The sequence below is a fragment of the Pseudomonas lactucae genome (assembly GCF_036688725.1).
Lineage (GTDB): Bacteria > Pseudomonadota > Gammaproteobacteria > Pseudomonadales > Pseudomonadaceae > Aquipseudomonas > Aquipseudomonas lactucae.
This window is the reverse complement of sequence record NZ_JAQQPT010000017.1, coordinates 115,344-173,014: the sequence shown is the minus strand read 5'-3', so window position 1 is coordinate 173,014 and position 57,671 is coordinate 115,344. Positions and strand designations below refer to the sequence as shown.

At 54.2% G+C, this 57,671-nt stretch carries 40 protein-coding genes and 1 pseudogene (2 of these 41 cut by a window edge); 27 read left to right on the top strand and 14 right to left on the bottom strand.

Features of this window, described 5'->3' with window-relative positions; all coding sequences use genetic code 11:
• Positions 1–42, bottom strand: the 5' portion of a protein-coding gene (locus V6M90_RS20255) for a DUF2388 domain-containing protein (RefSeq protein WP_042944715.1). The gene continues 285 nt to the left of window position 1, outside the view; 42 of the gene's 327 nt are visible here — the first part of the coding sequence; the start codon lies at positions 40–42; the stop codon falls past the left edge of the window.
• A 321-nt stretch (positions 43–363) separates the two neighbouring features.
• Here V6M90_RS20255 and V6M90_RS20250 point away from each other — a divergent pair, with 321 nt between their 5' ends.
• Positions 364–996 carry a hypothetical protein gene (locus V6M90_RS20250; RefSeq protein ID WP_003174049.1) on the top strand — a complete coding sequence of 211 codons (633 nt, stop codon included), beginning with the start codon at positions 364–366 and terminating at the stop codon, positions 994–996.
• A 219-nt stretch (positions 997–1,215) separates the two neighbouring features.
• Positions 1,216–2,100, top strand: coding sequence for an alpha/beta fold hydrolase (locus V6M90_RS20245; RefSeq protein WP_332847048.1), 885 nt, complete (start codon positions 1,216–1,218; stop codon positions 2,098–2,100).
• Between the two features lie 71 nt (positions 2,101–2,171).
• Here the strand turns inward: V6M90_RS20245 and V6M90_RS20240 are convergent, their stop codons facing one another.
• A complete protein-coding gene (locus V6M90_RS20240) occupies positions 2,172–2,945 on the bottom strand; it encodes a helix-turn-helix domain-containing protein (protein ID WP_332847047.1) in 774 nt (257 codons plus the stop codon).
• Between the two features lie 342 nt (positions 2,946–3,287).
• Here V6M90_RS20240 and V6M90_RS20235 point away from each other — a divergent pair, with 342 nt between their 5' ends.
• The 5 genes from V6M90_RS20235 (at position 3,288) to V6M90_RS20215 (ending at position 8,045) form a co-directional block, all read left to right on the top strand.
• Positions 3,288–3,956, top strand: coding sequence for a GntR family transcriptional regulator (locus V6M90_RS20235; RefSeq protein WP_003174044.1), 669 nt, complete (start codon positions 3,288–3,290; stop codon positions 3,954–3,956).
• A gap of 75 nt (positions 3,957–4,031) precedes the next feature.
• Positions 4,032–4,841 (top strand): ABC transporter substrate-binding protein, encoded by an 810-nt coding sequence (locus V6M90_RS20230; protein WP_332847046.1) that lies wholly within the window; start codon positions 4,032–4,034, stop codon positions 4,839–4,841.
• 12 nt (positions 4,842–4,853) lie between these two features.
• Positions 4,854–5,630: an amino acid ABC transporter permease gene (locus tag V6M90_RS20225; protein WP_003174042.1), complete on the top strand. Its 777-nt coding sequence runs from the start codon at positions 4,854–4,856 to the stop codon at positions 5,628–5,630.
• A gap of 2 nt (positions 5,631–5,632) precedes the next feature.
• Positions 5,633–6,412, top strand: a complete 780-nt coding sequence (locus V6M90_RS20220) for an amino acid ABC transporter ATP-binding protein (protein ID WP_003174041.1) — start codon at positions 5,633–5,635, stop codon at positions 6,410–6,412.
• 22 nt (positions 6,413–6,434) lie between these two features.
• The gene (locus V6M90_RS20215) at positions 6,435–8,045 is read left to right on the top strand and encodes a gamma-glutamyltransferase family protein (protein WP_332847045.1); all 1,611 of its coding nucleotides are present in this window, start codon (positions 6,435–6,437) and stop codon (positions 8,043–8,045) included.
• 55 nt (positions 8,046–8,100) lie between these two features.
• On the opposite strand, the gene V6M90_RS20210 is transcribed toward V6M90_RS20215, so the two are convergent.
• Positions 8,101–9,006 carry a LysR family transcriptional regulator gene (locus V6M90_RS20210; RefSeq protein WP_003174039.1) on the bottom strand — a complete coding sequence of 302 codons (906 nt, stop codon included), beginning with the start codon at positions 9,004–9,006 and terminating at the stop codon, positions 8,101–8,103.
• 96 nt (positions 9,007–9,102) lie between these two features.
• On the opposite strand from V6M90_RS20210, the gene V6M90_RS20205 reads away from it, so the two are divergent.
• The 3 genes from V6M90_RS20205 (at position 9,103) to V6M90_RS20195 (ending at position 12,905) form a co-directional block, all read left to right on the top strand.
• Positions 9,103–9,894, top strand: a complete 792-nt coding sequence (locus V6M90_RS20205) for an SDR family NAD(P)-dependent oxidoreductase (protein ID WP_181408638.1) — start codon at positions 9,103–9,105, stop codon at positions 9,892–9,894.
• A gap of 173 nt (positions 9,895–10,067) precedes the next feature.
• Complete coding sequence (locus tag V6M90_RS20200) at positions 10,068–11,468, top strand: aspartate aminotransferase family protein (RefSeq protein WP_332847044.1); 1,401 nt, start codon at positions 10,068–10,070, stop codon at positions 11,466–11,468.
• A 69-nt stretch (positions 11,469–11,537) separates the two neighbouring features.
• Positions 11,538–12,905 carry a glutamine synthetase family protein gene (locus V6M90_RS20195; RefSeq protein ID WP_332847043.1) on the top strand — a complete coding sequence of 456 codons (1,368 nt, stop codon included), beginning with the start codon at positions 11,538–11,540 and terminating at the stop codon, positions 12,903–12,905.
• Positions 12,906–13,486: 581 nt separating this feature from the next.
• Here the strand turns inward: V6M90_RS20195 and V6M90_RS20190 are convergent.
• Positions 13,487–13,981, bottom strand: coding sequence for an Abi family protein (locus V6M90_RS20190; RefSeq protein ID WP_332847042.1), 495 nt, complete (start codon positions 13,979–13,981; stop codon positions 13,487–13,489).
• Positions 13,982–14,047: 66 nt separating this feature from the next.
• Between V6M90_RS20190 and V6M90_RS20185 the strand changes: the two genes are divergently transcribed.
• The 6 genes from V6M90_RS20185 (at position 14,048) to V6M90_RS20160 (ending at position 18,310) form a co-directional block, all read left to right on the top strand.
• A complete protein-coding gene (locus V6M90_RS20185) occupies positions 14,048–15,454 on the top strand; it encodes a hypothetical protein (protein ID WP_332847041.1) in 1,407 nt (468 codons plus the stop codon).
• Positions 15,454–15,978 carry a hypothetical protein gene (locus V6M90_RS20180; RefSeq protein WP_332847040.1) on the top strand — a complete coding sequence of 175 codons (525 nt, stop codon included), beginning with the start codon at positions 15,454–15,456 and terminating at the stop codon, positions 15,976–15,978. The genes V6M90_RS20185 and V6M90_RS20180 overlap by 1 nt, the downstream gene beginning before the upstream one ends.
• A 75-nt stretch (positions 15,979–16,053) precedes the next feature.
• Positions 16,054–16,251: a hypothetical protein gene (locus V6M90_RS20175; protein ID WP_332847039.1), complete on the top strand. Its 198-nt coding sequence runs from the start codon at positions 16,054–16,056 to the stop codon at positions 16,249–16,251.
• A gap of 21 nt (positions 16,252–16,272) precedes the next feature.
• The gene (locus V6M90_RS20170) at positions 16,273–16,479 is read left to right on the top strand and encodes a hypothetical protein (RefSeq protein WP_332847038.1); all 207 of its coding nucleotides are present in this window, start codon (positions 16,273–16,275) and stop codon (positions 16,477–16,479) included.
• Positions 16,480–16,849: 370 nt separating this feature from the next.
• Positions 16,850–17,257 carry a HEAT repeat domain-containing protein gene (locus V6M90_RS20165; protein WP_332847037.1) on the top strand — a complete coding sequence of 136 codons (408 nt, stop codon included), beginning with the start codon at positions 16,850–16,852 and terminating at the stop codon, positions 17,255–17,257.
• Positions 17,258–17,755: 498 nt separating this feature from the next.
• Positions 17,756–18,310 carry a DcrB/PsbP domain-containing protein gene (locus V6M90_RS20160; RefSeq protein ID WP_078824706.1) on the top strand — a complete coding sequence of 185 codons (555 nt, stop codon included), beginning with the start codon at positions 17,756–17,758 and terminating at the stop codon, positions 18,308–18,310.
• A 610-nt stretch (positions 18,311–18,920) separates the two neighbouring features.
• Here V6M90_RS20160 and V6M90_RS20155 read toward each other — a convergent pair.
• Positions 18,921–21,587, bottom strand: a complete 2,667-nt coding sequence (locus V6M90_RS20155; RefSeq protein ID WP_332847036.1) for an AAA family ATPase — start codon at positions 21,585–21,587, stop codon at positions 18,921–18,923.
• Between the two features lie 175 nt (positions 21,588–21,762).
• On the opposite strand from V6M90_RS20155, the gene V6M90_RS20150 reads away from it, so the two are divergent.
• The 3 genes from V6M90_RS20150 (at position 21,763) to V6M90_RS20140 (ending at position 28,048) form a co-directional block, all read left to right on the top strand.
• Positions 21,763–25,779 (top strand): helix-turn-helix domain-containing protein, encoded by a 4,017-nt coding sequence (locus tag V6M90_RS20150; RefSeq protein WP_332847035.1) that lies wholly within the window; start codon positions 21,763–21,765, stop codon positions 25,777–25,779.
• 619 nt (positions 25,780–26,398) lie between these two features.
• Positions 26,399–27,400 carry a DUF4917 family protein gene (locus V6M90_RS20145; RefSeq protein ID WP_332847034.1) on the top strand — a complete coding sequence of 334 codons (1,002 nt, stop codon included), beginning with the start codon at positions 26,399–26,401 and terminating at the stop codon, positions 27,398–27,400.
• A gap of 147 nt (positions 27,401–27,547) precedes the next feature.
• Positions 27,548–28,048, top strand: coding sequence for a hypothetical protein (locus V6M90_RS20140; RefSeq protein WP_217385001.1), 501 nt, complete (start codon positions 27,548–27,550; stop codon positions 28,046–28,048).
• 461 nt (positions 28,049–28,509) lie between these two features.
• Here V6M90_RS20140 and V6M90_RS20130 read toward each other — a convergent pair.
• The 3 genes from V6M90_RS20130 to V6M90_RS20120 form a co-directional block, all read right to left on the bottom strand.
• Positions 28,510–29,672 (bottom strand): IS3 family transposase gene (locus tag V6M90_RS20130; RefSeq protein ID WP_332847033.1). Its coding sequence is split into 2 segments (ribosomal slippage): positions 28,510–29,417 and positions 29,417–29,672, totalling 1,164 coding nucleotides; the frame shifts between segments, so codons are not numbered across the junction.
• A gap of 370 nt (positions 29,673–30,042) precedes the next feature.
• On the bottom strand, positions 30,043–33,768 hold the full coding sequence (locus tag V6M90_RS20125) for a hypothetical protein (RefSeq protein ID WP_332847032.1): 3,726 nt from the start codon (positions 33,766–33,768) through the stop codon (positions 30,043–30,045).
• 143 nt (positions 33,769–33,911) lie between these two features.
• On the bottom strand, positions 33,912–34,589 hold the full coding sequence (locus V6M90_RS20120; protein ID WP_332847031.1) for a hypothetical protein: 678 nt from the start codon (positions 34,587–34,589) through the stop codon (positions 33,912–33,914).
• A 250-nt stretch (positions 34,590–34,839) separates the two neighbouring features.
• Between V6M90_RS20120 and V6M90_RS20115 the strand changes: the two genes are divergently transcribed.
• The 5 genes from V6M90_RS20115 to V6M90_RS20095 all read left to right on the top strand — a co-directional run bounded on the left by V6M90_RS20115 (position 34,840) and on the right by V6M90_RS20095 (position 44,607).
• Positions 34,840–38,895 carry an NACHT domain-containing protein gene (locus tag V6M90_RS20115; protein ID WP_332847030.1) on the top strand — a complete coding sequence of 1,352 codons (4,056 nt, stop codon included), beginning with the start codon at positions 34,840–34,842 and terminating at the stop codon, positions 38,893–38,895.
• Positions 38,896–39,814: 919 nt separating this feature from the next.
• Positions 39,815–40,654: a DUF2726 domain-containing protein gene (locus tag V6M90_RS20110; protein ID WP_332847029.1), complete on the top strand. Its 840-nt coding sequence runs from the start codon at positions 39,815–39,817 to the stop codon at positions 40,652–40,654.
• A gap of 147 nt (positions 40,655–40,801) precedes the next feature.
• Positions 40,802–41,233: a pyrophosphatase gene (locus V6M90_RS20105; protein WP_332847028.1), complete on the top strand. Its 432-nt coding sequence runs from the start codon at positions 40,802–40,804 to the stop codon at positions 41,231–41,233.
• Positions 41,234–41,287: 54 nt separating this feature from the next.
• Positions 41,288–42,400: a hypothetical protein gene (locus tag V6M90_RS20100; protein ID WP_332847027.1), complete on the top strand. Its 1,113-nt coding sequence runs from the start codon at positions 41,288–41,290 to the stop codon at positions 42,398–42,400.
• A complete protein-coding gene (locus V6M90_RS20095; RefSeq protein ID WP_332847026.1) occupies positions 42,400–44,607 on the top strand; it encodes a hypothetical protein in 2,208 nt (735 codons plus the stop codon). Before V6M90_RS20100 ends, V6M90_RS20095 begins: the two co-directional genes overlap by 1 nt.
• Before the next feature lie 112 nt (positions 44,608–44,719).
• Here V6M90_RS20095 and V6M90_RS20090 read toward each other — a convergent pair.
• Positions 44,720–45,283: pseudogene (locus tag V6M90_RS20090) on the bottom strand (TIGR03747 family integrating conjugative element membrane protein); the annotation flags it as partial.
• Between the two features lie 583 nt (positions 45,284–45,866).
• On the opposite strand from V6M90_RS20090, the gene V6M90_RS20085 reads away from it, so the two are divergent.
• The gene (locus V6M90_RS20085) at positions 45,867–49,874 is read left to right on the top strand and encodes an nSTAND3 domain-containing NTPase (protein ID WP_332847025.1); all 4,008 of its coding nucleotides are present in this window, start codon (positions 45,867–45,869) and stop codon (positions 49,872–49,874) included.
• Between the two features lie 178 nt (positions 49,875–50,052).
• Here V6M90_RS20085 and V6M90_RS20080 read toward each other — a convergent pair whose 3' ends face one another.
• Positions 50,053–51,318 carry a hypothetical protein gene (locus tag V6M90_RS20080; protein WP_332847024.1) on the bottom strand — a complete coding sequence of 422 codons (1,266 nt, stop codon included), beginning with the start codon at positions 51,316–51,318 and terminating at the stop codon, positions 50,053–50,055.
• Entirely contained in the window at positions 51,315–52,529 is a 1,215-nt protein-coding gene (locus tag V6M90_RS20075) for a trypsin-like serine peptidase (RefSeq protein ID WP_332847023.1), read from the bottom strand. Before V6M90_RS20075 ends, V6M90_RS20080 begins: the two co-directional genes overlap by 4 nt.
• Before the next feature lie 258 nt (positions 52,530–52,787).
• On the opposite strand from V6M90_RS20075, the gene V6M90_RS20070 reads away from it, so the two are divergent.
• Both V6M90_RS20070 and V6M90_RS20065 read left to right on the top strand, forming a co-directional pair.
• Positions 52,788–53,570, top strand: coding sequence for a helicase C-terminal domain-containing protein (locus tag V6M90_RS20070; protein ID WP_332847022.1), 783 nt, complete (start codon positions 52,788–52,790; stop codon positions 53,568–53,570).
• A gap of 186 nt (positions 53,571–53,756) precedes the next feature.
• The gene (locus V6M90_RS20065) at positions 53,757–54,458 is read left to right on the top strand and encodes a hypothetical protein (protein WP_332847021.1); all 702 of its coding nucleotides are present in this window, start codon (positions 53,757–53,759) and stop codon (positions 54,456–54,458) included.
• 751 nt (positions 54,459–55,209) lie between these two features.
• Here V6M90_RS20065 and V6M90_RS20060 read toward each other — a convergent pair.
• The 3 genes from V6M90_RS20060 to V6M90_RS20050 all read right to left on the bottom strand — a co-directional run.
• Entirely contained in the window at positions 55,210–55,851 is a 642-nt protein-coding gene (locus V6M90_RS20060) for a hypothetical protein (RefSeq protein ID WP_332847020.1), read from the bottom strand.
• Positions 55,852–55,999: 148 nt separating this feature from the next.
• Positions 56,000–56,347 (bottom strand): chorismate mutase, encoded by a 348-nt coding sequence (locus V6M90_RS20055; RefSeq protein ID WP_058426038.1) that lies wholly within the window; start codon positions 56,345–56,347, stop codon positions 56,000–56,002.
• 88 nt (positions 56,348–56,435) lie between these two features.
• Positions 56,436–57,671 carry the 3' portion of an NAD(P)-binding domain-containing protein gene (locus V6M90_RS20050; RefSeq protein ID WP_223271419.1) on the bottom strand. Its footprint extends 627 nt past the window's final position, so only the last 1,236 of its 1,863 coding nucleotides appear in the window; its start codon lies off the right edge, out of view; the stop codon is at positions 56,436–56,438.

Here is a 57,671-nt window from a genome sequence, read left to right as displayed (position 1 = left end):
CGATGCCAATAGGGCGATTGCCAGCGTCTTCCATGAGTCCATTCCTTGGTGCTTCCATTGCGTGCAGAGGGCGTTACCATAGCAGAGGAGGGGATCGTTAGAAACAAAATGCCCGGCGCCAGACCAAGGGATAAACGATAAACGGGACAACGATAAACGAACGATAAACGGGACGGATTTATTTAAATAGGCCAATACTCATTATTGCAGTAAAGACTCATAAAATAGAATTCCCCCTTTACCCTTTATTGCCTGGCGTTTGCTTTTGGGGTGCTGGGGAGGGCTTGAAAAAGCCTGATGCCTCTGGGTCAGACTGTCCGGCAGTAGTGGTAATGTCTACGCAGCACCCTTGGAGCCTGCTCGATGAATCGTCAACGTCCACCTCACTGCGCGGCAGCGCCTCTAGTCGCGTCAAACGCTGAAAGCTCCGCCGCCCATCCTCCTATTTGGCATCGCGGCCAGGATTTACTGACCTTTGGCAGCACGGGTGCGGCCATTCTGGGTTTCTGCTTTGTGGTGCTATGGTTGTTGCCGGGCTTAGTGCTGACGATTTTGCTCCTTCTCGGGTTTGAAGCGATGCAAGGTGAACCGAGCAGCGATGAGTCGAGTTTCACAATGTCGACGCTCATTCTAATGCTGATTGGTTGTGTTGTGCTCATGGGGCTGGTCTTTGCGTGGATCTTCTCTGCCGCCAAAGTGCTGGCCTTCACGTTCGACGAAAACCAACAACTGCTTACCCTCACTGTCACCCGTCGCGGCCGTAAACCCACCGAAGTGCAGGTGCCATTTGACGATATTGTTTGTATTAGCCCTTACGTGTTAGCCAGTTATGACCGTGATGGCTATTTTAGCGTCGTGTGTCAGGGCCCGAGGGACAAGGAGTTCGAATATCGATTGGCTGAGGGTACTTCTCTGGAAGAAATGGAGTTTCACACAGCTTGGTTGCGGGGAATAATTGGCTTACGGATGCATGATGTACTGAATCTGGATAAATGAACTACTACGTCGCTTGATACCGATAAAAGTACGATAAACGGGACCGATTTATTTAACTAGGCCGATACTCAAGGGTAGTAAGAGGGTAAATAAATTCGTCCCCTTTACCCCTCTTTACCCTGCGTGAAGACACCGCAAACAGGCGAGGTTATCGATTCATTGAGCATGGGCTTGCTTTCTTTGTCCAACCTTTCAATCGCTGATGCTCTGTAGGAGGGAATGATGAAAACGGTCAAAGCCGGTGTTTTGGAAATCGCCTACCTGGAGGTCGGTCCGGTAGACGGAGCCCCCGTCGTGTTGCTCCACGGCTTCCCCTATGACGTGCATGCCTACAATGATGTCGCCCAAATCCTGGCCTCGGCTGGAAAGCGATGTTTCACGCCTTACCTTCGGGGTTATGGCCCCACCACCTTTCTGACCAAACAGACAATGCGCTCTGGAGAGCAGGCGGCAATAGGCGCTGACTTGCTGGCTTTTCTCGACGCGCTGAACATCGAAAAAGCTGTACTTGCAGGTTATGACTGGGGGGGAAGAGGGGCTTGCATCGTCGCTGCGCTATGGCCGGAACGGGTAAAGGGTTTGGTGAGCTGCGGTGGCTACGGTATTCAGGATATCGCTCAAGCGCACCAACCTGTTTGCCCCGAGGCTGAGCACCTTCTTTGGTACCAGTACTACCTTCACGCAAGCCGTGGTCGCGCTGGATTGACCGCGAACAGAAAGGCGTTCTGCCGCTTGCTATGGCGCATGTGGTCGCCGACCTGGGAGTTCACCCAGGAGGCGTTTGAAACAACCGCCGCAGCGTTTGAGAACGAGGACTTTGTGGACGTGGTAATACACTCCTACCGTCATCGTTTCGGATTGGTTGAAGGCGATCCAGCCTATCGGAACATAGAATCCCGGCTTGCCGCGCAACCCAAGATCGCGGTGTCTTCATTGGTTCTCGAGGGGGGTGCCGATGCGGTTGATCCACCTGTCGAGCACGATCCATTCGCAGCTTATTTTATCGGGCCGTATCGCCGGGAAATCCTGGAAAACATCGGCCACAACGTACCCCAGGAGGCTCCAGAAAAATTCGCCGACGGGGTCTTGAGCCTTGCTGATTGAGGCTATGCAGCCGATGCGTCGACCATTGCGCCTTGGATTACGCCAAAAACGGTCACTGGAGGCCCGCCGCTTCAGCGTCGATGCCCACGAACGGCAGTAGGTGGGAAGCCGAACCGATCACGAAAACGCACGGCAAATTGCGACGGCGTCTGGTAGCCGACGTAAAGCGCTATCTGCATGACGGTCTGCGCGGATGATTGCAACAGTTGCAGGGCAAGGGTCATGCGCGCATCGATCAATAAGCGACTGAACGTGGTGCCTTCTTCCGCGAGCCTGCGCCGCAGCGTGGCTTCGCTGAGCGCAAAGGTCGAGGCAACATCCAGCGCACTCCAGTCGTTTGCCAGGTCGCTGGCTATCAGTCGCCGCACTTTGATCGCCATCGTCGGCACGCGCGGCGGTTCGAACCGTACACCCGTCACGCCAACCCAGGTCAGCAATTCCTGTACGCGATGCCGAGCGACAGGGTCTGGCACCGTGCTGTCTATTACCGCTTCAATGGCGCGCCTGAACGACTCGGCAAAATGCCCACCTTCGCCTGTGATGGGTTGAGCGTATCGAATGGCCGCCAGGTGCGTATTGGCTTCGGCGTTCGTTTGGATCAACGCTTCGTCCCACACCAGCCAGTGGGCTTGGTAACTGCCGTCCTGGGTGTCCGGCGGGGCACCGCTCCAGGAAATCTCAGGGGAGAGGTTCTTGCCGGTGCAGCCGAACACATTGGCAAATTGACGCTGTCGAAAATGCCCGTCCTGGACACTGCTGCTTTGCACCGTGAACGACTGGGCTTGTGCAGTGGCAGCGATGAGTGAAAGGGCAAAAAGGCCCGCGGCGACACATGGGTATTTCATACCGACTCCTCTTGGTTTGGAGTGGTTAGTCTGGCGTGCCTGGTCAGCCAAGACTGTTTGCCAGCGCTCGATTTTCGTCGCAATCCAGTCAATATGCCTGGACCGTATGGGGCTTCAAGGGTGGTTGAGCGCGTCATCATCCCGCTACCTCCCTGCACAAAAACGGGCAGTCGTTGTGCCATTTGGTAGCACATGGCTCCATCTGCGCCGCGTATCTCGCCTGCGCATAAACGAAAGATCACATTTGAATCAGCCAGTTAACCCTGAACCAAGCTCATTGGCACACATTCTGCTTTGTTGCATTCGTGGATAATTGGATACAAAAATACAAAGAGGCTGCCAATGCAATTTGCCCCCGCTTACGTTGACCGCCAGCCCCTCACTGCCGAGGAGGAGGCCTACAATTTTCTGCTCGATGCCATCTGCGGCGGCCGCTACCGCAAAGGTGATCGGCTGATCGCCGAGGATATTGCCAGCGAGATCGGCATGAGCCGCATGCCGGTGCGCGAAGCGTTTCGCCGCCTGGATGCCCAGGGGTTGGTGACCCTAAGGCCTAACCGTGGCGCAGTCGTGAGCGGTCTGGATATCGACGAGCTGCACGAGGTGTTCGAGATGCGTAGCGCTCTAGAGGGCCTGGCCGTGCGCGTCGCGGTCAGCCGCATCGGCGAGCGCCAGATGGCGGCTCTGGAGCGGCTGCTGGACGAGATGGATGACTACCGCGACGAGAGCGCCGCGTGGGTCCGTCGCCACCGCGCCTTTCATGAATACCTGTGCAGCCTCAGCGGTCGCCCGCGCTTGATGAAGCAGATTTCGGCGTTGTATTCGCTGGTGGAAGCGCCCATGCGCTTGTGGTTGCAGCACAGCGAAAAACCCCTGAGCGCGCGCCAGGAACACGCGGTGATCCTCGACGCGATCCGCGCCGGTGATGCCGCCCGTGCCGAGGCGGTGGTGCGCGAGCACATCGAAGGCACCGTACCGGCGTTGAGTCACTTTCTGCGCTCGAAAAAATAATAGAGACGGGTCCGAACCCGTCCGTGTTTTGACTTTAGTCCTGCCCCGTTATTCAACGAAGTGGAGTGTCTGGTCATGCATAAACAACGCCGCGCCTTGCTGGTGGCTGTAACCCTGGGTCTGTGCACACAATGGGCGTTTGCCGCGTCCCAAGTGCCGGAGCGCCTGCAAAAGGTCGACAAACTCACCTACTGCTCGGGGATGGATTCACCTCCCCTGGTGTCCTTCGACGAAGCCCAGAAACCGCGCGGCCTCACCGTCGACCTGGGTCTGGAAATCGCCAAGCGTCTGGGCGACAAGCAGGTGCAATGGCGGGTGATTCCGTTCTCCGGCCTGGTGCCGGCGCTGCTCGCCCAGCAGTGCGACATGATCGTCGACCAACTGTTCGATAAACCCGAGCGCCGTCAGGTGATCGACATCGTCAACTACATGTATTCCAGCCAGTCGGTGGTGGTGCCCAAAGGCAACCCTAAAGGCATCAAAACGTTGGATGACCTGTCCGCACACAAGGTTGCGGTACTTAACGGCTCCACCATCAAGACCCTGCTCGATACGCAAAACGAAAACCTCGCCAAGGCCGGCAAGCCCCCGATGAAACTGGTGGTGTACAACACCGACACCGATGCCTTCCAGGCCCTGCGCATCAGCCAGGTCGACGCCTACGGCACCACCGTGGAAACGGCCGGTTACTACGCTGCGATGGCGCCGGAGCTGTTCCAGGAAGGCGTCCCGGCATTCAGCCGCATCCTTACCGGCCTGGGTATGCGCAAGGATGATCCGCAACTGACCGCCGCCGTGCAGCAGATCATCAGCGACATGCGCAGCGACGGCAGCTACGTGCAATTGCTCAACAAATGGCATGTCAGCAGCGACACACTCGACTGAGGCAAAACGGCGATGAATTTCAATTGGGATGTGTTCTGGCAGTACCTGCTGCAGCCCAGCGGGGTGTACCTCACCGGGCTTTGGCTGACCTGCCTGATCAGCGTGCTGGCGATGCTGCTCGGCTGTGCGCTGGGGTTGGCGGCGGCGCTGTTGCGTCTGTCGAAGAACCCGTTGCTGCACTTGCCGGTACGCTTTTACGTGTGGCTGATGCGCGGCACGCCGTTGCTGGTACAGATCGTGTTTCTGTACACCGCACTGGCGGCGGGGGGGATCTTCCGCTTCGAGGACATCGAGCTGTTCGGCCTGATCGTCCCCGGCAATATCCAGGCGGCGATCATCGCCCTGGGCCTGAATGAAGGTGCGTACATGGCCGAGATCATCCGCGCGGGTATCGGCGCGGTGGACAAGGGCCAGTACGAAGCCGGACGTTCCCTGGGCATGGGGTTCGGCAAGTTGATGCGGCGCATCGTGCTGCCCCAGGCGTTCCGGGTGATCGTGCCGCCGCTGGGCAATGAGTTCAACGTGATGCTCAAGAACACCACGCTGGTCAGTGTGATCGGCGTGCAGGAGCTGCTGCTCAGCACGCAGATGGTGACCTCGGCGACGTTTCGCGTATTCGAGTTGTACCTGGTCGTCGCGATTTACTTCCTGACCTTGACCACCCTGTGGGGCTTCTTCCAGCGCTGGCTCGAAAACCGCTTCGGCCAGTCCGATCGACCTTCGGCGCCACCTCCGGCCGCCAGCCGCATGTTCGGTCGCAGCACCCTGAAACTGCTGAGGGGACGTTAACCATGGCGCACCAAAGTGAAGAGCTGATCATTGACGCACAGGATATCCAGAAGTCGTTCGGCGAGTTGCAGATCCTCAAGGGCATCTCCCTGCAAGTGCGGCGCGGCGAAGTGGTGGTGCTGATCGGCGCCTCCGGCTCCGGAAAGACCACCTTTATCCGCTGCATCAATTTGCTTGAAGACATCCAGGGCGGGCGCATCCGCGTCAACGGCCGCGCCATGGGCTATCGCGAACGCAGCGACGGCAGCCTGGTACGCGACTCGGAGCGCAACATCGCCCGCCAGCGCCGTGACATCGGCATGGTGTTCCAGCGCTTCAACCTGTTCCCCCATATGACCGCGTTGGAAAACATCATCGAAGCGCCGATCCAGGTACTCGGCGTTTCGCGTGCCGAAGCGCTGGAGCAGGCGCGTGGTTTGCTGGCGCGGGTCGGTCTGGCGGACAAGGCCGGCCACTACCCGTCGATGCTTTCCGGTGGCCAGCAGCAACGGGTGGCGATTGCCCGTGCGCTGGCGATGAAGCCCCAGGCCATGCTGTTCGACGAGCCCACCAGCGCCCTCGACCCGGAAACCGTCGGCGAGGTCCTGCAGGTGATGAAGGAGTTGGCCGAGGAGGGCATGACCATGGTGGTGGTCACCCATGAAATGGGCTTTGCCCGCGAAGTGGCCGACCGCGTGGTGGTGCTCGATCAGGGCGAGTTGATCGAGCAGGGGCCGCCGGAGCAGATTTTCAGCCACCCCAGCCATCCACGTACCCGGGCGTTTCTCAGCCGCGTGCTATGACCTTTTTTGAAGAGCCTTTGCCATGTTGAAATTCTCCGCTCACGAGTACCCCTATCCGTCGCAACGCCAGAGCGCGTTCGCCCGTCGCGGCATGGTCGCGGCATCGCAGCCGCTGGCGGCCCAGGCCGGCATCCAGATCATGCAGAAGGGCGGCAATGCCATCGACGCCGCGATTGCCACGGCGGCGGCCCTCACCGTCGTAGAACCCACCGGTTGCGGCCTGGGCGGCGACGCGTTTGCCTTGGTGTGGTGCAGGGGCCAGTTGCATGGCCTGAATGGCAATGGCCACGCGCCGGCGGCCTTGAGTATCGAGGCGGTCAAGGCGGCGGGTCACTCACAGATGCCGCTGTACGGCTGGACCCCGGTCACGGTGCCGGGTTGCCCGTCGGCGTGGGCCGAGTTGTCGAAACGCTTCGGTAAATTGCCGTTTGCCGACGTGCTGCAACCGGCCATCAGCCTGGCGCGCGACGGGTTCCCGTTGTCGCCGGTGGTTGCCCATCAATGGCAGATATCCTTGAACGAATTCGGCCCGCACCGCGATGAGGTGCTGCAAGCCTGGTTCGACACCTTCCTGATCGACGGACGCGCGCCTCAAGCGGGTGAGATCTTCCGCAACCCGGCCCAGGCCCGCACGCTGGAAGAGCTGGCCGCCACCTGCTGCGAAAGCCTGTATCGCGGCGCCCTGGCCGAGCGCCTGGACGCGCATTCGCGCGCCAGCGGCGGCTACCTGCGCGCCAGTGATCTCAAGGATTACCGTGCGCAGTGGGTCGAGCCGATCCACATCAATTACCGTGGCGTGGATGTCTGGGAAATCCCGCCCAGCGGCCAGGGTCTGGTCGCCCTGATGGCGCTGAAGATTCTTGAAGGCTTCAACTTCGATCACCGCGACAGCCAGCAGACCTGGCACCGCCAGCTGGAGGCGATGAAGCTCGCCTACAGCGACGGCCTGCACTACATCACCGACCCGGCGCACATGCGCGTGGCGGTGGCCGACCTGCTCAGCGACGACTACAGCACCCGCCGCCGTGGCCAGATCGGCGAGCAGGCCCAGCCACCCAAGCCTGGCGATCCCCATGCCAGCGGCACGGTGTACCTGGCCACGGCGGACGCCGAAGGCAATATGGTTTCGTTTATCCAGAGCAACTATCACGGCTTCGGCTCCGGCGTGGTGCTGCCCGACAGCGGCATCGCCCTGCAGAATCGCGGGCAGGAATTCAGCCTCGATGAGGCTCACGCCAACTGCCTGGCACCGGGCAAGAAAACCTTCCACACCATCATCCCGGGCTTTCTCAGCAAAGACGGCAAGGCGCTTGGACCGTTCGGCGTAATGGGTGGCTATATGCAGCCTCAGGGCCATGTGCAGATGGTGATGAACCTGGTGGACTTCGGTCTCAACCCGCAGGCGGCGTTGGACGCACCGCGCTGGCAATGGCTGGGCGACATGAACGTCGGCATCGAACACGGTGCTTCACGGGACCTGGTCAATGCGTTGGCGCGGCGCGGGCACAAGGTGCGGACCGACAGCGACCTGACCGACTACGGGCGAGGGCAGATCATCCTGCGTGACCCGGTCACCGGCGTGTTGTGCGGAGGCACTGAGCCACGGGCGGATTCGCATATCGCGGCTTGGTAAGCGCCTGCCCACCCGAAGGCGATGGCCGCGCAGAGCGGCCATTCATTTTTACTCGTCAAACACGCCGAGGTTCGCCCTCGGCCATTTCGCGCATCAGGCTCAGGTAACGCCGCGCGCCCAGCCCCAGCGGTCGGTTTTTTACCCAAATGATATCGACCCATAACCGCATCTGACTCGGCATGTAGTCAAACACCACCTCCGTCAATGCGCCCGACGTGAGAAGAGGTTGTACCAGCGGCTGTGGAAGATAAGCCCAACCCAATCCTTGCTGCACCAGGTCCAGAGTGGCCAGATAATTGTCGCTGTGCCAGATCCGCCGCGACAGCACAACACGTGGGTCGGAATCTGCAGGTCCTCCGGTCGCAACGATGATCTGCCGAACATTGACCAGTTGCTCCTCACTCAATGGGCTTTTTTTGCCGGCGGCCGCGGGATGATCTGGAGCAGCAACCGCGACCAGCAACTGGCTCCCCGCCTCAAGAAACGTCTCGCGCTCGTCAAGCCCTGGTCGTTCGAACCCAAGCGCCAATTGCACACGCCCTTCATGGAGCATGCGCATGGCCTCGGGGTGCGACGCGGAGCGAATCTCGATCTCCAGCGTGGGAAACTCCCTGGCGATAATGGACAGCGGACGATTCCAGATGCCTGTTTGCAACTCCGGCGCCATCGCAAGGACCAGGCGCCCCTCCAACCCCTGATGAAGCTGCAGCGCATGGGCGTCCAGCAGGTTCAGCTGGCTGGCGACCTGTCGTGCCTGGGGCTCGAGTGCCTTGGCGGCTGGCGTAGGAATGGCTTTGCGGGTTGATCGGTCAAAAAGCAACAAATCCAGCTCGGCTTCAAGCTGCGACACCGCCATGTTGATGGCCGAGGGGACCCGGCCTAATTTTCGAGCCGCGGCGGAAAAAGAGCCGCTGTCCATGACGCAGAGGAAGAGCTTAAGGGACTCGCTGGTAAACGCCATGGTGGTCGTCAGTTTTTCTGATAATGGTCGTCTTTATTTATCAGGTTTATTGGCCTAGTTTCCACTCTCTTTCAAATTAAATACGTGGGGCACACCATGTTGGGTCAAGAATTGAAGGGGCATGTGGCACTTGTCAGTGGTGCCGGGAGTGACTCCGGGATCGGTATGGCTATTGCTCGCAGACTAGGTGCATCCGGGGCGAAGTTGATCATCACTGCCAGTAGCAAGCGCATCGCGGACCGGGTTGAAGAACTGCGCCATGAAGGGTTTGAAGTTGAAGGCCGGCCAACTGATCTCACCGATCAAAGTCAGGTGCGTGACTTCAGCCTATGGGTCGAGTCAGTCTGGGGGCGGGTTGATATTCTGGTGAACAATGCGGGCATGTCCATGCAGGGCAGCCCTGAGATTTTCTCGGAATTGGCGACGATGGAACTGCATGACTGGAACCTTTCACTGGCCAGAAACCTGACCACTGCCTTTCTGCTGACCCGAGCCGTGTTGCCCGGTATGAAGGCGCGAAATTACGGGCGCATCGTCAACATCAGTTCCACTGCGGGAACCCGAGGCAGCAATCCAGGCGAAGCTGCTTACAGCGCCGCCAAGGCTGCAATGATAGGCATGAGCATGGGGCTTGCACTGGAAGTCGCCAGGCAGGGAGTCACTGTAAACAGCGTGGCTCCCGGATGGATCGCCACCGGTTCAACGACGCCCGTTGAAGCGCAGGCGGGGCGCTTCACGCCGATGGGGCGGGCGGGCAATCCCCGAGAAGTGGCCGCGGCGGTTGCCTTTTTGGCATCGCCTGAATCCAGTTACATCACCGGTGAAGTTATTGTGGTGGATGGCGGCAACTGCCTGATCGAGAACAAAGCCCCTCAAGCTGACTATTAAGTTTGAATACGCTCCCACACGATTAACGAAAGTTCCTGGGGAAGGCGCGGCTATATACCACGCTTTATAAAAGTGCGACCTATCAAAAAATAGGTAAGTTCACTGAAGCGTATTCGGCCGCCCGTCAATCATCGATGGTTAATTGATTTGATAACTGACATAGGGTTTTGATCATGTTGAAAAGTGGAATTAGTGAATCAGCAATTGCTGCTTTTGCCGCCTCCGAACGTGCCCGTTTTATACAAAACAATCCAACGTCCATGGCGCTGGCCAAGCGTGCCGAGGCGAATCTGTTCAACGGTGTGCCCATGCACTGGATGAGCGATTGGTCGATGCCTTCGCCGCTCTTCGTCCAGCGTGCCAAAGGGGCACGCTTCACCGATGTTGACGGTCACGAATACATAGACTTTTGCCTGGGCGACACCGGCACCATGTTTGGTCATTCACCTGATCCTATCGTCCGCGCCATCACCGAACAGGCCAATAACGGCTTGACCACGATGCTGCCGGGCGAAGACGCGGTGGTCTGCAGCGAGTTGCTGGCTCAGCGATTCGAGCTGCCTTACTGGCAGGTGACCGCTACTGCGACTGATGCCAACCGTTATGTGTTGCGCTGGGCGCGGGCTATTACCCAACGCAATGTCTTGCTGGTGTTCGACGGCTGCTATCACGGCACCGTGGATGACGTCATGGTGCGCTGCCGCAACGGCAAAACAGTGCACCGTTCAGGCCTTGTGGGCCAAGCCTACGATCTGACCCAATACAGTCGATCCATCCCCTTCAACGATGTTGCCGCGCTGGAGGCTGCTCTAGCCCAGGGCGATGTATGCGCACTGATGTGCGAGCCGGCGATGACGAACATTGGCATGGTCCTGCCCGATCCGGGTTTCATGCAAAAGTGCCGAGAGCTGACCCGTCAATATGGCAGCCTGCTGATCATTGATGAAACCCACACTATTTCCACCGGCATCGGTGGATGCACGCGCCAATGGGCGTTGGAGCCCGACTTTTTCGTGGTGGGCAAGCCCATCGCAGGTGGCGTGCCTTGCGCTGTGTTCGGCATGACCGAGCACGTTGCCTCGGCCATGCAAGACGCACAGAAGACCGTCAGCGCAGAGGGCGGCGGGCATGGCCACAGCGGTATGGGAACGACGCTGTCCGCCAATGCACTGGCGATGCGTTGCATGCGCGCCAGCCTCGAAGAGGTCATGACAGCGTCGGCCTACCAGCACATGCTGCCCCTGGCCTCGCGCCTGGCCCAGGGATTGCGAGCGTTGTTCAAACGGCACCAACTGAACTGGTCAGTCACCGAGTTGGGCGCGCGTTGTGAGTTTCAATTCTGTGCCACCTCGCCCAGGACCGGTGCGCAAGCCGAGGCGGCGTTTCACGACAGCCTTCAAATGGCCCTGCATCTCTACTTGATCAATCGCGGCATCCTGATCACGCCTTTTCACAACATGACCCTGTGCTGTCCACAAACAAGTGATGCCGATATCGACAGGCTGATCGGTGAGTTGGATAGCGCGCTGACTGCGTTGCTTGCCATACCTGGCGCGCGGGTTATCTCTTCATAACGGCATGTCTGAAAACGCCATTGTTCTTAAATACTGCCAGCCGCTTGAATGAGCGCTAAGAGGTTTGACATGCAATTTGCCGATAAAAAAGAAGCCCAGGATTACCTGGCCGCCCACCCTGAAGTGCTGAGCATCGAGCTGTTCCTAATCGATGCGAACGGTGTTCCACGGGGCAAGCTGTTGCATCGCGACGAGCTACTGGCCATCTACGAGAATGGTCGGCCACTGCCAAGTTCCATTCTCGCCTTGACCGTGCAGGGCGAGGACGTAGACGAGACTGGCCTGGTCTGGGACGTCGCTGATGCGGATTGCTGGACTTACCCCTTGCCGGGAAGCCTGACCCTGCAACCCTGGCGCAGCCATCCCACCGGTCAAGTGCAGGTGAGCCTGCACCCGACCCAAGGTCTTCCCGCCGCGCCCGCCGACCCGCGCCATGTCCTGGTGAACACCATCGAACGGCTAAAAGCCGATGGATTCCATCCGGTCATGGCGGTTGAGTTGGAGTTTTACCTGCTGGACCGGCAACGCGACGTCAACGGCCGGCCGCAGCCGGCGCTGCAAACCAATGGCGTGCGCCCGGTTGCTCCGCAGGTGTATGGGGTCTACGAGTTGGAGCAGCTTCAACCGTTCCTTGATGACCTCTACGCGGCGTGCGCGCTGCAAGGGCTGCCGGTACGTACGGCGATCTCCGAGTACGCTCCGGGCCAGCTCGAGTTGACGCTGGAACATCGTTTCGATGCACTCCAGGCCATCGATGAAGGCGTACGCTACAAGCGCCTGGTCAAAGGAGTGGCCAACAAACACGGGCTGCAAGCGTGCTTCATGGCCAAGCCATTCAGTGATCAGGCCGGTAGCGGTATGCATCTGCACGTCAGCCTGGCGGACGAGGAGGGGAACAACTTGTATGCGAGCGAAGAGCCGCAGGGCACGCCACTGTTGCGGCACTCCGTCGGCGGGATGATGGCAACTTTGTTTGACGCGCTGGCGCTATTTTGCCCGCATGCCAACTCCTATCGCCGGTTCCAGAGCGGCAGTTACGCGCCACTGGCCAAAAGTTGGGGCGTCAACAACCGTACGGTGTCGTTCCGTGTGCCCGGCGGCCCCGCGATCAGTCGGCATATCGAACACCGCATTTGCGGCGCCGATGCCAACCCCTATCTCGCCGCCGCCGCGGTGCTCGCGGGCATTCACCACGGAATCACTCATCAAAGCGATCCCGGCGCGGCGATTGAGGGCAATGGCTACGAACAGGCGACTGATTTCCTCCCCACCGACTGGCTGACAGCGTTGCAGGCACTGCAACGTTCAACCTGGGCACATGAGGCGCTGGGTGCCGAATTCCTGAAGGTGTTTTTGGCGATCAAGTGGCGCGAGTTCCGTCAATTCAATGCTGAAGTCGGGGAGCAGGACTGGCGTTGGTATCTCACGCACGCATGAATGGTGGCCCGTCAGCGGGCGTTGAAATACACCGCTGACGGCACCGGCTGCCGTGTATTCGACAAGATCACGCTGCAAGAGGGCGCTCACTCACCGTGCCGCCCATGATTACAAATGAAACTTGCCCACCTCCTGCTGAAGGCTGGTGGCAACCCTCTATCTCCATCACGTTCGTCCATGACACCGTTGCGACTAACAGCCAGCAAATGACTGTTAATCATTGGGTCCCTGGTTCGAGTCCAGGTCGTGGAGCCAGATAGGGAAAAGCCTGCAGCGATGCAGGCTTTTTTTCCTGAATTTCTCGGGGCGATCAAAGCGCATAGCGTGACCCGCATGAATGCATCTCTAATCCTATGATTCGGAGGTAAATATCATGAAAGTCGCTGCAGTCGTTTCAACCAAAGGCGGGCCGGGTAAAACCACGGTTGGCGTCAATCTGGGCTGATTTGGGGCCGATGCAGAGGCCGCACCCTGTTCATCCATCTGGATAGTCAGGCGTCGCTGTTCTCGTTCTATGCCCTATCGCATGAGGCGTGTGATGGTGCTTGTTATTGCTGACACCGGACGAAAAAGACAGGATTTCAGATGCCGAACAAGTGCCGCGGAAAACCATCTTCAGACGGAAGCCCAAGGGACCCGAACGGGCACCCAGGAAGGTTAGGTTTGGAATCTATGACATCCGCTACATGTCGGATCCAGTCTGAGCTTGGTCCGATGCGTTGTACCAGGAACCAGATGATAGCGATCTGTCCATAAAGACGAGTGAGTGCGCTGTGATCCAAATTCAACGTTTGGAAGTATGGCTCTGCAGGAAGGTCAGGGAGGGCATTCGCTGAAACCTGGTTCCAAATACGACTGTGATGTGCACAGCGATTTCGAAGGGTGTTAATTTCTTGCAGCCAAAGCTTGAGTGTCCTGGTGTTCGAGACGCCCAGACGCTGTGCGATACGATTTTGATGATTGCCTTTGAGTATCTCGTAGTACTTGGAGTGTAGTGGTCTAATGAAACCGGTAATCTTAAACTGGATACAGGCGCACTCGGGTTCAATGACATCGCTGGCAAAGATACTGAGCATGGTTATTACCTGAACGTCGGTGGGACCTATAAAAGCGGTCAGAGCACCACTCAAGACCCGAGTCAAGTGGGTAAGGGAAAGGCAGGTGATACAGGTTGGAGCGCTTCAGGCTGGAAATACGACAAGGAGCGCGAGCAATCGGTCCGTGCAACGGTTGGGGCGGGAGAGGTCATTGTTCGCGAAGCTTCCGATGCGGGTTCCGCTATTGCAGGTCTCAATCGAGACGTGGAAAAAGCATTCGAAGTAACGAAAGACAAAGAAAAGCGTACGGACCTTTACATCAGCGACTCTTCGTTGACGGCGGTGACTAACCCAACAGCAGTCATTGGGCAATGGAAAACGGATGCTAATAAATATGGGGACCAAACAGAGGAAACCATTCACAAATTGCTGGATCTGTTTGGTGCGGGTGCGCAGATTACCGTAGGGACGAATCTTGATGACGTCTCCAAAGAGATGCTCGGCAAGGCTTTATTTAGGCAGTTAAGTAGTCGTCATGCGGAAGATCGCGCAGCGCTGATCACTAAAGCGATAGGGGGAATCACTGGAAAAGAACAGGCACCTGAAAACCAAGCGCTGATTGATAAGCTCACTCAGATTGCAGGGGATGATCCTAACAAAGTTTTGAGCATCATTAGCTTGTTGAAGAGCTTGAATGGGCCTGAAACTGGCGCGAAAAACTTTGTGGCGGTTCCTATTATGGCGGCTGATGCTGTCGTAGTGACTGTCGGTGCTGTTTTGGTAGCTTCAGACGCAACGGTACAGGAAAAAACACGCATTGCTGCCAATGCTCTAGTTGCTGAAGGTGCGAAGCTCGGCAAGGAAGGCGAGAAACAGATCAGGACTTCCATTGCTCTGTGGGAGCTTTTGCTTGGAACACAATTTCCGGCTCACCAGCTCGATCCTGAAAATCTGGTATATATCACGCCAATCATCAACGTTCTTATCGAGCATCCGAGCAGTGGTGGTTTCGCTACTGGTAGCGCTGTTAACCCCGCGATCAATACCGGAGGAACCCAGCTGGATGGGCAGCGGGATGATGGGAAATACGTAACGCCTGAGCACCGCCTTGACCCGGGGAATATGTATAGCGAGAATGGTTCTGGTCCAAAAGCAACTACTAACGCTACAAATACACCCAGGTTCATTACGGATTCTGCCGGTAATGCTATTGATTTAGATTATACCAAGGGACTCAGGGAAACGAATGTGACGGTCACGGGAACGCGTGGTGGTGTTCAGTATCCGTTGCAAGGGCAAACTCCCGATTCTTATGCGAATCTTGGAAATGGGCATGTTGTTGTCTACGGTCCTGAGGGGCGTGCACTATATGATGTGTCTAGCTCTCGGATTAAGGTGGTCGAATGGAACCAAGCTCCGAATGGAACATATTTCCCCAAGAAGGGAAGTGATACAAAATTTTTTGAGGGAAAAGTTCCTCAGTCGGTTCTCGATAGCTTAGGGTTGAAATGATGAAAGTTTATCAGGGTAATATTTCTAAAGAGTCGTTGAGTCTGTTTGTTTCAGATATTGGCTCCGGGGAGTTTTTTTCATATGTAGGGCACTTGGTTTCATTGGAACAGGCAATTTCTGTTCTGGGTTTGCTCTCTCCTGATTTTATTGAGGACAATGGTCACATTTTCTGGCTGCCTAACGCTCAGCAATACGATCCGAAAAAATTTCATTTGAGCGGGCTGGTTGAGACCGAATCTAGTGTGTTGGAACAAAGTACGTCGCGTAGAGACGTTGAACGATACAGAAATACTTTTTCAATAAATCAGTTCTTTTCAAAGTGGGAGGATGCACCGGGCCGACCCGTATTTAAAGTGGGCCTGTCGGAAGAAGATTATCGTCTTTGTCATTTATTTGCTGAGCAGATCACTAGATATTGGAAGCGCGCGTTATTCGATGCCTTTCCAGAGAAGATATTTCAGTTTGAAATTGCTGACGATCTTCTCGATGAATATGGCGTCTGTCTGACATTCTGGCAGTCGTAGTTTAAATGGCGCACAGGATGTGTCCGCGCCATTAAAATCACTGCCAGAGACTAAACAATAATTATGCGTTTAGAAATGATTGAGAAAAGCCTTGTAGAAAAACTTAAGGTAGTCAATGAGAAACAACGAAAGCGTGCTGTAAAAGTGGCTTGCGAACTTGCTTTACAGGCCTGCCCAGAAGAGTCTATTGTTGCCGAATCTCTTAGGTATCTACAATCTGGTAATCAACTCACGACTGATCAGGTTTCTGGACTAGATGTTTTAGCTGCATAGTTAGATGAGAAGTATTTTGACTTGCAAGACAGCCTAGACGAAGGTCAAAGCTTAAATGTAGAAGGCCTTCAGCTGTTTAGCCAAGCTCGCGCTGTATCGGCGCTGTCCTTAGCTGGTGGAGAGGATTCGCTTATGGCTGCTACCGGAGCAATATATGAGGCATCATCAGCCGTTGATGATGGAACTCATATTTTTAAAGCAGTACTTTCGGTTTTGCCAAAGTCTTAATCAGCAGGCGTTTTGCTTTGGCTGATATCCGGCGCACTCTTGCTCCGGTATTTTGTAACCGTCCAGGCAACACACCTTCCTGACACCGTCGCTTGAGGCGAAGGTGTCCACCTAAAAATGATCTGACCCCGAAAAGTTGGACGCATTCTATGCCTGCCGTGCTTGACCTTGTCGGATGCGCAAACGATGGATGCCGTTCGAGCTATTGGAAATGGCCCCGCGCTTGAGGCTAGGGCCGATGGCGCCTCGTTGCATCAAACGACAATTAGCGGGATTAAAATTGAGCTCATTAATGTTGGGGACCGCGTTAGTGCTGGCTACACTTGAGGCAGAGGCTGCACGGATTCGACGAAATTCTGATGGGTGAAATATGTTTGAAGAATATGAATTTTTGCTTGATTCGACAGGGTCTGACGATTACTGGTCGGATGTAGGAATTGATATCGCGGCCTCCAAAATCTCTCAGTTTGATAATTCAAGCTGGAATGAACTTGAATCTGCTCTTCTGGCGAAGTCTGAAGTCTGGCGAGGTCGGTGCGCGGAGTCTCTCGGTGACTCGAATGATGAGCGGGCGTTGCGCGTTTTGCTAACGCTTCTAAAAGCTGGAGGGGAGTCTGTTGTAATTCACGCAATTGAATCAATTGAGTCAGTTTTTTTGGCTGGCTACATTCTTGACAGGGCGCAGGTTGTACGCGCTCTAGATGAGGGGGTTGAGGCAGAGAGCAGAACGTTGAAGCTAATGGCAGCTACGTTGGTCAGGAAGTTAAGTGAGGCATAAAGGTTGCTCGATAGCTGACAGCGAACGCCTCCTTTTCCTACAAGACATTGCTTTGCCACGCTTTGACAACCCAATCCAACCCGACTAACTTTCGTTGCGTGCTGCACTCACGCGGCTCACGCTATGCAGCAACCCTATATATCCAACTCGTTCTTCCATGGCCCCGTTGCGACTAACAGCCAGCAAATGACTGTTAATCATTTTGACGGGCCTAACCTGAAAATATGGCTGCCGAACGACGCTTTGTTCCAGGTCGCTTGACGCGCCAACGATCTCTCCTTGGGCACCTATCCTGAGATTGATCTGCGTGAAGCACGCTCCTTGTGTCATGACGCCCGAGCGCTCTCGCGAAGGATATCAATCCCATGCTGACCGCAAATAAAAGCGACACGCTGCGGCTGTGAACAACATCACTGGGCAAGTGAGCAGGCAAGTAAGCTAGTCTGTTCGCCCGATAGGCCGTCGGTATTCGCCGGCCTGAAAACAAAGGCGTTATCAATGTCGAAGCATTTGCTGTTGGGCTGGACCCGTTCCTTGTGCGTGCTTGCTGCCTTGAGTGGCGCGGCCACCATGGCAGTTGCTGTTGCGCCTGAAAATACCGCTACGGCGGCATCGGATGCGCAATCGGTGTCCCTGGCAGGCGGCAAGCTGAAGTTCGTGCTGAAAGGCGTCGAGGCCCGTACCTTGAACAGCGAGCACGGCGGCACGATGTACTTCGATCCGACAAGCGAGCGGGCCATCATCGTTACCGAAGGTCCGGCGCCGACATCGGGCACCACCCCGGACGCTGCGTTTCGCCTTGGCGTGGATACCTTGAAGGAAAAGCAGCAGGCCGCGTCACCCAACTTTCGCATGACTGGAGAGACGACCATTCAAGTGAACGGCTTGAAGATGTACCGCCTGGACGGCACCGACGATTTCAACGGCCTGAAACTACTGGTGGCTTCGTTGATGACGATGAGCGATCAGAACATCACCATCATCGAAGTGATGTCCAGCGTAAACGACCCGGCCGGCCATACCGCTGCGTTGAAGAACATTCTGGGCAAGTAAACCGCAGGTTTCCGGATAGTAGGCTGTCGGCTCTCGACAGTCCGTCCATCACAAGGAGCCCGCATGATCTCGTGCAAAGCCCCGGAACCCACTGGATTTAGACGGACGGCTCTGGATTCGAAATCGAATAACCTATTTTTACTAAAGCTTTTTTGGATTCTGTGGAATTCAGTTACAAGCTATCGGGGTCCCCAAAAAACATTTTGACTTGGCTCTAGGACGGTGTTTTCAGGCGGAAAAAATTCAAATGTGCCCCCAGTTTTGCCCCCAGTAGCGCGGGATATGCGGGCGATCGAGATTGGCGATCTCTGAGGCGGAGCAGGGTGGTCGTCGATGGCTTTCAATGCACGTCAGACTCGGCTTGCACGAGGGATGCCTGGATGATTGGTCGCCTAGGGCAGGGCACCAAGCGCCTGGTAGGACACCAAATCACATTCGGTGTCCGGTGTGTCATAGCTCAACGACAGATATTGCGGCTAGCTGCTTACGCTGCTAGCCGTAATATCTGTTGGGAGAAGTCTATTGATAAAGGAGCGTGCCTGTGCACTCGCCCCTATATTTGAAGTTAATGCTACTCCCAGCCGAGATCAAGCGTACGCCGCAACGAATGCTAGCGTCCGCCTCGCAGATCTAAGCGGTCTAGCTCCTCAAGAGTTTGGACAACGACCTCGACAAGTTCCCCGTCAAAGTCATCGCGGTCTGCCTCCTCATGAGTGCCTTTGTTCAGGTAGGTCCAGACAAGATTATTGACTGGAATACCCAAAATGCGGCCATACGCAGCAAGAAGTGGCTCTCTGTTCGCATGGTGGAAGGTCTGGGCATCTCCCAATTTCTTGACCAACGCTTCGCATAGATTTCTCAACGCAGGCTCGGCACCGACGCCAGCCAACATCAGATTCAACACGCCTTGGCCATGACTTCCAAGCCACCGCCAAACTTTCTCGCTCAGCATCTCCAAGGCTTGGCGAGAAGCAGCGAGCGCATCTCGGTCGTTGAGCGCTTCCCTTGCTGCCCTGGCCTTGGCAATATAATTCGCGCTCGGTACGTTGCCGGTAACTCTCGGTTGATAGTTGCCATCGTGATGTCGGAACAGGTAGACCTGGCACGCATTTCTGCGACGGGCAGGAAGGTGTTGTTGGATGTCTTTAATGAACTCGTTGCTGTGACAGGTGACGATTAGTTGGATTTGAGCGAAGTGGTCGCCCTCAAAGATCGCCTCTCGGATTCCGCCTCGATGGTCATGGTCGATGGCATTGATGGCATCGTCGAAAACGATAACTGGGCAGCCGATGCTCTTCGCTTTGGTCATCAAAATGGCAAGGCCGAGACAGCGTATATGCCCCTCGCTCAGAACGTGGAGCGCATCGACGCGGAGCCCAGGGTTTCCCCGGAAGCTGATTTCGATCTTTTCTTCGCCAGTCAAAGGGAGATGCAGCGCTGATAGCTTGTCCTCGTCGCGATCATTGCGATTGAACGCGTTATAGAGGTCTCTGGCAGCGTCATTCAGCCCAGCCATTAGCTGACCAGGGAGTTGATCTCTATAAGATCTAAGTACTTCGAGAAATCTGTCGTAGGCGGTCTTGTACGGCCTGTCGCGGGCGATATCTAGTCTCTCCTGCTCCGCTTGTGCGATCAACCCAGCATTTGTTTCGTCGAATGCTTTGATGCGGTTACGTGCTGCTTCGATATCCGCTTGCAGTTGTTGCCGCTTGAGATCTTGCGCTTGCACCTTTAGCTGGAAATCGTTGAGTCGCCGACGTTCATCGATGTGCGGTTGTCGATCTCGCTGAGCCGTCCTTGACGCCTCGTCTTGCGCGGTCATGCGGTCTACTACGCCGAGGATCTCATCCAGCGAAGGCATTCCGCGCTGGCCTGCGGGGGGCTGGGGATAGATATCTGTCCACCAACGACCGACAGGCTCCGCGGGGAGTTGCAGAGCCCATCGACCGACTACTGATTCCTCTTCTTGGTGAGCAGTTATGAACGCGCTGAGGGGGGAGAACATCTGCCGCAACGCGCGAGATGCTTGGCCAAGTTTTACGTCAATGGTCTGCTGTTGCTCTTGAAGGGCACCCAGCTCTTCAAGCTGCTGCAAGCCGTCGACTGCCTTCTTAAACGGATCTGCGGCAACATGAGCGTCACCGTTCAATGGTGTGTCGCAAGCGGGGCAGCGGTCTCCAACAGTCTGCTGCAAGGCGAGAACAGAGTTGTACAGTGCCTTGAAGGACACTTGGTCGCTCTTCGCCCGAAGAGAATCGATAACCGCATCAAGCTCCTGGGAGCACTGGTGTGCCTCTGCGAAAGCATCCTGGAGACCTTGTCGTGTGACACCAAGAACACTCGGTGGAACCGCTTCCAGGATGCCATCAAGCTCTTGGAGACGTCCCGGAGATTCCCCTGTACCAATCAAGCCCTTCAGGGTTTGATAAGTGAGTTCAACTGCGTACTCCTTGGCTAGAGAGGATTCCTCTTCGTCCAGCACTTGCTGGGAGGCAGCTTCTCCATTAACGGTTGCTTGGTCTGCCTTCAGCGCGTTCCGGCGCATCGTCAAGGTGGTTTGTAGTTCTGCGACCAGAACAAGCTGTCCGTCGATGGTCTCGTTGAAGTGGCCTACGAATTCATTGAACTGGTCCATACCAAAGAGTGTGGCAATCAGTTCGGCTCGCTGAGCATTAGGCCGGGCAGCGATTCTTGAGAATGCGTCGATTCGGTTTTTTTCTATAAAACAGAAGCGGTAGGCGTCGAGATTTGCAGCAACGTCGACCTCGCGTCCTTGTTGATCCGTAGCCTTCAGAACTGGCGGATCGAATCGTCTGTCGTGGACATTTGCCAGATACGTCCTTGCCGCAATACGCTTGTTGCCGGCCTCTTCGACATCCCCAAGAAGGGCATATTCCAATCCTTCGCAAAGGCTGGTTTTTCCGCTGCCATTGGGGCCGTAGAAAAGGATGATCTGCTTTGTTAGGTCGAAAGGCTCAGGTGCTCGGAATCCTCTAAATGGACCGAGCGTCAGGTGACGCAACCTAACCCATGGCCAGACGCCTGCGTTTGCTTCAGCGACGTCGGCTGGAGGCGCCTCAACCGTACCATCAAGCTCTCGCCGCATTAGGCCTACTAGAAAGCTGGAGCGCTGGCTTCGTTGTCGTGAGGTTTCCGCCAATTCGTCAAAGTTAGCAAGGGCCAAAGTAGCCAGGCGGCGCACGCCGCCGGGAACTTGCCTATCTGGCTGGTAAATCCAGTGCACGAAGCGCTCAAAATCCTGTCTTGCCGATGCCATGCCCCCTCCCTTTGATCAGCGGTATCTGTAGCTAGCGTACCGTATGGGTCATAGGGCTCACCAGGAGCACCTGAGTTAATATTCAGCCGGGCCGTATCCTAGGTGATCTTGACGTTTTCACATTCTAGATTATTCTGAAACACAATTAATGTGTTTTTGAATTTTGGAGGGTGGCATGGTCAAGTATCCCGAGTTCGCAGCGCTCATTGTTACCCTCAGAAACGCTAAGGGGTGGAAGCAAAAGGAGTTTTCTACCAGTGCAGGCCTCACTCAGCAGACGGTTAGTCGCTGGGAGAAGGGTGCGTCCCGTCCGAGGGCGGAAGAGCTGCCTCGCCTCGCTGCTCTTCTAGAGGCGGAGTTGAGCGTTATGGCTGCCGCTGCTGGATATGTACAGCCTGCTCCAGTCAGCGGTCAGCCTGAAGGTGCGCCGACCTATGACGTTCCGCTTCCAGTGCATTCTTTGCGACCTGACAGCTTCGAAAACTTTAGTGCTGATTTTCTTCACCGGTACTACCGTAGTCGTGCCGGCGTAGTAAATCGCTTTGGTGGTAATGGCAGCAAACAATACGGTATCGATATTGAGGTGCGTGGGAGCACTTTCCTGCATTCATTTCAATGCAAGCGTGTAGAAGAATTTGGGGCGCAAAAAGTCCACGATGCTGTGGCCGAACACACTTATGTGTCAGATCTCAAGGTGCTGTTGCTTTCCAATATCGCAAGTCCTAAAGCCCGCCAGGCAATTGCTCAGTATGATGGGTGGGAGCTGTGGGATCGGATAGATATCTCAGCAAAATTCCGTGAGCTATCAATGGTTGATCGAAGGGATTTGGTCGACATTTATTTTCGAGGGCAACGCCAGGCACTTCTTGGTGAGCCGGAGTCGGGGCCATTTCAGAGGGCCGAAGAGTTCTTTAAGGGTTTCACGGATAAGGGTCGCTTCTTTAATCATGCCTGGACTTTAGTAGGCAGGGAGGAAGAGTTAGAAAGGCTGGCTGCAGATGTTCTCGATGACAATCTCCTGGTTACGATGCTTCTGGGGGCTCCGGGGAACGGGAAGACTCGACTTCTACGAGAGGTTGTTGAGAGGGTGCGAGGGGCGCGGCCGGATATATGTATTCTTTTTGTTTCTCCGACGGAAGATGTCAAGGCACAACATTTAGACGAGTTGGGGGGCGATGCGAAGCTATTAATTATCGACGATGCCCATGATCGTGATGATCTTGCCCAGTTGATGCGGTATGCGTCAGTGGCAGAGAACAGGGCAAGGTTGTTGATTTCATTGCGGCCATACGGTCGAGCTATGGTTCGTAATCAAGCCTCACTTGTAGCTATGGATAGCCCTCAGGTAGCAAGTGTGGAGTTGAGGCCGCGTACTAAGCAGGATGCAAAGATCCTTGCTTTGCAGGTATTGCAAGCCTCGGGCGGGCCGATCGAGGCGGCAGATATCATTGCGGAACTGACATACCCCACGCCGCTTGTGACCGTGCTAGCTGCTCAGATAGTCGCCAAGGAGAATGTAGCGCCGGCGTTGATTGGCAACAGCGAGAACTTTCAGGAGCATGTGCTTGCTAGGCTGGAAGATATTATTGCTGGCAAAATTGTGACTGGGCAGGACGTACCCAAGCTTCAAGCCGTTCTTCAGATGGTCGCATTGCTGCAGCCTGTGGTGTTCGATGATCCGGCTTTCCTCCGGATCTTGCAGGAGGTTGAGGGGCTGGGGCATGAGGATGCTCAGCGCCTGCTTCGTCTCCTCGGTGAGGGGGGAGTTCTCTTTAAGCGCGGTCTTCGTCACCGGCTGGCTCCGGACCTGCTGGCTGACTCCGTCATCCAGCGCAACTTTATTGGTATTGATGGATCCGTAACCCCCAAAGTTGAGCGTGTTTTCGAGCTCGCTGACTCTGAGTACCTGAAATATCTATTAGTCAACCTAGGGCGTCTTGACTGGCGTTTGCGGAATGGTGATCCAGAGGGCAGCACATTGCTATCCAGTATTGGACGAAAGCTCCAATGGCACGGGGAGTACCATAATCCGCACGTTCATGCCGTCGAGGCCGTGGCTTACTATCAGCCGCGGCTGGCACTCAACTTCGCTGAGCGGCTTATAGAGGAAGGTCATGGGGATGACGGCGGCGTATGCGGGATGATTCGCAACGCTGTCTTCAACCCGGAAGTTTTGGAAGAAGGGTGTGCGTTGCTATGGCGGGCGGGGCGAGGAGACGCCCGCGCGTTGAACTCGCATCCGAACCACGGAATACGAATTCTGAGAGAACTTGCTGAGTTCTCACCTAACAAGCCAGTGGCTTATGTGGAGCAAGTGGTAGCTTTTGCTACTGAACTGCTGGAGCGCCCTGTGGCCTTGTCCGGGACTTACACACCTTTCACTATATTAGAAGGGGCGTTAGGTACTGAGATGGAGGAGGTCACTTCGAGTAATCGGAGTTTTACAATTACTCGATACAAGCTGGATTTTGAGCTTGCCAAGAGCGTACGGGCGCGAGTGATCGATGTCATGGTCAGCTCCATAGAGCAAGGCCCACACCGGAAGGCATTTCTTGCTTCCAGTTTGCTTTCTGAGGCGCTTCGCGGCCCTATGCATGGCAGCGAAGATCTTGAAACGTGGGACTTTGCTCACGCTGAATTACTTCAGCGCGTGCATCTTGTGCTCGAAAATGCTCCGGTTCATCCGGCTGTTCTGGTTCAAACAGCGATATCCGTCAGTTGGCATGCTTTCTATAACGAGAATCAAGCATGCCGTTCTAGTGCGCGAGCTGTAATTGGGCTGTTGGGTCGTGACCTGCCGAGTCGACTGGTAAGGCTCATTGGTGACGCGTGGGGGCATCAGACGTGGGATAGTGACGAGTCTTTCGAGTACAAGGCCCACGAAGCTGAGACTCTCGCTTTGATAGCGGATCTTACGGCCGAGTTTCCCAATGCTCTGGATCTGTATGAGTTCTTGGATCATTGGCTCAGTGAGATTGGTCACGTCGCAGGTAACGGGTGGGGGAGTTCGTATGTTTTTGTGAACCGCTTGCTTCAGAGGCGTGCAGATCTTGCTCAAGCGATCATGGCCAGACAGTCGAGCTCCCAGTCGCCCTTGAATAACTTTTCAGGGGCTGCTCTGGCCGTCCTCATAGCAGATCAGAACCGTCACGGTCTTATCGCTGATTTGTTAGGGGCTGATTCGGCGTGTGCTTGGGAAATAGTTTCGGATGCATATGCACGTCAGGCCGATGGATTCTTCACTGATGCTGATTTGCCGGTTTTGCGACGCATTTTTCAGTCGAATGACCCTTCTGTTTTACGCAACTCTGCATCTATCGCGCGCCAGATTGCCAAGGGTAATCCAGCGCTAGCGGTAGAGATGATCTGTACCGCCGATATGGTTGTCTCTCCTCAGGCTACCCATGATTTTTTCATGCTCTTGTCGAGCCGTAGCATCCTCCCCGCGGGAAGTATCAGTTTTGACCAATGGCGAATTCTTTTGAGAGCGCTAGAGCGGATGCCTGAGCTTGATGATCATTGGGTTATCGAGTTTCTCAAGCAAGCTGTTGAGGTGGTTCCGGCAGACGTGGTTCAGATGATGAAGGGTAGATTGCAAGCTGTTGGTCGTTGCTTGGGGTATAGATCAATGCGCAGGGATCGTAGTGGTGCAGGGCTTGGTCTTCTAGCGCATCGTGATGGGCATCGCCTATTGCAAGAACTTCTTACCTGGGCCGTGGATGGTCAGGTGGGTGAGAAGCTGACTATAGATATAGGTGCGTGTGTTTCGGGTCTTTGCGGTAAGTATGAACAGCAGCTGCTCGATTTGCTGCTGTTGCTAATTAAAGGCGGCGGCCAAGCGCACGTAAATGTTGTCGCAAGCACGTTACGAAGTGCGTACCAGTCGCTCGTGATTCAGGAAGCGGCCTTTGTTAGAGAGCTATTGAGTCAGGCGGAGCTTATTAGCGAGAAGGCCGTAAGAGATATCTCCTCAGCTTTATGGTCATCCGCCGTATCTGGCGGAAGATCTGGACTGGCTGGAGAGCCCTTTAGTGAGGATTTGGCACTTAGGGAACATGCAGAAAAGACCCTCAAAGGTATGAGCAGGATGGATCCAGCGTATAGGCTGTACGGGGGGCTGCTTCAGCACGCCAAGGACAACATAGATCGGCAGGCAGACGAAAAGCGCGCGATGGAGCTGGAGGACGAGTAAAGGCGATACATCTGGCATGCCTGAAGTGAGCCAACAGGCGAAGGCTCCTCGCTCTCTGTATCCTTCTCGTTGATCGACCATGTTGTCGCTAGCGTCCTCGCCTTGCAAATTGCTTCATAGCGCCCGCCAGCAAAGCTGCGCGCGAATGACGGTGAAACAGACGGTAAAGGCACGTATCGATCACTGCCAATCCCTTTAAGTACGCGGGCTTAGGCGAGTTGTTTATGATTGAGTGGGCTACGTCAATGCTATCCAGGCCCAGTCCTCCAACTATGGTGTATTGCCCCTGGTCCATGGTTCTCACCAAAAACTGTACATCTGCCTAGTTGAGTTGACGTCGCCAGAACGAGCCAGAGTAGTGATTTGATGAAACCCGATACCGCATGCAGGCGGTTAGCTGTTACTCCCAGCCGGCCGCCTTCGACCTACAACAGGCGGTGGCGGAAAGCAGCATCCGGCAATCAGGTCGACAGCTACTCCCCACTCATACAGTTTCCTTCCGTGCACTCATTCAATTCTTGCCGCGGCTCGGTGATCACGTCTTTTATTGACGCGGTCACTGATAAACGTTCACCGGGTCCGGCTATCATCGCGCAACAACATCCAGAGCGGAGCCGGTATGCCATTCCCCATCCTGCCGTGGGCAGAAATTTCTAACAACTACCGTCGCGGCACTATCTTGCTCGGCAACGGTGCGAGCATCGCGATTGCGCCGACCTTCGCGTATGGCTCTCTGTTGACGCATGCTCGCGAGAATGAGTTGCTCGACGGCGATGTGCAGCGCCTGTTCGACTTCTTCGAAACCAGCGATTTTGAGCTTGTCCTGCGGCTGGTCTGGCAGGCCAGCAACGTGAACCGGTCACTTGAAATTCCTGACGAGCGAACGCACCAGGCGTATGTGCGAGTTCGAGACTCCTTAATACAGGCGGTCCGCAGCGTACACCCTGAGTACGAGCAGGTCACACAACACCTGCCCAACATGTACCAGTACCTTAAAGGGTTCGACACGGTCCTCTCGCTGAACTACGACTTGCTGATCTACTGGACCATGGCGCACGGCTTTAACGTCGACGATGGTCACAAGTTCAAGGACTGCTTCCGCGACGGCAGTTTTGACGACGATTGGCGGCGATTCCGTTCGCTTTACGGCGAGCGCGAAAATACCTTGGTCTTCTACCCCCACGGTAGCTTGGCTCTGAGCCGTAATAACGTGGAGGAAGAGTTCAAAATCCATGCTGCAGGCCATGGGCTGCTGGAAGCGATCCTGCGGCAGTGGCGTAGCGAACAAGTTGTGCCTCTGTTCGTCAGTGAGGGCACCGCCGGGCAAAAAATCAACTCAATCCGTAGCAGCTATTACCTGTCCACGGTCTATCGGGAGGTCCTCACATCGCCACGCAGATCGCTGACTCTGTTCGGCTGGGGACTGGGGGAGCATGACAGGCACCTGCTCAAGCGAATGCGAGGCAGTGGCATCCAGCGTGTGGCCGTTTCAGTATTTCGGGGCAGCCAGGCTTACTGCAATACGGCCCATCAGATCATCCAGGATGACCTCGGCGGGGTAGAAGTAGATTTCTTCGATAGTGAGAGTCCCGGCTGCTGGATTCACCCGGCGGACGAATAGGCTGGGACTTTTGGGTGCTATAAAGGCCATGCAAACAGCGTCGCTGCCGGCATGGCTCTACCGGACAGGATTGGCTGCTGCAGAAGACTGCTTTTTCACCCAGCGTGGTAATTGCCGACGACGATGTTCTGAGGGATGAGGGTTTATATGTTCAAGGTTAAAAAAACACGTCCAAAGTTGCACGTTGTTGTGAGGGCATCCCGGGAGCTGGCACTCGCCTTCGCGTTGGGAGGAGTGCCAGTTCTGTTAAACTCAGAGTCGTCAGCACAGTTCAAGGCAATGCTGGACCTTTTACTCGCGGCACCTTTTTTGATGGGCTACTACGCATGGCTGTGTTTAGCATTCGCGGTGGCTGCAATTGTTAAATACAAGTGGAGGTTCATGTCCGCTCGGTATCAGCGTTGGCTCGACGCTGTGCATCTTTTTTTAGGTGACATTGGTGGAAGTTTTTTGACCGCAGGCAGAACGGGTCTAGGAGCGATACTGGGATTTTTGACGGTTTGGCACTGGGTCGAACCGGACTCATTGAGCGCTGAGAATGTAATTCGTACGCTTGTTACGGTTTTCAGTCTCACTTTACTTAGCGTGATGCTGGCGCTGGGCGAAGAAACTTTGAAAGACCCAAAGCTAGCAGCAGCCAGTAAATAGCTCTTCGAAGATCTGCCGCCAAGGGGGGCGACATTCATCATTCAGTTTTGATGATTGTGGCAAGCTGCTAAGGATGCTGGCAGCGTGGGTAAATTGGGGATCTAGGTGTGGTAATTTCTCCGGCATCAGCACAGCACATAGCCAAAGGAATTCGTGTGGATAGGGAATGGGTAAGGCCGATGGCTTGGCAGTGTTGTTGGGGGATACTTCAACTATCACGCCGTGCCAGGAAACCTGTTACGTCTTGATGGTTTTCGAGTTGCGATTTGCCGCTTATGGCGTCAAGCCCTCAAACGTCGTAGCCAGAGAAACAGGCTTCAGTGGTCGCGATATGGACGCCTTGCCGACCTCTATATACCAAGGCCCAGAACCGCTCATCCCTACCCAGAAGAACGCTTCGCGTCACGTACCTTAGGGAGGAGCCGTATGCGTTAGCTCCTCACGGGGGGGGCATGTAGTGGTCAACTAATCCCGGACACGACGTTAAGTTTTTCCTCGGCCCGCGCTGGTGCCAACCCATCGTTGAATTGATGAGGCCGAATCCAGTTGTAGCGATGCATCAAAAAATGGCTGATATCGCGCTGTGCTTCCTGCGCAGTTCGATAGCCCACGGTCGGTATCCATTCTGTTTTCAAGCTGCGAAATACGCGCTCCATCGGTGCGTTATCCCAGCAGTTTCCTCGTCGACTCATGCTTTGGCGTATGCGGTATCGCCACAACCGCTGCCGAAAGAGTCGGCTTGCATATTGCGATCCTTGGTCTGAGTGCAATAGCAGATCCGAAGGCCTGCCACGCTGCTCGTAAGCCATATCCAGCGCTTTGATCACCAACTCAGCGTCTGGCTTTTCCGACAGCGCCCAGCCCACGATCCGACGCGTACAAAGATCCAGGACGACAGCCAGGTAATGCCACTTTCCTTGCGCCCAAATGTAGGTGATATCGCCGCACCAGACTTTATTGGGCGCTGGCACGTCGAACTCGCGGTTCAATGTGTTCGGGATATCCAGTCTTTCTACTGTTGCTCGTTTGTAGGCATGGGAGCCGGGTTGTTTGCTGACTAAATCAAGCTCGCGCATCAAGCTACGCACTTTGAATCGACCGAGTTGCTCACCGTTTTCACGCATCAGCGACAGGATGCTGCGACTGCCCGCAGAGCTGCGACTTTGCGAGAACAGCTCACTGACGCGACTACGCAATCGAAGCCGTTCAACATCGGGCGTGCGGCGCCGCAGGCGCTGGGCGTAGTAGCACGAGCGAGTGACGTCAAACACCTTGCACAGCCAATCAACCGGCTCATGTGCGCTCAACTGGTCAATCAGCGCGAACGCTCGTGATCTTCCGACATCAAGAGCGCGGTAGCCTTTTTTAGTATTGATTTCTCTCGCTCAAGCTGAGCAATCCGGGCTTCTAGCTCCTGAATTTTTTGCTGTTCCGAAGTCAGTGCCTTGCTTTGCGGGGTGATGCCTTTATGTTCTTTCTGAATCTGGTCAACCCAGCGGCGCAATGCCGACTCACCAATGCCGAGTGAACGGCTGGCTTCGATGTAACTGTAGTTTTGCTTGAGCACGAGGTCGGCAGCCTCGCGTTTGAATTCAGCAGAAAAGGAACGGCGTTGTTTGGTCATCTGACACCTCGATCTGGCGAGCATTCTCGCCTAAATGGGTGTCCGGTTTCATTAGACCACTACAGCAGGTAACTGCCATCCCTACCGCGACCGGTTGTTTTACGTCGAGCTTACCCTGTCCAACCTTTGCCGCGTAGGCTAGCAGCGCTACTAAATCCACGTCCAAGCGGTCGACGATCTCCTCCACCATACCCAACCTGGCGTTGGATCGATAATTCTCCAAATTATGCATATGGCTGGCATCGCCGGGGCCTGCAAGCGTCTCTTGCGACAAGCCCCGAGCCGTACACTACGGGTTCGGAGCCTGATTTTCTAACGAGTGCTCTAAATTTCCCGCTTTCTCTCTAGAGGGCGCTCAAATCCATGAGTGCTACTTCATTTTGAAGTCGAGTAAGTGATGGAAAATGCTGATGTCTTTATTGTTGAGTTTGCGAGACTCTTTGTAGTATCGAGTCCTACCCCTGGTGAATGGGCTTTCCAGCTCCTCTAGCGTACCTCTAGTATCAAATCCATGATAATCAATTGATTCAACGTATTCGCGATAGCTTAAGCTGAGCTCGTCAAAATCGGACGACGCTGTGTACGCTATTACAAAAATTGGACTCATGCCAAGCGCGTTGTAGCGGACAAGTTTGTCAAGGTGTTCTTTGGTGGTGGCTTTATTGAGTTTTTCACCGAGTCTGAACGCCTCAATCAGTCCGATAGTATTTTTTTTATTATCGATGATCAAACCATCCGTTTCGCCTACGCTCTTACCTGATCCTGAGTACCCCACCCTGGCTTGTTCATAAACTGTCCATCCGGCGAAATGCATACGTTGTCGCACGAGGGAGGTTAACCAGTCATTGATCATGTTTTCTTCATCAATAGAGATAGGAGTGGTTTTAGTATCACCTTCTTTTTTGCGTTGTAGGTTTCCGACTCGGGTTAGTAGTTCGCAACCAACTTGCTCCATGATGTGATTTAGAAAGTCGTCAGTTGAGCCGCGGGGTTCAAAGAAGATCTGGCTGTGGTCATAGCCATTACGATCTAGGATGTTCAACCAGATAGTTCTTAATTGCTCTTGGCTGGATATAATCTCAGCCATAGACGGCTGAGTTACCCTAGCGGGAAGCATTGACCCATTCTCATCTAGGGATTTTCGAAGCTGAGAAAGGTCACTGAAGATGGACTGCGGTGCACCTTGATGTATCTCAGTTAAGTGTTCTAGGTATTTTTCAGCATCTGCCCGCCTATGCGTTACCTTTAGATATTCCACTCGTACAGGCGCTAATTCATAAGACATGCGCTGTTGAGAAGAGGCACGTTCCCAAAAATCAGCGAAAACATCTAAGCGAGAAACTTTTAGGCATAGTTGTAGTATGTAGTTAAGATCGATGTCGGACAGCTGTAACTTTGTACCGCTGGGGCGCAGATTGTCATACGTGTCCATCCATATTTGAAAATAAGCTTCCAGCGGGGCGGGTGGCTGAGTAGGCTCGGGCCACTCTAGAACTGTTCTAATCACACCTGTCGCACTCTGAATCGATGGGGCAGTCTCCAAAGACCTGATAAACCCATTCAGTGCTTTGGTGGAATCTAGTTCGATGTTAATCAGTGAGATCAGGTGAGTTTTGAAGTCTTGAACCTCCTTTAGAACCTGCTTGTCATCAGATTCAACCTGATACTTGATCAGTTCCTCAGCTTTTTTGGATTTGTCGATGCCGTTGTTGCCATAAATGTTTTTAAGGTCAATTTTTGCTGATAGTTCGTCTACTCTATTTTTAAAGGTTTCGTGGGCGTGCTTTTTAGCGAAGCCAAGATAGTACGTCGCAATTTCGGCATTGCCGCTGTTAGTGGCTTTAACTATGACGTCTAGCACTTCCGGCATCCATGTGGGTTTCTCGGTTTCTAGATTTCGCTCCGCTAGTATGTCTAGGATTTGGGCTTTATAGTCGTAAGGCGCCGTTTTTTCGAGCAACGTCAGTAGCGCGCTCATGGGCGCGTTGCACTCTGATAAAGCCTTTGTAAAGCGTTTGAACTCTGCAGGTTTCAGCTCATTAGCCGTATCGCATATGGTAGGCCATAGATGAACGGGACTGCGATCAGATTTGTCGTGAATGTAGTCGAAACTACCCAGGGAGCTTTTCCTTGTGAAGCCAAGGCGTTTGATGATCAGTGTCATCGCATCCAAGAGGTCTTCGCGATCACGCTCGTCAGTAGCAGCTTGAAGAAAGCTTATCAATAACCTAAGGTGAGTTCTCGCGCCATACACAAGATCTCTCTGCTTCTTGGTATCTTCGGATCGCTCAGCGGTCTCGCTATTATCCAGTAGATGTATCAATCTAGCTTTATCGCCGCGTGATGCAATTCTGAATATCTTAGACCAATCAAACTCTTCTAGTACTAGAGGGTCGTCGGCTGAATTGCATTTGCCGGTCGTACGCTCCTCGATAACAATTTGATAGCTAGAAATCAGTATCTGGCTAATTTTTTGCGAGTCAAGTTCATTTCTTTGATTGGCATGGTCTTTTGACCATTCTAAACACCAAAATAGCATGAGCCACTCGCCCAAGGGAGAAACTCCATCTTTGGCTCTAGCGAGAAGTCTGGCACGAATTGTTTCCAATACGAGGGTCAGATTGTCAATAATCAGCCGTTCACGTGGGCCGTTTTGTACTCTGCATTCGAGGGCCTCCAGTACGTGCTTCAAGCTAGGCAGGCGTGTTTCGCTGATTGTCTTATGTCGTGAGTTATACCCAAATTCATGAGAAGTAACCCAGGCGACCATTTCGCATGTGTTGGCGATGCACGCTGAACGCATTGTGTCATCCAGCCAGACATTGAAGCTCTGAATGTAGATCTCCAGTGCTTGTGTCCAGACGATATCTTGCCATTTCCTTTCGTAGTCGACTTTCTTGGAAATCGGTCGTGCAGTTGGCTGTAAGTTTCTGTAGATACTTATCAGACCAATGTGGCTAGTAGTGTGTTCTGAAAGCAGATAACACTGGTACGCTGGGTGTGAATTATCGCTAAAAAGAATGCCGACAAGCCTCGGGCTGTCGGCGGATTTTTCAATCAGTTTACGGGTTAACGGAAAGCTGCTTGCACTAGAATAAAGATTTCGCTCGCTTCTGATAATTGTCCAAGCAAGGTGGGCGGTGGCGAGGTCATCAGTTCGGTAATAGCCGGGTTGATTCCACCACTCGATTTTTTCAAGAAGTGTCCAGTGCTCTTGATTCTGTTCATGGTTCGTGTAATATTTTAGCGCAGATACATCAAGCGCGTCGCGATAGGACGCGGTCTCTTGGCCTGATGTCGATGAATTTAGCCTGTGCGCAGACTCTATCATCGATCCGATGCGATGATGTAGCAAGGCTATGTCGAGTGAGCATTCTTTCCAGTTTTGATCTAGCGTCGAGTCAGCGAGAATGTAATTGAGTGCTGCCTGGAGATACGTTTCGCTATCTTCATGTTCAATATGAAATACGCCATCATCGCCATGTACAAGGTGCATCCGGCTCGCGTAATTTGCGAAAGCAGCATCTGAACTGTCATGCAGCTCTTGCAATAATGGCCAGAGGTATGTTCCCACCCCGTAGACATCGTCGTAGTCTAATTTGATCCGGTAATGGTCGCCATCTTCCTCTAGATACTCCTCTATGAATAACTTCTTGCTCTCGGATACTTTGTTTGCAGGGATTCTGAGGTGGGGCGTTACCAGTGGGCCGCGCAAGAATTTTATATCATACAAGTAGCAATAAGCATTCAACTGATCCCGTAGCTTCTCGGGCATGTCGGGTTCGACATGTGTGCTTCCTGCGAGTCGCAAGTCGTCATGTGGGAAACGTACTATTCGGGCCTGTTCGAGTTCATCTAGGCTAACCGCTCTTGCTAGGCAGTAATCACCCCCATCGCTAGATGGCCAGGGCTCACGCTCCTCGATCAGGCCTTTGACTGTGTCCCGATCCAGAAGGCGAGGGTAAATCTCGGCATCGCAGATTAGCTTCGCTACGATTTTGTGAATCGGATTGGGTGTTATCTCGCAATTCTCGTGAAATTGCTTGTACAGCCCCAGCTTTCTTTCCAAATCCTGAATCAGGTCGAACGCACTCATCACCGCTAAGTCCTTGTCCCTGAGGCTGACACCCCTTTATGGGTAGCGATTTTACTGGAGGATGAGCGATCTGGCGATGAACGGTTATGAGGCATCCTTGAGTTCTAGACGGCCAGAGTAGGGAGGCTACCTAGGCAAGGGGCTCAAGGGCGTCGGAGCGCGGGGTTACCCAAGAAGCACATCAGCAGATCTTCCAGAGCCATCGCTTCATGGTCATTGAGCTTGAAGGGCTCGCTTCCCTCTACATAGTAAGTCCTGGACTCGTTCGACATTTTGAGCATTCTGCTGTGTATCTTTTTTCCTGCCGAAAAATGCGCAGTCCCGCGCATGGCTGGATGCAATTCGATCAGAAAATTCTCAACGTCTTGCTCGGTCAAGCTGAAAGGCAGATCGTCAATGTGAAATTGAAGACGGTCTTTTACCCACGCGAATTGGGTAAATCTCTCGCGGGGTACGCTACATACTTCGAAGGGGTTGAGAATCGTATTTGCATCCTTAAAACGTTGATAGAGCTCTGGCAAAGACGGAAGGTTGGCAATGTCTGAATGCACAATACTATTGCGCAATTCTTTGAGCTCCTTCGCTTCGATGAGGAACCTGTCCCAAAAGCTAATAATATTAGGGTGCTTCGGGTATAGGGGCAGCACATCGTGAATCAATTGACCCAATTGGCCGGTCGGGACTTTCCCCGACTGGCGAGCGATGTAGTCTTTGACCTGCTTCTCGAAATCGATCGCTTCAGCCCTCACATCATCCGCGCTGGGCGCATGGCTACTAGGAATCTCTTGGTAGCTATTGGAAGGGCGAAAGCGGGGCGACAAGCCCAGAAGCCGGGTGAACCATTGCAGTATGTTACTTCCTTACATTGCGGTGAAAAGACATCAAGGCTCACTCTGAAACAGTCTTGTAGTGGCAATCGCCGCAGAGAGGGCCTGGTAGGGGGCAGTTACACTGTTGGACCAGCGCGCTTCTCAGGGCACTCATCGGTCAAGTCCCTACCGATAGTTTCTCTATTAGGGCAAAATGCTTCACTTTCGTTGAAGTCCGGTTGCTAAGGAGAGAATGCCGGTCATGGCCCCTACTTACATTTCACGACGTCTCAGTTATCACATTGATAACAAACAGCTGGTAATTGATGAAGCCGGGCTACTCGACGTGAGCGCTCCAAAGATAATCTTGGGCGAACCTGGGATGGGTAAGACTAAGCTGATCAGCTCGCTCGCTGCCAAGCTGGGAGTGAAGGCAGTATCGGCCAGCCGCTTCATGCGGCAATCAGCAAACCTACAAGGGATTCAGTCCGGCAAGCCACTCTTGATCGACAGTGTGGACGAGGCTATCGCCAGCGACGAATGCGCAGCGGTCGACGAGATTCTGTCGAAGCTGGAAAGCCTAGGCAATCCTGATTTCATTCTGGCCTGCAGAGCTCGGGAGTGGCCTGACTATGCGCTGGTGAAGCTCTGGGAAGTTTACCCGGAGCAGGCCGTTGTCTTTCATCTGGAGCCTTTGAACCGGGCTGAAGCAGAAGGACTCCTTGCTGAAGTTCTTGACATCAGCCTGGTCGGTGAAGTGCTCAATCGTATGGATGTCGATTCCATCTCGGAGCTTTATCACAATCCCTTGACGCTGGAAATGATGGGGAAAGTTGCAAAAACCGACGCCCATTTGCCCAGTTCGCGTGCAGCGCTGTTTGAGCGAGTCTGTGGGCTGCTCTGGGCAGAGCACAATGAGGGGCGCGCAGCGGATGCGTTGAGATATCTAACCACCGAACAAGCACTGGACAAAGCCGGGGCACTCATGGCCGGGCTGCTGCTAGCGGGGAAGGAGGCCATTGGGCTGGCCAGGCCTGCATTAGTGGCTGACAGCGATATCGGCTTAGCCCGTCTCACTGCGCTCATCGACCCGGTAGCGGCGAGAGCGATTGTGTGTTGCAAATTGTTCAACAGTGAGGGGCTACATCGTGCCAGGCCAATCCATAGGGTGATCGCGGAGTTTCTGGGAGCTCGCTGGCTGAGCCAGCAGGCTGACAATCCTCGTAAACAACGTCGGTTGCTGGCCCAGTTCCAGGGCAGTGGCAGGGTACCGGCCAGTTTTAGGGGGCTGCATGCCTGGTTGGCCGTTCACAGGGACGAACTGGCAGAAGACGTAATAACCGCGGATCCGCTTGGTGTAATGCAATATGCCGATACGACGAAGTTGACTAATGCTCAGCTCAAGTACCTATTCAAATCGCTTCAAGCAATTGCGCAAGCGGACCCTTATTTTCGTGATCATGATTGGAAAGGCCTGTCCGCTAAAGGTCTTATGGTTGAGGCTTTGTTGAGTGAAGTCGACGCAGCTATCTTATCAAAAGACAATGTACACTTGTCTTCATTGCTCATAGAAAGTATCCGGAGCACTCTGCTTGCCCGTCCTCTGCAACAAACGTTGTGCGACGTAATGTTGAGCACTGAACATACGTTGCACGAACGGTATGCCTCTGCACTTGCATTAAAGCCACTATACACGTGCGATGAGTGGGGCGATTTAATTGCTGCGTTGCTGCTTCAAACCAGAAGAAACTCCATCGAGCTTGCTTATCTGATTACCGAAATGCTCGGTTTCACAATAAATCCCGAACTTTTGGTCGAAACCACACTAGCAAGGTTGGGAGTGATTTTTTGTGAACTGCCCCGATTGCCGCAGCCCCAGGGGCACAGGCTGGGCGAATACTCATCGCTGTCTGACCAGCTCTCAACGTCTGAACTGGCACCGGTTCTGTCGTTACTTGCGGATCGTATTCACCTGGTGGATGCTCGGGACTTCACCGCCACCTTCGAAATTCACGAACTCATTACCTCGCTGGTGGCGCGAGCGATTGCGGAGCAAGTCGTCACCCTCAGCAATCCAAGCCTACTATGGGAGTGGCTCGGTATGCTCTCCCACGCAGACCGCAATGGGCGCGCGATGGGTCTTTTGCTCCGCCTGTTGGCAAATGACAATCAATTGCGTCGCGCCGTTCAACACCATGCTCTATTCGGAGAAGCACGTAAGTATATCTTTCTCCACCAGACAACTATCTTGCAGGAGCACCTAGTAGAACTAACGACGGACGACCATCTTCATTTCATGGAGTATCTAGCTACGTTCAGCAACCAGGACAGGAGCAGGCGTGAGGATTGGCAGAGTTTGGTTGAGTCGGCAGCCTATACCTGTGGAATTGACCAAGAGTTACGCTCGGCGAGCCTTAAATTTGAAGCAGGTTGCTCAGAACTTGCAAATTTCATTGAGCGGAGGATTGAGTCAATCGCTCAGTCGGCAGCAAGCGCACGCGAGCGTGAAGCACTTACTATTTCGCGCGAGCGCAGAAAAATTATCCAGGAGAGGCGTTCGCTGCGTTGCCATTATCGCCAGCACAAAGACAAGTTGCGTTCGGGAGAGTTGCCGTTCATCGAACCCCCTGCCAAACACTATCTTGGGCCGCTACGCCTTTTCCACGCAGCCCCCCCAGCGTTGGAACGGTTAAACCTTTGGTACGGCAAGACTCTGACGCGTGATGTGCTGGTCGGTTTTGAGGCTGTGTTACAGCGGACTGATCTGCCATCAGCGGCCGATGTTGCCAAAGCGCTAGCTCAGAATCGGCACAACCTCTTCAATTCACCCATCTTCGCTGCGCTCTTGTGCCGGTTGCGTCGGCAGGCGGGGTTCACCGACCTGTCTCACGATTTGTTGAAAACCGGGCTTTTGCTGTGTTATCAGCAAGGCCGAATGACCAATGACCCAGACCAATGCAACCTTAGTCTGGAGCTTGAGAAAATCGTACTGAGCACAGAGTACGATCGTGAAGCGTTCGCCCGACTGTGGATAGAACCAGCGCTGCAAACTGCCCAGAGTGTAGTTCCGGGAATTACCAGGTTAGTCACTATTGAAAGTTGGCGATCGACGACGATACTGTTGGCAGCTGAATGGCTTGCGCGGGCAGGTTCGCTGAATGGGGAAGTAGAAAAGCAGCTATTCCTCTTTCTCCTAGACTCAGGAGAGTCAAACAGACTACTCCAGATTGCGAATGTACGCTTGTGCGGAAGGGGTAGTGACCGCGAGATTGACTCAAAGTGGTTAGCGTTGAAGGTACTGATCGATTTTGAAGGCGCGCAAGCCCAGTTTGCCGACAGGCTGAGTGCACCGGAGTTTATCTGGAAATTGCGTGACGTTTTCACGCTGGAGCGCAACCGACGGTTAGTGGAGCACAGTGCAGAGCAAGCCGAGTGGATTGTTTCGCAATTCCGTCGCCTGTGGCCGATCCTACCCCCAGATGTAACGGCGCTACATCAAGACGGTGCTGACGAAGCGTCTCGCTTCATTATCCTGCTTATCGAACGGCTGTCTGCAGATACGACCGGCGATGCCTGTTGGGCAATCTCCCGGTTGGCTTCAGGTCCCTGCGACAGCTATAGCGAGTTGCTGAAGCACGCACAGGTTAGCCAGCAACAAAAAAATACTGAGGAAATGTTCAGACCCATTAAGCCAGAGCAACTGAAGCTACTTCTGGGTGGTGAACGACCTTGCAACGCTGAAGACCTCAAGACGCTCATCGTCGAGGAGCTCGCGGTCGTGCAGAACATTTTACAGGGTGATGAGCTTGATCCAGTACGCATGTTCTGGAATGACAGCGAAGAGCCTCGTGAAGAAAACCGCTGTCGCGACGACCTTGCAGGCATGTTGCGATCTCGTCTGGAGAGGTATGAAGTCTCAATGATGAGTGAAGTTGATATGCCCGAAAACAAGCGGGTGGACCTCGCGTTTCGCTGCGGTGCTATTCAGCTGCCACTAGAGGTTAAGGGGCAATGGCACTCAAAAGTATGGCATGCGGCAAGTAGCCAGCTGGATCGCCAATACCTGATTGATTGGCGCTCGGACCAACGGGGTATTTTCTGTGTGCTATGGTTCGGAACGCGGGTTTCGCAGAATAGTCTTCCATTTAGCCCACCAAAGGGAGTTCAGGCTCCGACCTCTGCTGAAGAAATGCGTAATGCCTTGATTGAACTTATTCCACAGGAAAGACGCAGTCTGATCCACGTGGTGGTCATGGATCTGACCAGGAGCAACCGGCGTCAGGGGAGTTGTTTGGCACAGCCGCTGGATATGCCGTAGCTGGGAATTGAGATCACGGATATCTCCGCCAGCACCTTCTCAGGACGTCGTTCATCATGGCGACGAAACTCAGCTGAGAGCTAAGGATGGCGACCAGCAGTCGATGCAAGCTTGGAGAGTGTCTAGAAACCCCGGAGCGATTCAAATTACCGAAAACGCTGAGCATCTTCGGTTGGGGGCATCCTTTTCAAACCATCCAAAGCATGCCCTCAAATATGCCCAAAATGTAGCAATCAGCTGGAAGTAAATGGCTCTTCGAGGCTAGGAAAAGGTAAAAGTGATCAGCTAACAAGCATGCGCTAAGCCCCTAAAGACTCTCAGGGTCGCCAAAAAAACATTTTGACTTGGCTCTAGGACGGTAGTTTCAGGTCATAAAAAACTAATAATGCCCCCAGTTTTGCCCCCAGACACACAGGGTGCGAGAGCGTTCGCGAGCGGCGACTTCTTACGGACTCCAGTATGGCAGTTGCTGGCTTTCGGTATAACTCCTCATTGGATCTGGAGGGAGGGTGCAGGGCTCATCAAAGACAAGCTAATCCGCTATCGCTCGAGAGCAGCGACTCCGATCGGCTGTGTTCGACCAAATATTTGCATCCGCGTAATTGGTTGCTGGGCTTGGAGGTTTCTACGAAACCAGGGGCGATTCAGTGATGCGCAGACGAAGAAACTAGCCTAGTCGCCTGCGTAGATTATGGTGGGGATTCTCCGGTAGTGTACGCGTGGCGCAGGCATCTATCGGTAACAGGAAGTCGAGCATGAAACACGCAAAAGGTCAGCTGGATCCAAGCAGCGCGCAAGCCATCGTGCATAAGGTGAAGCGTAATCACTGTACGTAAACTCAGTGCTATGCTCGGTCAAACATTTCCTTCTGACAGAGATATGCAGTGAGGTAGCCGTGGCCGTATTCGAGAGAGAATCGATGTACCAGATGCTGGCTAATCGTGACTGGGAGGGTTTATCCAACACACTCGTGGAGCATGCGAAAGCGCTAACAAATGACCCCATAACCCAGCAGGCGGTTGGCTTTTTTGAAACTGAATTCTTTGCTGATTGCGCTGGCTACCCTAGCAAAACTCGGTACCAAAAATTCGAACATATAGCGCTCATGATAGAGCTAGGTAAGCATGGGTTCTCCAGAGCATTTCAAGATCGCTTCGTGGATGAGAAGCTCAAAGTCATGCAGGAGTTGAGCTTGCCATCGCTTCTAAGCTTTGCGCTCTCCAATCAGCACCGGCCTCTTGCGAAGCAGATCGTCCAAGAGAGCAGGACGGCTAAGCTCGAGCAAATTGCCCAGGCGCGTCGTGGTGACCTCAGCATTAAGGCCAGCCAGGTACATGACGCGGGACCCAAAATCATAAAGCTCTTCAAGTCGCAGCAGGAGGAAAACTTCTTCGAGGCTGTTCGGCGGGCATTCCCTACCTATAACCCTTACCCCAACGTGGCTCTGAGCAGTGTGCTGGACATTAACGCGTTCAAAAATGACCTGACGCCCAAGGAACTCAGCTACTTCTTCAGAGCGGTTGTTGACAGCGTTGTGTTCGATGCCCGTGATAGCTACACCCCAAAGTTTTTCTTCGAGCTAGACAGCATCCATCACGACAGCACCCAGGCCCAAGAAAATGACTCGATGAAGGACGCTATCTTCAAGGCGGCTAACGTAAAGTTGACGCGGATCCGGGGGTACGGCTCTAAGGCACTCACCGTTCAGGAGTTTGAGCGATTGGTTGTTGATGTCATGCAAAATGGCGTCCTTCGATAGCGAAGAAGTCTCGCCTGACACTCGATCTCGACCAGTTTCAGAAGGTTCAATGAAGGCCCGTACCGCACAAGTTGAGGTTTGCTTTGCATCCAAAAAGAAGCGTAGTGTCAGTGGTAGTCGCACAACCCCGCCGAAGGAGAAATACGGATGGCGAAGACGTTCCGGGATCGAATCCAATCGATGAATGAGATGTACAAGCTCCCTGTAAATGATGCGCCATATCTTTTTGAGAGTACCGACGAGCGCTTGCTGAAATTCAAAAAAACCCTTCTAGATGAAGTACACGAGATCGACGAGATCGTTGGCTGTATCCGGAAAGGTGCTTCTGATCTGGACGTCCAAGTCGCAATCGCAGACCTGCTGGGGGACGTCATCGTATATTGCCGGTCAGAGGCGATGAAGTACGGCATTCCTCTTGAAGAGGTACTGGACGTCATCATGGACAGCAATGAGAGCAAGCTTGGTGCTGACGGCAAGCCCATATATGACGAGAATGGGAAATTCCTTAAAGGCCCTGCTTATTGGAAGCCAGAACCTCGGATCAAAGAGCTTCTCGCAAGCTACACACCTAAGAAATGATTTCTTTGTTGAGGTGATTCGTTGGCCACAATCCATGTAGGTAGATGCCGCAGTTTGGTCGACATCGAGCGCGCGATCTCCCAGATGTACAGCGAGTCGGAAGATAACAAGTTCGTCTTCCCTCTGGGCTTCTTCAAAGCGCGTCATAGCCCCATGTACGATGCGTCCAGGTTGCAGATGATCGTTACCTTGGCCCGGCAGCGATTGAAGGGCGACTACCTAGATATTCACCCCAACGCGACTCCGGAAGACGCCAAAGAGGCTGTGTGTAGCTACTCACCTGGCATCGCGGGCGCACGATTGACCCGTGGGATTCGGCTAGGTAACCAAGAGCTTGATCGACGAGACGTTCTAAAGGCTGCAGCGGGAAAAATGCGGGACACTGATGCCGGTGTTTTTCGAGACGTTATCCGGGGTCGAGCACTGGATCTAATCTGTGTAGCCGCCTCGAAAGTGCAATATCTGCGACCGCTTTTCGCAGCTCCCAAAATTGCGAAAGAACAGGAAGCAATGCGGGCGTCGATGGCTGAATTAGTTGACTATGTGAATCAGCAGAGCCGAGAGAGTATTCCTGACTCGCTCATTGATGCGCTGGGCTCATTCTCCAGTGAGCTTCTCCAGAACACCCAAGATCATGCGGTTACTGATCACGAAGGGAATCCCTACCTAGCCCACGTCGAGGGCCTGATATTAGGATGGACGCGCTTGAACGAAGAGCTCTTTTCGGAGGACTTTTCAGGCAATGATCTCCTAAGGGCGTACTGGGGTACAGAGTCTGGTGCGACAGACTCAGGCCTGACGAGCCTGCGTGTTTTTGAAATCAGTTATTTCGATTCCGGCCCCGGGCTCGTCAGCCGCTTCACCGGTAAATTAGTCACCGACATGACGATTGAGCAGGAAAGGAACGAGCTCCTCCAGTGCTTACAACACAATGTATCGTCTAAGCACCAGGACGCTGCTGGTGAGGGATTACCGCTGGTTCTCAGCGAGCTGAGCAAGATCGGGGGGGTGATCAGGATCAGGTCAGGGCGTCTGTCTGTCTTCAACGTGTTCACCAAAGGCGACACGCAGCGGAACCATTTTGAATTTGAGGATTGGACGCAGCAACCGCTAGCGCCCGTTCAAGGTGCTGTCGTTTCGATCCTCGTGCCGTTGAGGGCAGAATAATGGAAAGATTCTACTCTTGGCGTCACGTTAAGCATTGCTCGGTACAAGGCTCGGTTGAGGTTTTGAGCATTTGCTATAACGCCTGTGACCTCGGCCCGAACAATGTTTATCCGGACATTGAGTCTGCACTAAAAAGTCACGCCAACCTCCCTGACTGCGTTTACATCTTTGGTAACAGCCGTCAGCTGGCGGCGTTTCAAGACGCATGGGCATCAGACAGTCCGCGACGCGCTACGATGCTACGGCGCGGCGAAAAGCATGGGATTGATTTCGTCCGTCAATATGTCTTTTGTGAGTGGCAAGGTTCTGCCTTCCAACAACACACGCTTGGAAACACAACGGAGGCTTTCCAGTTTGACCCCAACGATTTGTTGGTGCGGGGCGTCTTCTCGCTCCTTGAAAAAAACAGTGCCATTCACAGGGCGCCATCGGGCCATATTTTCAAACACCCTTCAGGTACTAAAAACAAGGTTTTCATCCAGGCGAGAGATATCGCCAGCGGCGAAGCCGAACTCTTTGTAGTCGCTTATTGCGTCGCTCAGCGCCATTGCGAGCGGCTACGCGTCGCGAAAAAGATCTTCATCGATACCATGGGCATCTATGCCTTTGTCCGGAGCGCATTGAGTCTTTGCGATGGCGACGCCGAGATTCAGAGTTTTCACTCATACGATGAACTTGAGGGTCTTATTCCCCCGACCGTACCTTACTTCTGCGTTGTTTCTGCCTCTACCTCGGGGCGGATGGCAACAAAAATGAAGGAGCGGTGGTTCTCTGATGACTGCATTCTGACGATGGTGGACGTCAAAAAAGCTGGGCGAGACGGAGACGTGCTGGTATCACTCGGCGCCATGGGTTTGACGCTGCCTGAGCTTCATGCGACTGAGGGGACGCTGATAGAAATCATTGGCGAAAACTTTTCCTCCAAGGCCAAGCCCCCGAGGGCTGTAGTGATAGGAGTGAAACACGCTCCAGAAACACTGGACGCGATTCATCAGCATTTTGGATTCTCGATTCCGCCGCTCAATTCGCGAATGGAAGGTGGGCGAACCAAACTCGTCCAGCTTGATCCTCAAGCCATCATGGAGAATTCTGATTTTACGGAATGGCTTGATGATGAAATCAACTGGCGATTCCCGCTTGCAAGCAACCTCGTGGTCCATGCGCACGATGAAAGCTCGCGCCTGTTGGCAGAAGAAATAGCCAGGAAGCTACGGGAGAAGATTGCGAACGAAAAAGTCATAAGAGTGGTGGGATGCAACGAACTGCTAACCACTGACTGTTCGGATGTGACAGGGGTTGTGGTCGTTTCGGCTGTGTCGCGAGACGGTGGCGTGCTGAGGGGGATCAGTCGTGACTTGCGCACCCGTATCCTCGGCAATGTCCCTCGGCAGTATGTGACGCCGATAGGGATACCTCAAAGCGCTAGCTCCTGGAAACAGCTGGAAATCTTCTTAACCAGAAATCCGACCTCCCGGCTGTACGGCTTCTCAAACTGGATAAACATACCAATCGGGGAAGATGCGGAGCAGAGCGCTTGGTCATTACTGACAGCGCTGGGATCGGAGGGGCAAACCCTCAGTGCGGATGACCTGCATCTGGGTGCTGACATTCCTTCTGGTGTAATCACCCAGTCGTTGAATTTGGTCGTTACAGAAATCGAGAATGCCCAGCAAGCGCTGTTGCGCTCACCACGAGGGCAGCCCCTAACGCTCTCTGAAGGCTTCCTGTTCTTCAAAAAGGACTCTCAGATTGCAGAGAGGTATCAGCAAGTTAGCCAAAGCGCGGTCTTTCTCACATTGTCGTCGGTGCTTCAGTACGCCCGAGAGCATGAAAACCCCAGTCTGAAATTATGTCCAAACGGGTATGAGTCGGTAGTCCTGGGCCCTGAGTGCTTCCTACGTTTCAACGACTCGATTCTGCAGGCATGCTTGCTTAGGGCGAGTTATCCCTCCGAGCTAGACTACTCTGCAAGCCCCGAGCTGAGCAGGCTTATGCGAGAGTTTCTATCCAAGGTGTTCATTCGCTCCAACGACGAATACGGCGATGCAGCGCTTGAGTTTGCTGCTGCTATTGCGATCGACAGGCTGCGGTTGGCGAAAAAGGACATGGAAGCCCTTCTAGAAGAAAACTTTCGCAGAGCATCCGCAGCGCCCGCACCCTCGGCATTGCTGGGCATGCTGATATTGGCCAAGAATCGGATCAGCTGATCCAGCTACACGGTTAGGTGCCAGCTTTCTCCACGGCTAATTCGTTTTGTGGAGTTCGCTGCACCCATGGACTCACCATCAATGGCAACAGTGCGCGTTTTGCTCGATGTTAGACAAAGCTGCTTTCTCGACCAGCTCCAAATTTACGCAGGTCACGTCGCATCAAACCGTCGACGGCACCGGTGATCATCGCAATTAGGAACAGAGGCATAGCCAGAGTCAGCACCGCCAAACGCACCACAAAAGTGAAGATCGTGAATAGGGCTGCCAGCAAGTAGTCCTGCATCGCAACGTAGGCCTGCGCGAACTGCCCCTGCAGTGACGCTTCTCGACTGAGCAGTTTCAGCTGGGTGTCCGATTTCGCCCATCCAGAGCGCACCACGACTCAATCGTTCAGGCGTTCGAGTACCTTGGCGGTCATTTGCGCGGGTTCTTGCACAAGCAGTGAATTCTTGAAATGGCCACTGAGTCAACCCAGCTCACTCAGCCACATGGCATGGCTGTGATACCAGCCCTGCTCGGGCCAGAACCACAGCATTCCCACGAACTCCAGCACGATGGAAAACATCAGCGAAGCGAACAGCAGGCCGAGTAGCCGCAGACACAGCCCGAGCATGCCGAAGATGAGCCCCGGACTTCGCTGTGGAGGAGGCGGGTTGGCTGGGGTGGTCGACATACGGGCTCCAGAGTATCCGGTTGCTCACTGCGTGCTCATTTAGGAGCGTCTGCGCCCTGGTGGAGGCATTTCGGGATCGAAATCGACCGTCGGAGCACCGCTGGTGCTGCTCCACCAACCTTGGTTAGTTGATTTCCCGCCACCGAACAGGAGTAGCAGGGTCAAGGTGTAGCCTGCGCATAGTGGCGATCTGGGGAAAGTCCTCCTTGACCGAGAGTAACGCAGCTTCCGCCTCCGCAACCTGATTGGCCTGACGGTATCGCTCGACCAGGGAAAGGCCCAAAAGAGGCTTCCACGAGAGTGGGGAGCCACTGCCGTATAGGCAGCTCAGAAATTACTGTTGATGTCAGCAAGGATCTGTTGAGAATTCACTGCCGTACAGGCAGCGGGACCTTGGTCAGGCTTGGTATAGAGCTTTATGGTGAGCAGGTTTGTTCCGTTAGATTGTTATTCCTGTGATACTGAATGGCCATATTTCGCCTCACCGGTTGTCGCCAAACACTTTGATGATGCCGGCAGTTCATTGCTGTCTGCTTAGCTCGGAAGAGGGACGACGTAGCCATAAACGACTAAAGGACACTATATGAGCTTGGATAGCCATCCTGCCAAGGCCATGCCATCGAACAATACCGCCACGGGCAGCAACGCAAGCTCCTCGGCGGGAGCCGTCGCTGCACTAGCAGGCTATGACTATCAGCTCAATGTATCGGAGCTGGCGGCTCTTCGGCTGCTGCTGATTACTAAATCTGCCACGAGCCTGACTTTGGAACCTGCCAATGAAGAGGATCTGGAGGCTGATTTAGAACCCTTTGAACCGAGTCCGGTGGTCCCTAAGGCATCCTTGGCCAGCGGGTACAAGTTGGTCATGCAGGTGAAGTTTTGTTCGGGTGATCCTTGGTCGGTTGCGGACTTCACCAGCCTGCTCAACCACGGTAAAAAACGACGGCCTGCCAAGCATCACCTTGATGATCCCGACACCCATTTCCTGCTGGTGACCAACGCAGACGCGACAGGTGTTACTCGCGATCTGCTCGTCTCGGATTTTGAGGAAAAACCCGATCCGGCTTCGTTTCCACCCTCACTCAGACAGACACTGACGAAGACCCCAGAGGGTCGTGTAGCCATCTGGGGAGGACTTAATAACGAGCTCATAGAGTTCAAAATCAGGGAGATCCTGTCTGACTTGCTGCGCATTCCTCACTCTCGCCTGAAGGCGTGTCGTGAGAAGCTGAGGTCAGAGTCACTCCGTCGCATGCGTGGCACAGGCCCTGGGGTCTGGACTCGCGATGAACTACTGGCCATCGTACGTGAGCATGGGGGCTTTCTGGCGAGTGCGGCGGAGCTGGACGCGTTTGTCGAACCCTCTAATTTTGAGGCGATGCTGTCCCACTTTCGTAAGCAAGGCGCCATTGTCATTACCGGTCCTTCCGGGACGGGCAAGACACTTGCTGCACTTGCGCTGTGTGAGCGGGCCCGGTTAGCGGCGCCAGGCCTTGATGTCGTCACGGTGAATCCTGCCGAAGGTCCGTCAGTTACAAGACGCCTGGTCAATTCAGGTCCCACATTATTTTACCTGGAGGACCCCTGGGGGCAGTACAGCCTCAGATCGGGTTCTGAGAGTTGGACGGAGCAATTGCCCAAGTTGCTACCTGGTGCACGCGCTGGCAACCAGTACGTGGTCACGTCACGTGCTGATGTAATGAGGGAGGCTGAGGCGGAGCGGGGTCTTAAACTATGGTCAATGGAGCTCAATGCTGATCACTACAGCGACGGCCAACTGGCTAAAATCTATGAGAAACGCATGGCAGCGATCGCCACGCCCCTGCAGCCCAAAGCTCTGGAATTCAAGCGCGAAGTGCTCGCAGCGTTGGAGACGCCACTGGAGCTGGATCTGTTTTTCACGAACCTCTCTGAAGGTCCTGAGGCCGGCGAGCCGGATTATGCTTTTCTAAGCCGCCTACTAGACCTAGCTCATCGCGATGCGGTCGAGGGTGTTGTCGTCAAGTACCTGAAAGCGGTAGACCAAATAGGGCTGTCGGCTGTGGTGTGGGGGCTGGTGGCGGCGCGTGGTCATTTCGATCGAGAACAACTGAGTGCTGTCCTGCGCCGATTGCGCCGCATTGATCCTCCCTTGGGAGCGCAATTGGACGGTGCTGTTGATCGGATGATTGCAGCTCGACATTTACGCCAGCCCAACCGTAAGATCACCTTCTCCCATACGAGCGTTCGCGCAGGCTTTGCGACGTTTCTCAAAAAAAACTGGTCCTGCAGTGAAAGCGCTCTCAATGCGCTTTTATCAGCCCTGGTTTCATTGACCGGCGACCAGCGTGACTGGGGATTGGAGACCGCTGCACGTGTCTTGAGTAAGGCGCTCAGTTTCAGTGAGGATCTGACGGACAGTTATGACGTGTTTGCAGTGGATCATGCCAGTCAAGTCGCGATTGATGAATGGCTTGATGAGTCGCTTTTCGATCCTCGCTCTGAGCTTATGCCTCTGCTGGAGCTCGCTGCTGATATCGGATCTCTCGACTCCATCCCTTCAGAGGTCGCCCGCTGGATAACCAAGGGGCGAAGGAGAGGCGGGGGCTTCTTCATTGATGGTTGGGCGCCGCCAACGTTTAGCGACAAGTGGTACGACCGTGTGTGCGCCGATCCTCGCTCGGCGGTGATCGTGGAACGTTTCGTCCGCAAGTATCTGTCACAAGATTTCGGAGAGTACAGTCGGCACTTCGTGCCTCAGCTTGATCGGATCGCCCCTGGGTTGGCGCCGGCTTTTATCGAGGTGGCGCATACCCTAGTCGGTACCCCCTTCCATTCAAATGCTCATGTGATTGCCGCGGGAGCTATAAGGGACTTGCCGGGATACGAGGCCGTGTTAGTCGAAGCCTTGGCAGAGCTTGAGGCGCTACGGTTGCCAAACCCGCGAAATGTCAAAGAGTGGAGAGCCATTGAAGACGGTGAGCACGACATTACGTATGAGGAATGGTACTACTCTCGACCAGATGATGAAGGTGAGGCTTCACGCATTCTTGTTGCGACTTACGTTTCGACTAAGCGCTCCTCGGGATACTGGCAACACCTTGCCAATCATCATCATGCCAAAAGCTTGGTCAACGAGTGGGCGCGCAACATTCAAGACTCTAGGCTTAAAACCGGCGAGGATGAGCTACTCAGCATTTTGAACATTGCCTTGGGCAGTAACAGTGAGGATCTCGCGTGGAGAGTTGCTCACAAGCGTTGGTACCCTTCGCTGGAAAAACCGTTACTGGATCGAATGCTTTCCTTGCCTGAGGATGAAGACCTTCGCAATTCGCTCATGCTCTGTGCTTACACTGTCGCTCCCGCAGTCCTGGTTGAATGCTTCAAGGCACTCATGAGTTCACCGGTGGCCTTCATTCACCTTTTGGTGGACTTCAGCGTGGTGGTGAAGGAGGAGGAGGGCAGTCTTTTTGATCTGCGTTTTCTCCCTATTGAGGCCACGGAAATCCTGGGTGCTCTTTGTGCTACGGGCCCCTCACAAGGTGTTGGAGGTCCGGCGCTGTCTTTGCTGGAGTCTGCTGCGTCAGATTGTTCAGTGACCGTTCTGGCTCAGATTGTGCCGATCATGATTGCGAGTGGCGGTGTGCCGACGAGTACCATCGAGCGTTGGCTGGATGAAAGCACAGAGGCTGCGAGCGCACTCGCAGCGGCGCAAGCGGCAATAGCAATAGACAGTGAGCCGCTCGTCTGGCGTGCCTTGAGTCATCGCCGTGCTGACGCCCGCTGTGCGGCACTTGAATACCTGGCTCCTAGGCTACCGGATCCGTTGCCCCCTCAGTTTCTCGATCTGAAGAGCGATCGAGGAAGCCGAGTGCGCCTTGCACTTGTTAACGAGTTGAGCAACCGACCACATGCAGACCATTTACCGGTCTTGATGGCAATGTCGAAAGATCGCTACTCAGAAGCTAATGCAGCCTATGACGAGCCAACCTTTTACCGGATTGCACGCGAGGCAGTGAATGCGCTTGAGGGGTACGGGGAGCTGTCTTATGAGCATGGAAGGCAGCTTATAGACTTGGCGAGAGCGACCGAAGATCGCACCTTGCGCCGTATTGCACTCACAACCGCTGCCAGCCTGTGTGAGGCCGAAATCCGCCAGCAGATTTGGGCCATAGTGAAGAATAAGGACCTACTGTCGTGGGCCCGTGCTGACGCCACAGAGGCATTGGCTTTGGCGCCTTTTGTTGAAGCAGACATTCTGAGTAAGATCACCCCCAAGCGGTTGATGAGGGTGTCTGCAACATTAGCTGCTTCACTCACGGCCTTGGTGGGCCGGCATTTTCCTGTCGGTGAGGCTGCCGCCTTCCTTGAGCAGATTGGGAAGTCTCAGACACACCGAGCCTTACTGCTGCTGGGCGTCTACGCGCTGGAAAGTCGTGATCGTGCAATGGCTATGGGGCTTCTTGATCTACTGGATGATGGTCACCCGGCTCGCAAACTACTTGATGACGACGGCACACTTTTACCGTCTAACGTGCTCGATGACCTTGGCGATGTCAGAATTCGCAAGCGGGTAGGGGAGTGGCTGAAGGATCGTATTGAGGAAAATTAGTCTTACGTCAAATGTGTCGGGTGCTAGACCGCTCAGCGGTTCACTATAGGCTGCGGCCGCTCAAGATGAGGGCTGCTGCCATGTCTGAAAAGAGAAAGCCCCCTCGAGAAACCCAGGGGGCTTTTTCTTGATGAAGAGCTTTTGGTACTGGTCAGTCCACTATTTGTAGCTATTTCACCTATTTCTTAGCGGCTTCTTCTTCCTTTGCTTCGATGTAGCCACGCTCATTGGCTTTTTCCTCAAGCTTATCAATGAGATACTTGGAGACTGCCTCGTCCTTGCCTGCGAGATCGGTCAAGATCTTGGCTGTGGGCATGGCATCCGGACCCTCAGAGACTTTGACCGCGATTTCTTGGAACGAGCCATTCGAATCGACTTTTTGGCTCACGTAGTTGCTGACGAGGTCGCCGGCCCGGTATTGGGCGCCACTGGTCATGCGCTCCAAGAGGATGGTGGGCTTGTTCTCGCCAAGACTGACCTCAACTGTCATCCTGCGCTCCAGCCTATTGGCGGTGCCTTTGTGCATCGGATAGGGATAGAACAGGTAGGTAGGCCTGATGGTATAGATCACGCCATCCTTCACCGGGGTTGGAATCAGGTGCAGCTCAACGATCAGCGAGGGGTCACTGACCAGATCCTGGAACGGTATCTTGGTCGATTTGGTCTCAAGCCCCGGCAGCCGCATGGCATACCCGCGATATGAATAGGCAGTCGGCAGCCCCTTTGTGATGGGTTTTTCATAAGTGCCTAGCACCCCAGGGTTGTCGCTCAGTCCTGCAAAGTCACGAAAACGTCCCCAAGAGGGTGCACCGGAAGCCCCCTCCTGATACTTGCCGGCGACGACGAGCACGCACAAGTCTTCGGCAGAGGGTTGAATCTCTCTCTTGTCTTTTTCTGCATCAAACTTGGCAGCAGCGGCTTTACCTGCAGTCTCTTCTGCGGCAGCAATCTGCTCCTTGGTCGCGCCTTTCTTGGCCTGAGCAGTGGCTTTGGCATCGGACTTGGCTTTTTCTACGGAGCTCACCTTATCCGAGGCCAACTTTCCAAGGAGTTCATTAGACGGCCAGGATTGATAGCCTCCACCGAGCTTGTTGTCCGATTGCATAACCGGGGGGGCACTGATGAAAGTGGACGCGCTGATAAATACATCGGCGTTCAAGTAGGCCGCGCGCTTCTCAAGATAGTCCTTCCCATAGGCGACTCCTTCCTTGATCAGATAGCTGGCCGCTGAAATGGCCAGAGTCGCACCAAGGCTTTCCGCGCCAGGATCCGCCACCGTGGCGCAGGCATCACCTTTCTTGATGAACGCACGAGCACCAGTAATCACCGGGCGACTGTTCTCGATTTTTTCGTACTTGACCTCATCCACTCTAATGGAGCTCTGGGTGAGCCCACCGCATGCCGAAACCAACAGACATGCCGATACAGTCAGAGTCGTTCTCATGGTTTTACTCCCTTAAACGATGCCAGATGTGCATAGTTGATAATCCCTGAGTCTTTGCAGTCGTTTTCAGTGCGGTCCCCCCCTGAGTGAATGGCCAGTAATCCAACCTTGCTGGTTTTGGGTTCGTAGACGTAGATGGGCCCACCCGAAAATCCCTTAGCGGTATTGCAGGTGTGAATGAGACATGCGTTCTTTTCTAAGCGGACAATTCGGCAATAACCTTTACCCACCGCACTCCAGATAAACCTGAGCGGTGATTTCACGCCTTTATCGTTGGCAATGCTTGCCGACATGTCGTACCCAAGCGCCATACCTGGGTTGAAAATAGGGGTGTCCCAATTCAGCGACTTCGTCGACACATTGAGGGTAGGGAGGTCTGCGTCGGCTATCGCTGGGGTCTTCAGTTCGATGAAACCGATATCACAGCCATTGGTGCACTTCGTGACGTGGCCCCAATCGACTTTTTCCTTTTTGCCGTTGACGATAATGTACAGGTCACGGCCAATCATCCCCTCGTCAAACAGACAATGACGTGCGGTGATCCAGATATCCTTCTTGTAGACCGAGACCATGCAAAGGTGCTTGTTGTCAGCGTCCACCAAGCTGGAAAGCAGGTCGATAGCCTTGGAATAGGTCTTGCCGTCAGAGTTTGGCGGGGACACGGAGGCGGCAGAGTTGTTCACCTCAGAGAAGCAATTGGTCATGTACTCTTTGAGGTGTGCCAGGTCTATTATCCCCTCGCCCTTGAAGCAGGGCTTCGCCTCCTTGTACATTTGGTCAATCGCGCTTTGGGGGACTTTGACCTTCACCCCGTCGATCTCATTTTCGAAATTTGGGTACTTTTCAAAGATGCTGTTTGCGAGTTCTTTATTGACGAGGACGTATCGGTAAGCGCTCTTATCGGGAATCCCGGCGAGGTTCAGTCCAGTCCTAAGCGTCTGATCGATAATTAGGCGGTCTGGAATTGGGTGCCCGGCTTCGATTAAACGCCGGAGCGCGTTGGCCCGCTGCTCTTCTAGCCGATATACCTTCTGGGTGGTGCTAGCGGTGAGCAACCCGATGATCCTGAGTTGAAACTCCCTAGTCTTCTGATAGACGTCTTTACGAGCTAATTGGATGGGCTCTATATCAGGGTCAGACGCCACTTCCGAGGCCTGAAGCCCCAGAGACGTGGGCAGCACGAGAAGAAGCAACCAGAGGCAAATGCGCATGGCCAAATCCTTTTGCACGTACGATTGTTTTAGATTTGTAGCTGATTGCCATCATATAGTCCAGGTTGAGGCACACCTTGGGAATGCGCTCAAAAACTGGCGCGCACGCGGGGAGCGGGTGAGCAGTACGAAGAAACGATTCCGACCTTGTGGGGCTTGATGTAAGAAGGATTGCCCGAAACTACACGTCAGCGGCTGGAAGCGTGTCTGGGTCTTGGGCCGCAGGGCCGAGCTATCGCTGAGAATTTTGGCAATGATATGAAGGCCGGTTTCCTGTTTGCCAGCCCGGTCATCATTGAACTCTACAGTTGGTTCACCGAGTTTCGTCGTAAGGATAAGGGGGACGATGTTCAGAGTCGTTACCTGGAATTCATCAAGTCGCTGAGACCACGCCTAAACGATTCGCTGCTTCGGCAGTACTTCATTGCAGCGCTGGATTCCTTCGAGCAGGTCTGTGGAAAGATCACGGCCCACGGGCTATCTGACTGGAAGAAGGACTGGCGCATCCTGACTAGCCTGCAAAGCCCTGCGTGGTACGCCAGTAGTCATTCCGGCGATCGCCGACGGTTGATTCTCGGTTTTAACAGCCCGTTTTACCCCAACGTGCTGGTGGCTACTTCGGTCTTCCAGGAGGGGGTGAACCTGCACCTTCAATGCAGCAAGGTGCACCATTACGGAATTGCCTGGACACCCGGTGATAACGAGCAGCGTGTAGGGCGTGTGGACAGGCTGTTCGGTCGGGTGAACCGGCAATTGCAAGAGAATGGCGAGGCTGAGCTGGCGATCCACTATCCCTATCTCGCACGGTCGTTCGATCAGGAGCAATTGGCTTCATTTGTACTTCTCAAACATGCGGTTGAGGCGCGCATGGATGCCTGTCGACATACGTCGTTCAATGATGAAATCGACCTGCGCTATGTCGCGGATGACTGGGAGCGATACCTGCGAAAGCCAGTGAAGGGGATGAATTCGACGGACCCGTTTCCTGCGCGTTTCGGAACTGGGTCAGTTCCATTGGAGGCCTATGATCCGAGTGTGTGAGATTCTGCAAAGTAAATGCTGCCCCAGGCCCTGACTGGCGACTTCTGGGGGGCTGGCTTGCCCGCGACCACAGGGTCTTGCTGAACATCGGGTAAGGTTTGGTTTTCTGTTGGAATCTACCAGGCCACCTTGATCATTTCGAATTCGTTCGTGGCATAGTGTCATTTTGAAATCAAGGTCGAGTCAGTGAGTTTCAAACAGAAGCGAGACGCCTATGCATATCCAATGGTCGGCCTCTGTGGCACGTTAGCGTTGCATCGTGAGGTGGCGTTCAATACGTCTTCGAAACTCGAAGCGCATCACGCCGGGTTGATGTGCTCGGCTGTGGATGACGAGGTGTTGCTTGGGTATCTGAGTACCCTTTACTGGGGGCATTACGCAGGTGCTGCTGGGCGCACGACCGCCAATCGTGCGTTATCCAGGGTACAGTTGGCGTTGGTAGGGTCCAGCTTCGTGCGCAATGAAAAAGTCTGTCAGAGACCCGGTATCAATCACTTTGGTCGTGGCAAGGCTGTTGCCTTGATCAGAGATGCCAAGCGCCTTCTCGACGACCATCAGTATGGTGAAGCAGTGAAGCTACTTTGTGCTTTGCCACAATTGGGCTTTGCGTTTGCATCCAAAGTCGCCGCTTTCCTTGCCCCCGATACTTGTGGGGTCATTGATTCTGTCATCGCAGAAAAACATCCGAACTTCGGATTCAAATTGCGCGGAGGATATGTGAGCGATGTAGAAGAAAACGTTGCACGCTACCAAGCCTATTGTCAGGCACTTTGCATTGAGGCAGAAAAGCAGAACCAACTGGGCGGAAGCGCTTACTGGAAGGAGCGTAACGGCGAGTTGCGCGCTTGGCGTGCTGTCGATATCGAGCGTGCGTTGTATAGCCTGTGAAAAGTGGTGGGTGACAACAGCCAACACCTGCAAGCCTGCAGTCACAGGCAACCCTGGCTACTTTGCCTGCCCTCGGTGGGTGAATCAATTGCACTAGACCTCTCTGCGCCCGGCATGACCCCTGTGCTTGCGATCGAGCATGCTCTCGAAGCACATCTGCATGAGCGATCCGCAGGAGCTTTCTCGGACATCCTGGTTAAGCCGTTTTGGGTCAAATTCCACAGGATGTGCTTTAAGCGACGGTACGCTTCGCTGTCAGTCTTTGAACTGAGGTGATCTGATAGCCTTCAACGGCGGTAGGGAACTGTCGCAGGTGATTTTTCGAGAAGAAGATTGTTGAGCCTCAGGCTGGGGGCATCCTTTTCAAACCATCCAATGCATGCCCTCAGATGTGCCCCCAATGTAGCCATCCACTGGAAGTAAATGGAGCTCCATGGTTTGTGGAAAGGCAGAAATGATCAGATGATCAGCCTGCCCGACGACGCCTAAAGACTCTCAGGGTCGCCAAAAAACATTTTGACTAGGCTCTAGGAAGGCGTTTTCAGGTCGATAATGCTGTTATTTGCCCCCCCTTTTGCCCCCAATCGCATTGAGTGTGCGAGTGATCTTGAATGGTGACCTGCGACTGACTCCAGTATGGCAGTACCTGGTATTCGGTGCACGCAAGCTAAAGCGGCGCTCCCGAGCAACGCAATCAGCGTGAGCGAGGATCTTTATTTGATCCGAAACACACTGGTTTTATGCTTGCCTCTCATTCAGCCCTGATTGTTTCGTGAAATATTTCTGCATAAAGCCGAGCGACGGTCGGTGTGAGGTTGTGTACTGAAGGAATCAGAAAATTTGAGTTGGGGGCGAGTCGTTTTGCGTAGATGACTTCGTAAACCCTGCGAACGATTCCTGGCTCTGTTTCCTCTTGGTCGAAGCCAGGCATTATTCCTACGGCTTTGTAACCCGCATGCTCCAGTGCTTGTTGCATATACGGAGCGCTGGTTGTCGCCATACCATAGATCAAGCCCGCTCCCATGAACCTTCCCATTTTTTCTCCGAGGTCTTGGGCAGCTACGGCCAGTTTGGTTTGTCTATGATGTTTGGCTACCGCGCCCACTCGCCCGAAGATGACATCAGCGCCGTCAATTTTTTCCCACGTTGCTATCGCGACGATTTCATGATTTCGGCGGACCACTATAGCGAACATCGCCCGCTCCAGATCGTCTTCGAGCACCACGTTGTCTTCATAAAATTGCTGGTTCAGAAAAGAGCTCCCTAACCCCACCGTAATGGAGGGAAACCACGTCTGGAAAAAAATTATCGCTACATCGATCTCCTCGCGTTTCAGGTAATCCCATGTGTAGCCAGAGGGTAAAACAGTGAAACTGCGAATCTGATCGATCATTGGCCATTTCATGCGGTTCTGCTCGTCTTGATAGTCTAATTGCCTTTCAGGAATCGGTCGGAGAAAGGGGCTTATTCAGTCGCTTCTCTATCGAGTTGTCTGCGATCTATCAGCAATTCCCGGGCGTCTAGTGAGGGGAGGCGGCGGGTTAGACGGCGGTGTTTTCAGGTTTGAGGACAGCGCCCTCGCAGAGTCCTGGGTTATGCCTGGCCGCAAATTGTCTGTGGCGGTCGACCACTTCACCGATGACAAACTGCATCAGCTTCTGGACGAAGGCCGTATCGAGGTTGGCCTCCTGGGCGAGGGCTGTCAGACGTTCGTATTGATGCTGCTCTCTCTTCTTGTCCACCGCTGGCAATTGATGTCGGGCTTTAAGCAAGCCGACCTCATCAGTACAGCGGAACCGTTCAGCAAGCATGTGGATGAGCGCGGCGTCGATATTGTCGATGGTTTGTCTGAATGCCGAGAGTTGACGCGTGATGTCGGAATTGTCCATGGATAACCTCGTGGCAGTTGTTCTAAGGGGCTTGTCTGTACCCTTCCTTGGTCCTTCCATGATTGGACGGAGAACCTGAGCAGGCGCTTTACGCGGGATCGGGCATGTTCAACGATTCCTCCAGCCACTGCATGACTACCTTGAAAGCCGAGTCTGAATTGCGTTCATAGATCAATCCGTGGCCGTTGCCGTGAATACCCAGTGCCGGTAGATCCAGGTGGTGAATGTTGGCACCGGCATTTCGCAGGAAAGGGACAATGCTGGATGCGTAAGAAGCAAACGCTGATGTCTCACCTGTCATCAGCGCTACCGGAACGCCCTGCAATCCGGGAATTTTCAGGGTTGATGGTTCTGCTGTGCGGACTTGCTCCGCCGTCTCGCGAGGCGGATCAAAGGTCAAAGGGGCGGCGGTCAGTCCCCATTCGAGGCTGCCTATACCCGGCGTATGGCCAAATACCGGCCCCATAGGCTCCACTGCCACAATCCCTGCGATCAGGTCGGGTCGACGATCGGCGACCAACCAGCCACTGGGCCCGGAAGCGGAATGCGTAACGATGATGGCCTTACCGATTCTGTCGAGCAGTTCGGCCAGTCGGTCCGCGTCCAGGGTCTGCGAGGCCGCAAGGTCAGCCGGCATGGGGCCGTAAGCTGCAATGAAGGCGTCAAACGCTGCTTCGTCATCCGACTCAAACGGCCACTGCGTTTCTCCACCTCCCTCTGGAAAGTAAACTTCGCGGGCGCGTTCATAGGAGAACGCTGGCCCCATCGGTCCCATGATGTCGGGGTGATACGGCGATCGCCCGTGGCCGGGTCTGTCGACGCGAAAGACTACGAAGCCCGCTTCGAGGAACCGCTGCGCCCATCCCGGGCGACCATCGGGTGTATCCAGCCATTCGGTGCCCTGCAGCGTGCCGCCGTGCACCAGCACCACGGGATAGGCTTGAGTGATGTGCTCAGGGGATTCCCAGGCTACGTACATCGGACCCTTCTGGAAATTTTTACCGTTCTGGGTAACACGGGCGCCGGTCACCCAGAAGTTGCCACGCCGCGTACGTTTTATCGGTGCGCTTCGCCAGGGTTGCTGGGCATGATCGGCTGATTGGGTAAGTGTCTGCGTAGCGAAGACCGACCAGTCCTTGTGCCCGTCTCCCCGGGCAACTGCCGACGTCATTTTCGATCGCACTGCATCCGCAGCAGGCAGTTCCAGGTCCTTGAGACGGCCCGCATCAATAGCCAGATTTATATCCTTGAGGCCAAGAGACAGTTTGAAACCCGGTTCAAAGCTGTTGTTGGCGATGTTCTGCCCATACCGTTGATAACTGGG

Bases quoted from the DNA above. Each gene is read 5' to 3' on its own strand.
- V6M90_RS20250 (WP_003174049.1), top strand. From the start codon at position 364: ATGAATCGTCAACGTCCACCTCACTGCGCGGCAGCGCCTCTAGTCGCG.
- V6M90_RS20245 (WP_332847048.1), top strand. From the start codon at position 1,216: ATGATGAAAACGGTCAAAGCCGGTGTTTTGGAAATCGCCTACCTGGAG.
- V6M90_RS20240 (WP_332847047.1), bottom strand. From the start codon at position 2,945: ATGAAATACCCATGTGTCGCCGCGGGCCTTTTTGCCCTTTCACTCATC.
- V6M90_RS20235 (WP_003174044.1), top strand. From the start codon at position 3,288: ATGCAATTTGCCCCCGCTTACGTTGACCGCCAGCCCCTCACTGCCGAG.
- V6M90_RS20230 (WP_332847046.1), top strand. From the start codon at position 4,032: ATGCATAAACAACGCCGCGCCTTGCTGGTGGCTGTAACCCTGGGTCTG.
- V6M90_RS20225 (WP_003174042.1), top strand. From the start codon at position 4,854: ATGAATTTCAATTGGGATGTGTTCTGGCAGTACCTGCTGCAGCCCAGC.
- V6M90_RS20220 (WP_003174041.1), top strand. From the start codon at position 5,633: ATGGCGCACCAAAGTGAAGAGCTGATCATTGACGCACAGGATATCCAG.
- V6M90_RS20215 (WP_332847045.1), top strand. From the start codon at position 6,435: ATGTTGAAATTCTCCGCTCACGAGTACCCCTATCCGTCGCAACGCCAG.
- V6M90_RS20210 (WP_003174039.1), bottom strand. From the start codon at position 9,006: ATGGCGTTTACCAGCGAGTCCCTTAAGCTCTTCCTCTGCGTCATGGAC.
- V6M90_RS20205 (WP_181408638.1), top strand. From the start codon at position 9,103: ATGTTGGGTCAAGAATTGAAGGGGCATGTGGCACTTGTCAGTGGTGCC.
- V6M90_RS20200 (WP_332847044.1), top strand. From the start codon at position 10,068: ATGTTGAAAAGTGGAATTAGTGAATCAGCAATTGCTGCTTTTGCCGCC.
- V6M90_RS20195 (WP_332847043.1), top strand. From the start codon at position 11,538: ATGCAATTTGCCGATAAAAAAGAAGCCCAGGATTACCTGGCCGCCCAC.
- V6M90_RS20190 (WP_332847042.1), bottom strand. From the start codon at position 13,981: ATGCTCAGTATCTTTGCCAGCGATGTCATTGAACCCGAGTGCGCCTGT.
- V6M90_RS20180 (WP_332847040.1), top strand. From the start codon at position 15,454: ATGAAAGTTTATCAGGGTAATATTTCTAAAGAGTCGTTGAGTCTGTTT.
- V6M90_RS20175 (WP_332847039.1), top strand. From the start codon at position 16,054: ATGATTGAGAAAAGCCTTGTAGAAAAACTTAAGGTAGTCAATGAGAAA.
- V6M90_RS20165 (WP_332847037.1), top strand. From the start codon at position 16,850: ATGTTTGAAGAATATGAATTTTTGCTTGATTCGACAGGGTCTGACGAT.
- V6M90_RS20160 (WP_078824706.1), top strand. From the start codon at position 17,756: ATGTCGAAGCATTTGCTGTTGGGCTGGACCCGTTCCTTGTGCGTGCTT.
- V6M90_RS20155 (WP_332847036.1), bottom strand. From the start codon at position 21,587: ATGGCATCGGCAAGACAGGATTTTGAGCGCTTCGTGCACTGGATTTAC.
- V6M90_RS20150 (WP_332847035.1), top strand. From the start codon at position 21,763: ATGGTCAAGTATCCCGAGTTCGCAGCGCTCATTGTTACCCTCAGAAAC.
- V6M90_RS20145 (WP_332847034.1), top strand. From the start codon at position 26,399: ATGCCATTCCCCATCCTGCCGTGGGCAGAAATTTCTAACAACTACCGT.
- V6M90_RS20140 (WP_217385001.1), top strand. From the start codon at position 27,548: ATGTTCAAGGTTAAAAAAACACGTCCAAAGTTGCACGTTGTTGTGAGG.
- V6M90_RS20125 (WP_332847032.1), bottom strand. From the start codon at position 33,768: ATGAGTGCGTTCGACCTGATTCAGGATTTGGAAAGAAAGCTGGGGCTG.
- V6M90_RS20115 (WP_332847030.1), top strand. From the start codon at position 34,840: ATGGCCCCTACTTACATTTCACGACGTCTCAGTTATCACATTGATAAC.
- V6M90_RS20110 (WP_332847029.1), top strand. From the start codon at position 39,815: ATGTACCAGATGCTGGCTAATCGTGACTGGGAGGGTTTATCCAACACA.
- V6M90_RS20105 (WP_332847028.1), top strand. From the start codon at position 40,802: ATGGCGAAGACGTTCCGGGATCGAATCCAATCGATGAATGAGATGTAC.
- V6M90_RS20095 (WP_332847026.1), top strand. From the start codon at position 42,400: ATGGAAAGATTCTACTCTTGGCGTCACGTTAAGCATTGCTCGGTACAA.
- V6M90_RS20085 (WP_332847025.1), top strand. From the start codon at position 45,867: ATGAGCTTGGATAGCCATCCTGCCAAGGCCATGCCATCGAACAATACC.
- V6M90_RS20080 (WP_332847024.1), bottom strand. From the start codon at position 51,318: ATGAGAACGACTCTGACTGTATCGGCATGTCTGTTGGTTTCGGCATGC.
- V6M90_RS20075 (WP_332847023.1), bottom strand. From the start codon at position 52,529: ATGCGCATTTGCCTCTGGTTGCTTCTTCTCGTGCTGCCCACGTCTCTG.
- V6M90_RS20070 (WP_332847022.1), top strand. From the start codon at position 52,788: ATGAAGGCCGGTTTCCTGTTTGCCAGCCCGGTCATCATTGAACTCTAC.
- V6M90_RS20060 (WP_332847020.1), bottom strand. From the start codon at position 55,851: ATGATCGATCAGATTCGCAGTTTCACTGTTTTACCCTCTGGCTACACA.
- V6M90_RS20055 (WP_058426038.1), bottom strand. From the start codon at position 56,347: ATGGACAATTCCGACATCACGCGTCAACTCTCGGCATTCAGACAAACC.